General features: G+C 64.2%; 49 protein-coding genes and 1 tRNA gene (1 of these 50 cut by a window edge). 26 read left to right on the forward strand and 24 right to left on the reverse strand.

Translation table 11 applies throughout. The annotated features are described in order from the left end of the window. Positions 1 to 19: 19 nt before the first annotated feature. Positions 20 to 1,453 (reverse strand): glutamine synthetase family protein, encoded by a 1,434-nt coding sequence (locus tag FJW05_RS19600; protein ID WP_140634970.1) that lies wholly within the window; start codon positions 1,451 to 1,453, stop codon positions 20 to 22. 149 nt (positions 1,454 to 1,602) lie between these two features. Here FJW05_RS19600 and FJW05_RS19605 point away from each other — a divergent pair, with 149 nt between their 5' ends. Beyond that, complete coding sequence (locus FJW05_RS19605) at positions 1,603 to 2,316, forward strand: HAD family hydrolase (protein ID WP_140634972.1); 714 nt, start codon at positions 1,603 to 1,605, stop codon at positions 2,314 to 2,316. A gap of 116 nt (positions 2,317 to 2,432) precedes the next feature. Here the strand turns inward: FJW05_RS19605 and FJW05_RS19610 are convergent, their stop codons facing one another. The 3 genes from FJW05_RS19610 to aceA form a co-directional block, all read right to left on the reverse strand. Beyond that, complete coding sequence (locus FJW05_RS19610; RefSeq protein WP_140543484.1) at positions 2,433 to 2,816, reverse strand: response regulator; 384 nt, start codon at positions 2,814 to 2,816, stop codon at positions 2,433 to 2,435. 291 nt (positions 2,817 to 3,107) lie between these two features. Continuing rightward, a complete protein-coding gene (locus FJW05_RS19615) occupies positions 3,108 to 3,350 on the reverse strand; it encodes a hypothetical protein (RefSeq protein WP_027168360.1) in 243 nt (80 codons plus the stop codon). Positions 3,351 to 3,404: 54 nt separating this feature from the next. Continuing rightward, positions 3,405 to 4,694, reverse strand: coding sequence for an isocitrate lyase (gene aceA, locus FJW05_RS19620; RefSeq protein WP_140543476.1), 1,290 nt, complete (start codon positions 4,692 to 4,694; stop codon positions 3,405 to 3,407). A 251-nt stretch (positions 4,695 to 4,945) separates the two neighbouring features. Between aceA and FJW05_RS19625 the strand changes: the two genes are divergently transcribed. The 6 genes from FJW05_RS19625 (at position 4,946) to FJW05_RS19650 (ending at position 12,051) form a co-directional block, all read left to right on the forward strand. Further along, positions 4,946 to 6,388, forward strand: a complete 1,443-nt coding sequence (locus FJW05_RS19625; protein WP_140634974.1) for an XRE family transcriptional regulator — start codon at positions 4,946 to 4,948, stop codon at positions 6,386 to 6,388. 166 nt (positions 6,389 to 6,554) lie between these two features. Further along, complete coding sequence (locus tag FJW05_RS19630; RefSeq protein WP_140635139.1) at positions 6,555 to 7,505, forward strand: DMT family transporter; 951 nt, start codon at positions 6,555 to 6,557, stop codon at positions 7,503 to 7,505. A gap of 441 nt (positions 7,506 to 7,946) precedes the next feature. Then, the gene (locus tag FJW05_RS19635) at positions 7,947 to 9,044 is read left to right on the forward strand and encodes a polyamine ABC transporter substrate-binding protein (RefSeq protein ID WP_140634976.1); all 1,098 of its coding nucleotides are present in this window, start codon (positions 7,947 to 7,949) and stop codon (positions 9,042 to 9,044) included. Positions 9,045 to 9,124: 80 nt separating this feature from the next. Then, positions 9,125 to 10,264, forward strand: coding sequence for an ABC transporter ATP-binding protein (locus tag FJW05_RS19640; protein ID WP_140634978.1), 1,140 nt, complete (start codon positions 9,125 to 9,127; stop codon positions 10,262 to 10,264). A gap of 9 nt (positions 10,265 to 10,273) precedes the next feature. After that, complete coding sequence (locus FJW05_RS19645) at positions 10,274 to 11,236, forward strand: ABC transporter permease subunit (RefSeq protein ID WP_140634980.1); 963 nt, start codon at positions 10,274 to 10,276, stop codon at positions 11,234 to 11,236. Further along, positions 11,233 to 12,051 (forward strand): ABC transporter permease subunit, encoded by an 819-nt coding sequence (locus tag FJW05_RS19650; RefSeq protein WP_140634982.1) that lies wholly within the window; start codon positions 11,233 to 11,235, stop codon positions 12,049 to 12,051. Before FJW05_RS19645 ends, FJW05_RS19650 begins: the two co-directional genes overlap by 4 nt. A gap of 38 nt (positions 12,052 to 12,089) precedes the next feature. Here the strand turns inward: FJW05_RS19650 and FJW05_RS19655 are convergent, their stop codons facing one another. After that, entirely contained in the window at positions 12,090 to 13,970 is a 1,881-nt protein-coding gene (locus tag FJW05_RS19655; RefSeq protein WP_140634984.1) for an AsmA family protein, read from the reverse strand. 264 nt (positions 13,971 to 14,234) lie between these two features. Here FJW05_RS19655 and FJW05_RS19660 point away from each other — a divergent pair, with 264 nt between their 5' ends. Continuing rightward, positions 14,235 to 16,193: an acetoacetate--CoA ligase gene (locus FJW05_RS19660; protein WP_140634986.1), complete on the forward strand. Its 1,959-nt coding sequence runs from the start codon at positions 14,235 to 14,237 to the stop codon at positions 16,191 to 16,193. A gap of 249 nt (positions 16,194 to 16,442) precedes the next feature. Here the strand turns inward: FJW05_RS19660 and FJW05_RS19665 are convergent, their stop codons facing one another. Further along, a complete protein-coding gene (locus FJW05_RS19665; RefSeq protein WP_140634988.1) occupies positions 16,443 to 20,471 on the reverse strand; it encodes a PAS domain S-box protein in 4,029 nt (1,342 codons plus the stop codon). A 263-nt stretch (positions 20,472 to 20,734) separates the two neighbouring features. Here FJW05_RS19665 and FJW05_RS19670 point away from each other — a divergent pair, with 263 nt between their 5' ends. The 3 genes from FJW05_RS19670 (at position 20,735) to FJW05_RS19680 (ending at position 22,086) form a co-directional block, all read left to right on the forward strand. Then, the gene (locus tag FJW05_RS19670) at positions 20,735 to 21,199 is read left to right on the forward strand and encodes a phasin (protein ID WP_140634990.1); all 465 of its coding nucleotides are present in this window, start codon (positions 20,735 to 20,737) and stop codon (positions 21,197 to 21,199) included. Between the two features lie 341 nt (positions 21,200 to 21,540). Further along, positions 21,541 to 21,617, forward strand: a tRNA-His gene (locus tag FJW05_RS19675). Between the two features lie 217 nt (positions 21,618 to 21,834). Then, a complete protein-coding gene (locus FJW05_RS19680; protein ID WP_140543456.1) occupies positions 21,835 to 22,086 on the forward strand; it encodes a DUF768 domain-containing protein in 252 nt (83 codons plus the stop codon). Positions 22,087 to 22,120: 34 nt separating this feature from the next. Here the strand turns inward: FJW05_RS19680 and FJW05_RS19685 are convergent, their stop codons facing one another. After that, on the reverse strand, positions 22,121 to 23,239 hold the full coding sequence (locus FJW05_RS19685; protein WP_140634992.1) for a P1 family peptidase: 1,119 nt from the start codon (positions 23,237 to 23,239) through the stop codon (positions 22,121 to 22,123). A gap of 7 nt (positions 23,240 to 23,246) precedes the next feature. Continuing rightward, positions 23,247 to 24,812 (reverse strand): exodeoxyribonuclease VII large subunit, encoded by a 1,566-nt coding sequence (gene xseA, locus FJW05_RS19690; RefSeq protein ID WP_140634994.1) that lies wholly within the window; start codon positions 24,810 to 24,812, stop codon positions 23,247 to 23,249. Positions 24,813 to 24,930: 118 nt separating this feature from the next. Between xseA and FJW05_RS19695 the strand changes: the two genes are divergently transcribed. After that, the gene (locus FJW05_RS19695) at positions 24,931 to 27,141 is read left to right on the forward strand and encodes an EAL domain-containing protein (RefSeq protein WP_140634996.1); all 2,211 of its coding nucleotides are present in this window, start codon (positions 24,931 to 24,933) and stop codon (positions 27,139 to 27,141) included. 2 nt (positions 27,142 to 27,143) lie between these two features. Here FJW05_RS19695 and FJW05_RS19700 read toward each other — a convergent pair whose 3' ends face one another. Next, positions 27,144 to 28,100 carry a LysR substrate-binding domain-containing protein gene (locus tag FJW05_RS19700; RefSeq protein ID WP_140543448.1) on the reverse strand — a complete coding sequence of 319 codons (957 nt, stop codon included), beginning with the start codon at positions 28,098 to 28,100 and terminating at the stop codon, positions 27,144 to 27,146. Between the two features lie 236 nt (positions 28,101 to 28,336). Between FJW05_RS19700 and FJW05_RS19705 the strand changes: the two genes are divergently transcribed. After that, a complete protein-coding gene (locus FJW05_RS19705) occupies positions 28,337 to 28,627 on the forward strand; it encodes a DUF1127 domain-containing protein (RefSeq protein ID WP_140543446.1) in 291 nt (96 codons plus the stop codon). Between the two features lie 182 nt (positions 28,628 to 28,809). Here FJW05_RS19705 and FJW05_RS19710 read toward each other — a convergent pair whose 3' ends face one another. From FJW05_RS19710 to FJW05_RS19735, 6 genes are all read right to left on the reverse strand, one after another. Continuing rightward, on the reverse strand, positions 28,810 to 29,034 hold the full coding sequence (locus FJW05_RS19710) for a type II toxin-antitoxin system HicB family antitoxin (protein WP_095819825.1): 225 nt from the start codon (positions 29,032 to 29,034) through the stop codon (positions 28,810 to 28,812). After that, positions 29,018 to 29,269 (reverse strand): type II toxin-antitoxin system HicA family toxin, encoded by a 252-nt coding sequence (locus FJW05_RS19715; protein ID WP_140634998.1) that lies wholly within the window; start codon positions 29,267 to 29,269, stop codon positions 29,018 to 29,020. Before FJW05_RS19715 ends, FJW05_RS19710 begins: the two co-directional genes overlap by 17 nt. 26 nt (positions 29,270 to 29,295) lie before the next feature. Next, the gene (locus FJW05_RS19720) at positions 29,296 to 30,309 is read right to left on the reverse strand and encodes a DUF937 domain-containing protein (protein WP_140635000.1); all 1,014 of its coding nucleotides are present in this window, start codon (positions 30,307 to 30,309) and stop codon (positions 29,296 to 29,298) included. Positions 30,310 to 30,411: 102 nt separating this feature from the next. Next, positions 30,412 to 31,785: a glutamate--cysteine ligase gene (locus FJW05_RS19725; protein ID WP_140635002.1), complete on the reverse strand. Its 1,374-nt coding sequence runs from the start codon at positions 31,783 to 31,785 to the stop codon at positions 30,412 to 30,414. Positions 31,786 to 32,025: 240 nt separating this feature from the next. Continuing rightward, entirely contained in the window at positions 32,026 to 32,760 is a 735-nt protein-coding gene (locus FJW05_RS19730; protein WP_140635004.1) for a 16S rRNA (uracil(1498)-N(3))-methyltransferase, read from the reverse strand. Between the two features lie 132 nt (positions 32,761 to 32,892). After that, a complete protein-coding gene (locus FJW05_RS19735; RefSeq protein ID WP_140635006.1) occupies positions 32,893 to 33,540 on the reverse strand; it encodes a hypothetical protein in 648 nt (215 codons plus the stop codon). 85 nt (positions 33,541 to 33,625) lie between these two features. Here FJW05_RS19735 and FJW05_RS19740 point away from each other — a divergent pair, with 85 nt between their 5' ends. Next, positions 33,626 to 34,324, forward strand: coding sequence for a type 1 glutamine amidotransferase (locus FJW05_RS19740; protein WP_140635008.1), 699 nt, complete (start codon positions 33,626 to 33,628; stop codon positions 34,322 to 34,324). A gap of 256 nt (positions 34,325 to 34,580) precedes the next feature. Here FJW05_RS19740 and FJW05_RS27480 read toward each other — a convergent pair whose 3' ends face one another. Then, positions 34,581 to 35,234 (reverse strand): hypothetical protein, encoded by a 654-nt coding sequence (locus FJW05_RS27480; protein WP_181165009.1) that lies wholly within the window; start codon positions 35,232 to 35,234, stop codon positions 34,581 to 34,583. Here FJW05_RS27480 and FJW05_RS19750 point away from each other — a divergent pair. Both FJW05_RS19750 and FJW05_RS19755 read left to right on the forward strand, forming a co-directional pair. After that, complete coding sequence (locus FJW05_RS19750) at positions 35,218 to 36,393, forward strand: isoprenylcysteine carboxylmethyltransferase family protein (RefSeq protein ID WP_140635010.1); 1,176 nt, start codon at positions 35,218 to 35,220, stop codon at positions 36,391 to 36,393. The genes FJW05_RS27480 and FJW05_RS19750 overlap by 17 nt on opposite strands. 281 nt (positions 36,394 to 36,674) lie before the next feature. Further along, positions 36,675 to 36,815, forward strand: a complete 141-nt coding sequence (locus tag FJW05_RS19755) for a hypothetical protein (RefSeq protein WP_095769965.1) — start codon at positions 36,675 to 36,677, stop codon at positions 36,813 to 36,815. Between the two features lie 146 nt (positions 36,816 to 36,961). Here the strand turns inward: FJW05_RS19755 and FJW05_RS19760 are convergent, their stop codons facing one another. The 4 genes from FJW05_RS19760 to FJW05_RS19775 form a co-directional block, all read right to left on the reverse strand. Then, positions 36,962 to 38,041, reverse strand: a complete 1,080-nt coding sequence (locus FJW05_RS19760; protein WP_140635012.1) for a helix-turn-helix transcriptional regulator — start codon at positions 38,039 to 38,041, stop codon at positions 36,962 to 36,964. 195 nt (positions 38,042 to 38,236) lie between these two features. Next, positions 38,237 to 39,004 (reverse strand): metallophosphoesterase, encoded by a 768-nt coding sequence (locus tag FJW05_RS19765; protein WP_140635014.1) that lies wholly within the window; start codon positions 39,002 to 39,004, stop codon positions 38,237 to 38,239. 60 nt (positions 39,005 to 39,064) lie between these two features. Then, entirely contained in the window at positions 39,065 to 40,201 is a 1,137-nt protein-coding gene (locus tag FJW05_RS19770) for an alpha-hydroxy acid oxidase (RefSeq protein WP_140635016.1), read from the reverse strand. Positions 40,202 to 40,213: 12 nt separating this feature from the next. Next, positions 40,214 to 41,017, reverse strand: coding sequence for an FCD domain-containing protein (locus tag FJW05_RS19775; RefSeq protein WP_140635018.1), 804 nt, complete (start codon positions 41,015 to 41,017; stop codon positions 40,214 to 40,216). A gap of 209 nt (positions 41,018 to 41,226) precedes the next feature. On the opposite strand from FJW05_RS19775, the gene FJW05_RS19780 reads away from it, so the two are divergent. From FJW05_RS19780 to glcF, 4 genes are all read left to right on the forward strand, one after another. Beyond that, complete coding sequence (locus FJW05_RS19780) at positions 41,227 to 42,549, forward strand: DUF3422 family protein (RefSeq protein ID WP_140635020.1); 1,323 nt, start codon at positions 41,227 to 41,229, stop codon at positions 42,547 to 42,549. A 161-nt stretch (positions 42,550 to 42,710) separates the two neighbouring features. Next, positions 42,711 to 44,207 (forward strand): FAD-linked oxidase C-terminal domain-containing protein, encoded by a 1,497-nt coding sequence (locus tag FJW05_RS19785; protein WP_140635022.1) that lies wholly within the window; start codon positions 42,711 to 42,713, stop codon positions 44,205 to 44,207. 270 nt (positions 44,208 to 44,477) lie between these two features. Further along, a complete protein-coding gene (locus FJW05_RS19795; protein WP_140635024.1) occupies positions 44,478 to 45,695 on the forward strand; it encodes an FAD-binding protein in 1,218 nt (405 codons plus the stop codon). 64 nt (positions 45,696 to 45,759) lie between these two features. Then, positions 45,760 to 47,085, forward strand: coding sequence for a glycolate oxidase subunit GlcF (glcF, locus tag FJW05_RS19800; protein WP_140635026.1), 1,326 nt, complete (start codon positions 45,760 to 45,762; stop codon positions 47,083 to 47,085). Between the two features lie 151 nt (positions 47,086 to 47,236). On the opposite strand, the gene FJW05_RS19805 is transcribed toward glcF, so the two are convergent. Both FJW05_RS19805 and FJW05_RS19810 read right to left on the reverse strand, forming a co-directional pair. Then, on the reverse strand, positions 47,237 to 48,157 hold the full coding sequence (locus FJW05_RS19805) for a bifunctional 5,10-methylenetetrahydrofolate dehydrogenase/5,10-methenyltetrahydrofolate cyclohydrolase (protein ID WP_140635028.1): 921 nt from the start codon (positions 48,155 to 48,157) through the stop codon (positions 47,237 to 47,239). Positions 48,158 to 48,516: 359 nt separating this feature from the next. After that, positions 48,517 to 49,257: a L,D-transpeptidase gene (locus FJW05_RS19810; RefSeq protein ID WP_140635030.1), complete on the reverse strand. Its 741-nt coding sequence runs from the start codon at positions 49,255 to 49,257 to the stop codon at positions 48,517 to 48,519. A gap of 211 nt (positions 49,258 to 49,468) precedes the next feature. On the opposite strand from FJW05_RS19810, the gene FJW05_RS19815 reads away from it, so the two are divergent. Then, positions 49,469 to 50,107 (forward strand): DNA-3-methyladenine glycosylase I, encoded by a 639-nt coding sequence (locus tag FJW05_RS19815; RefSeq protein WP_140635032.1) that lies wholly within the window; start codon positions 49,469 to 49,471, stop codon positions 50,105 to 50,107. A gap of 202 nt (positions 50,108 to 50,309) precedes the next feature. Here FJW05_RS19815 and FJW05_RS19820 read toward each other — a convergent pair whose 3' ends face one another. Beyond that, positions 50,310 to 50,693, reverse strand: coding sequence for a hypothetical protein (locus FJW05_RS19820; RefSeq protein WP_140635034.1), 384 nt, complete (start codon positions 50,691 to 50,693; stop codon positions 50,310 to 50,312). A 28-nt stretch (positions 50,694 to 50,721) separates the two neighbouring features. Beyond that, complete coding sequence (locus tag FJW05_RS19825; RefSeq protein ID WP_140635036.1) at positions 50,722 to 50,958, reverse strand: hypothetical protein; 237 nt, start codon at positions 50,956 to 50,958, stop codon at positions 50,722 to 50,724. A gap of 324 nt (positions 50,959 to 51,282) precedes the next feature. On the opposite strand from FJW05_RS19825, the gene hisS reads away from it, so the two are divergent. From hisS to FJW05_RS19850, 5 genes are all read left to right on the forward strand, one after another. Next, entirely contained in the window at positions 51,283 to 52,812 is a 1,530-nt protein-coding gene (hisS, locus tag FJW05_RS19830; RefSeq protein WP_140635141.1) for a histidine--tRNA ligase, read from the forward strand. Positions 52,813 to 52,983: 171 nt separating this feature from the next. Next, a complete protein-coding gene (locus FJW05_RS19835; RefSeq protein WP_140635038.1) occupies positions 52,984 to 54,102 on the forward strand; it encodes an ATP phosphoribosyltransferase regulatory subunit in 1,119 nt (372 codons plus the stop codon). Then, the gene (hisG, locus tag FJW05_RS19840; RefSeq protein WP_140635040.1) at positions 54,099 to 54,797 is read left to right on the forward strand and encodes an ATP phosphoribosyltransferase; all 699 of its coding nucleotides are present in this window, start codon (positions 54,099 to 54,101) and stop codon (positions 54,795 to 54,797) included. Before FJW05_RS19835 ends, hisG begins: the two co-directional genes overlap by 4 nt. 205 nt (positions 54,798 to 55,002) lie before the next feature. After that, positions 55,003 to 56,763 carry an AMP-binding protein gene (locus FJW05_RS19845; protein ID WP_140635042.1) on the forward strand — a complete coding sequence of 587 codons (1,761 nt, stop codon included), beginning with the start codon at positions 55,003 to 55,005 and terminating at the stop codon, positions 56,761 to 56,763. Positions 56,764 to 56,773: 10 nt separating this feature from the next. After that, positions 56,774 to 57,091, forward strand: partial view of a poly-gamma-glutamate hydrolase family protein gene (locus FJW05_RS19850; RefSeq protein WP_140635044.1) — the 5' portion only. Its footprint extends 306 nt past the window's final position; 318 of the gene's 624 nt are visible here — the first part of the coding sequence; the start codon lies at positions 56,774 to 56,776; its stop codon lies off the right edge, out of view.

Consider the following 57,091-nt stretch of genomic DNA (forward strand, 5'->3'; position numbering starts at 1 on the left):
CCCCTACTCCCCTACTCCCCTAAACGTTCAGCAACAAATACTCCCGCTCCCACGGGCTGATCACTTCCATGAAGGTTTCGAACTCGGCCCGCTTGATCGCTGCGTAAGTGGCGGCGAAGGATGTGCCGAGGATAATGCCGAGCTCCTTGTCGGCCTCGAACAAATCGACCGCTTCCAGCAAGCTGCGCGGCAGGTCGATCTCGTCGGCATTGGCCGTGGTCAGAACCGGCGGTTCAGCTTTGATCTTTCTGGTCATGCCGATCAGCCCGCAGGCAAGCGACGCGGCAAGCGCCAGATAAGGGTTGGCGTCGGAAGACGGGATCCGGTTTTCGACGCGCCGCGCTGCTGGATCGGAGCGCGGCACGCGGAAGGCGGTGGTCCGGTTGTCGTAGCCCCATTTGTTGTTGACCGGAGCCGAGGCCTGCTGCGTCAGCCGGCGGTAGGAATTGACGTAGGGCGCGAACATCACCAGCGCGTTCGGCACGTGCTTCTGCATGCCGCCGATGAAATGGAAGAAGGCGTCCGTCTCGGAGCCGTCCTCGGCCGAGAAGATGTTCTTGCCGGTCTTCTTGTCGATGACCGACTGGTGGATATGCATGGCCGAGCCCGGCTGGCCCTGGATCGGCTTGGCCATGAAGGTGGCGTAGATCTCATGCTTCAGCGCCGCCTCGCGAATGGTGCGCTTGAACATGAAGACCTGGTCGGCAAGCTCGATCGGGTTGCCGTGTCGCAGATTGATCTCGAGCTGGCCGGCGCCTTCCTCATGGATCAGCGTGTCGATCTCCAGGCCCTGCCGTTCCGAGAAATGGTAGATGTCGTCGATCAGTTCGTCGAACTCGTTGACGCCGGCGATCGAATAGCCGGCGCCGCCGCCGATCGGCCGGCCCGAGCGCCCGACCGGCGGCGTCAGCGGATAGTCCGGGTCGGGGTTCTTGCGCACCAGATAGAATTCGATCTCGGGCGCCACCACCGGCTTCAGGCCGCGCTCGTCATAGGCGGCAAGCACGCGCTTCAGCACGTTGCGCGGCGTGAACTCGACCGAGCGGCCGTCCTGGTGGACGAGGTCGCAAATCACTGCTGCCGTCGGATCTTCTTCCCAGGGCACCGCCGTCAGCGTTGAAAGATCGGGCAAAAGCTTCAGGTCGCCATCGTCCTCGGGATAATGGAAGCCGTTGCCGTCCTCGGGATAGCCGCCCGAGATCGTCGTCATAAACACGGCCGAAGGCAGCGCCAACGAGGTGTTGGAGGTGAATTTCTTCGACGGCATCATCTTGCCGCGGGCGACGCCAGCCTGGTCGGGCGTGATGCACTCGATGTCCTCGATGCCGCGCCATTCGAGCCAGGCGCTGGCTTCCTTCCAGTTCTTCACGCCGCGTTCGTTTTTCAGGAATGCAGGCGTGCGGGCGCGTCCCCCCCGGCTTGACGGACGGACTTCCTTTTTTTCAGGCGGCATCATTCACCAGATTGTGTTGCGGATTTCGAACTATAGCCGGGCGCAACGGGGAAAGGGAAGGGGAGGCGCCGGGCGCACGTCCGTCTTCAGGCTGGCGGCAGGCCATAACAACGGCTAAACCGGCCGTTCATGAAGAACGGTGCCCGCATATGCCCGCCTCTCATCTTACCACGATAGGTTTCGATGCCGACGACACGCTGTGGCAGAACGAGCAGCTCTTCCGCATGACCGAACAGCGCTTCATCGCCATGCTTGCCGAGCACGGCGACGCAAGCCGGATTTCCGCGAACCTGCTTGAAGCCGCAAAGCGCAATCTCGGCGTCTATGGCTTCGGCATAAAGAGCTTCATGCTGTCGATGATCGAGACGGCGATCGAGGTTACCGAAAGCCGCGTTCCCGCCTCGACGATCGCGGAAATCCTGGCTGCCGGCCGCGACATGCTCAGCCACCCGATCGAGCCACTGCCGCACGCGCGTGAGACGATCGAGAAGCTGGCAGGCAGTTATCGCCTGGTGCTGATCACCAAGGGTGACCTCATGGATCAGGAGCGCAAGCTGGCGCAATCGGGACTGGGCGAGCTTTTCGACGCCGTCGAGATCGTCAGCGACAAGAGCGCCGCCACCTATGCCCGCATCTTCAGCCGCCATGGCGACGGACCGCAACGGAGCATGATGGTAGGCAACTCGTTGAAGTCGGACGTCATCCCGGCCATCGACGCCGGCGGCTGGGGCATCTATGTCCCGCACGATTTGACCTGGGCGGCCGAGCATGCCGAAGCGCCGGTCGCGGCGCCGCGTTTCCGGCAGATCGCCGACCTGAGCGAACTGCCGGCAATGATCGAAAGCATCGCCACGGCGGGCTGACGAAGCGTTGGGATGCACCAGGGCAGTTCAGCGCCGGCAGAAACCGCTGGCCCGCTCCAACGCGTTGTTTCACGCAATCGCGGGCGGAAAGCCGCTGCGCACTTTTCTTGGAATGCTCAGCCGCGCCCGACCAGGCGATCGACCACCGGTTGCAGTCGCTCGGGCGTGATCGGCTTGGCAACCACCGCGTCGACCACGCTTGACAGGCCGAGGCTTTCCGGTGTGCCGTTCTTGGTTGAAAGCAGGATCACCGCGGGCAGCGGCTTGCCGGAGGCGCGCCGCAGCGCGTCGATGGCCGATATCAGCCGATCGCAATCCATGTTGTCCGGTCCGCCGTCCAAAATGACGGCGCCGGGCAGTTGGCCGGTCAGTGTCTTCTCGGCGATCTCGGGCGGCTCCGAGATCGGCTTCAGTCCCGATTTCTCGACGATTTTCGACACCACAACCCGGTTGATTGACGATTTTCCGACGACGAGCACCTTTGAAAAGTCAGCCGTGATCGCGCCGGTCCGGTCTGCCGGTTTCGAATGTTTTTTGGGGTGGTCGGCTGGGTCGGCGGGACACATCGGCGGGAAGGCACTCTGGTTCAATGCAGGGTTGAAACCTGAGGCACAATTGAGTGAGATCACGGCCGCTGTCAAGCTGAAACGATCGACGTCGAAAATATAGCAAGAAATTCTGGAATTCAGCGCAAGTCGTACCTCTCGGCGACGAATGCAAATCAAAAAAATGCGATAGTCTTCCGAGCGTATAGCGCGCGGGAGACTATCGCCGAGACTGTTGACGTTACGTCAAGTGTGACTCTGCTGGGTAACGATCACCGGGATCAAAAGGTCTCCCCAGTTGCCGTCGCCGCCATGGTGTCTGGCCGAACGCACCAGCTCCACCGAGACGCCGGCCTCGACTGCCTTCATGACCGATTGGTTGAGCCTGTGCAGATCGTTGGCGAGCATGCGGATCGTTGCCTGCTGGTCGACGCTCATCGCGCTCGATTGCTCTTCTGCCCTCTCCTTGACGCGGCTTATCGATGCCATTGGTCTTCTCCTCGGTGTAGATGCCCTGCGGGCGTTGCCTCTGGTTGTTGTCCGTTACTCGGCCGCCGGCCTGAATTGGGCGTGCTCGGTCGATTCATGCATGGCGGTGGTCGAAGACTGGCCGCCGGTGATCGCCATCGACACGGCGTCGAAATAGCCGGTGCCGACCTCTCGCTGGTGCTTGGTCGCGGTATAGCCGCGGGCCTCGGCCGCGAACTCGGCCTCCTGCAGTTCCGAATAGGCGGCCATCTGACGGTCCTTGTAGCCGCGCGCCAGCTCGAACATGCCGAAGTTCAACTGGTGGAAGCCGGCGAGCGTGATGAACTGGAACTTGTAGCCCATCGCGCCGAGCTCCTTCTGGAACTTCGCGATCGTCGCGTCGTCGAGGTTCTTCTTCCAGTTGAAGGACGGCGAACAATTGTAGGCGAGCAGCTTGCCCGGATGGTGCCTGCGCACGCCCTCGGCGAATTTCCTGGCCTGCGCCAGATCCGGCTTCGAGGTCTCGCACCAGATCAGGTCGGCGTGCGGCGCATAGGCCACGGCGCGCGCGATGCAAGGCTCGATGCCGTTCCTGACATTGTAGAAGCCCTCGACCGTGCGGCCGGCGTCGTAGTCGACGAAAGGTCTGTCGCGCTCGTCGATATCGGAGGTCAAAAGCTTCGCCGCCTCTGCGTCGGTGCGCGCCACGACCAGCGTCGGCGTGCCCATCACGTCGGCTGCAAGGCGCGCCGCGTTGAGGTTGCGGATATGCGCCGCGGTCGGGATCAGAACCTTGCCGCCGAGATGGCCGCACTTCTTTTCCGACGCCAGCTGGTCCTCATAGTGGACGCCCGCGGCGCCGGCCTCGATGAAGGCCTTCATGATCTCGAAGGCGTTGAGCGGGCCGCCGAAGCCGGCTTCCGCGTCGGCCACGATCGGCGCGAACCAGGTCTCGACCGACAGCCCGTTGCTTTCGGATGTCTCGATCTGGTCGGCGCGCTGCAAGGTGCGATTGATGCGCTTGACCAGTTCCGGCGCCGCATTGGCCGGGTAAAGCGACTGGTCCGGATACATCGCCGAGGCGGTGTTGGCATCGGCCGCCACCTGCCAGCCCGAGAGATAGATCGCCTTCAGCCCGGCACGAACCTGCTGCATGGCCTGGTTGCCCGACATCGCGCCCAGCGCATTGACGAAATCCTCCTCGTGGATGAGCTTCCACAACCGGTTCGCACCCATCTCGGCCAGCGTCTGGCGAATCTGCACGGAGCCGCGCAACCGCTTCACATCCTCCGGCGAGTAGGGCCGCTCGATGCCGTCGAAACGGCCTTCCGGCGCGGAGGGGACGAGGTTGTAAAAATCGGTCATTGGTCACTCCGGATCATTTGGGAACTGCGTCAGCGCTGCATCGCAAAGGCATATTCTGCGACGTCTTGCGTATGACATCGTTTACATTGCAGCGCGAAAGGCACCTAGAAAAACCGCAAGATATCTCAGAAAATAAAGGAAAAGCTGTGTTGCCATTGACAAGTCAGCTCTGTAAATTTGTCACGATTGTAAAAGCGGCGAACGAGCGCCGGGCTTGATAGTCATGTAAATTCTTGTCAAGGATGGCAGAAATGGCCGACCAGAAGATCTTCGCCGGGCCGCGGCTGCGCCGGCTGCGCAACGCCAGGAGCCTGACCCAGACGGCGATGGCCGAGGGGCTGGGCATCTCGCCATCCTACCTCAACCTGATCGAGCGCAACCAGCGACCGCTGACGGTGCAGCTCATTCTGAAGCTGGCCTCCGTCTACAAGGTCGATCCGCATGAATTGCAGGGCGAGACAAAAGGCTCGATCGCGGCCTTGCGGGAGGCCTTCAGCGATCCGCTTCTTGCCGGCGAGCTGCCCGGCGATCAGGAACTGATCGACCTCGCCGAGACGGCACCGAATGCTTCGGCGGCGATGGTGAAACTCTTTCGCGCCTATCGCGAGCAGGCCGAGCGCCTGTCCGACCTCAACCAGCTTCTGGCGAAGGAGGGCAGGGCAACCGCGCTGTCCGGCGCCCGCCTGCCTGCCGACGAAGTCCACGAAGTGTTCGAGCGCCGGCCGAACCACTTCGCTTCGCTGGAGGAGGAGGCGGAGGCTTTCACATCGGTCCTCGACCCTGGTGACGATCTGTTCGGCGCGCTCAAAGCCTGGCTGAGGCGCGAGCACGGCATCGTCGTCAAGGTGCTGCCGGTCGCCACCATGCCCAACTGGCGCCGCCGCTACGATCGCCATTCGCAGCGTCTCTTCCTGTCCGAGCGGCTGTCGCCTTTCGACCAATTGCGCGAAGTCGCGATGGAGGCGAGCCTCATACGCATGTCGGTAGCCGTCGCGGCTGAGATCCAGGCGCTGAAGCTCGGTACCGACGAGGCTCGCCGGCTCGCTCGCTTCGAGCTCGGCCGCTATGCTGCGCATGCGCTGATGATGCCCTATCAGGCTTTCCATGCCGCCGCCGTTCGCGGTCGTTACGACATCGACGTCCTGCGTTCTCGCTTCGGCGTCTCTTTCGAGCACGCGGCCAATCGACTGACGATGCTGCAGCGGCCGGGCGCAGCGGGCGTGCCGTTCTTCATGCTGGAAGTCGACAACGCCGGCAACCGCTTCCGCAAGGCCGGCAGCCAGGGCTATCCGCAGAGCCGCTTCGGCGGCGGCTGCCCCAAGCTTCCCGTCCATGCGGCGTTCTCGCAGCCCGGCCAGATCCTCGTCGATGCGGTCGAGATGCCGGACGGCGCCGAATTCCTCTGCATTGCCCGCACGCTGGAAGGTCCGCAGGGCGCGTTCTCCGAACGGCCGCGCCGCACCGCGCTCCTGCTAGGCTGCGATATCGGCTTTCGCGACGATATCGTCTATGGCGCGGCGCTGCCGGCCGCAGCCGCAGGCAAGCCCGGTCAAGGCTTCGCCACGCCGGTAGGCCCCGCCTGCAGGCTTTGCGAGCGCGTCGGCTGCCTGGCGCGCGCCGAGCCGCCGGTGACGCGCCCGCTCGGCCTCGACGAGATGGTGACGGGCCTCAGCGCCTTCGATTTTCAAGGATGACATCGGCGGATGTGTCCCAAGTCTCGCCGGGTGCTGGATCACGCCGGGCCGGCGTCTTTGCGCTACGCGATTGAGGCATAATTCTTTCTGGGGCACAGTTCTGTCGTCTAAGACACAAGTCTTGTTGTCCTTGCTGCATCGAACGCAACCGCCGACAGTCATGTCCATGACCGATACCGCCTCGCCCCGCGCCGCCTTGCCTGCCGTGTCGCCTCGCGAGGAGCGGATCGGCATGCTCCTGGTCTTCCTTTCGGCGCTTATGTGGAGCTTCGGTGGCGCCATCGCCCGTTTCATCCATGTCGGCGACAGCTGGATCGTGGTGTTTTGGCGTTCGTTGTGGGCCGTGGCCTTTCTGCTCGCCTTCATGCTGTGGCGCGACGGCTGGCGCGGCACCCTGAAGCTCTTTCGGCACATGGGACTGCCCGGCCTTGGCGTCGCCTTCTGCTTCGCCACCGCCTCGACCAGCTTCGTGGTGGCGCTTGCCTACACCACGGTCGCCAACATCCTCCTGATGCAGGCCGGCGTGCCGCTGCTTGCGGCGCTCCTTGCCTGGCTGCTGTTTCGCGAACGGGTCGCCCCGGCCACCTGGATCGCGATCGCCGCCGTCATCGCCGGCGTCGCCATCATGGTTTCCGAATCCCTGGGCGGCGCCGTCTCGCCGATCGGCGACGGCCTGGCGCTGCTGATCGCGGTGATGTTTTCGCTCGCGACCGTGATCACCCGGCGCTTTGCTCATGTGCGCATGGTGCCGGCCACCTGTCTCGGCGCGCTGCTCGCCGGTGCGTTCGCCGCTTCCCAGGCCTCGGCATTCGCGGTATCGGGGCGCGACATGGGCTTCCTCTTCGCCTTCGGCGTCATCAACCTCGGCGTCGGCCTCGCCTTTTTCGCCATGGGCGCGCGGCTGGTGCCGGCGGCGATCGCGGCGCTGCTCGGCACCTTCGAGCCGATCCTTGGGCCGATCTGGGTCTGGCTTGTCCATTCCGAAGTGCCGTCGGTGCGCACCATCATCGGCGGCGCGGTCGTCGTCACGGCACTGCTCGTCCATATCGGTCTGGAGTTTAAGCGACAGGCGCGGCCTGCACGTCCCGGCGTAACCGGCCTGCCGTCGCCAAATTGACGTTAATGCATGTCGCCCAAGAGTGCGCAGCGGTTTTGGGAGAACGACATGCATCAAAACAAAGACTTAAAGCGCTTCGCCTGAATCCCTTTCAGCGTGACGCGCTTTAGGCAGCCTCCCCCATTGACAACCCAGTTGCCGGGCGGGCAGGCTGCGATCACGGCAACAACAATACAGGCGTATCTTGCCAAGTGACTCCGCCGGCCTGCTCGGGACCGGACTGCATCGTCATAGCTCTGCTTACGCCACGGTGAATGCCGTTGACGCCGCCCGGGTGCCTCACCGGGGAGGTTGGAATGCCTCGAACCTCGATGCCTTGATCGACCCTGGCGTGGGCAGTTCACGCTTGTCGCTCTCTGGAAAGCTCAATAGTCTGAAACGAACGCCGCGCCGCCATATCGCGACGAGCCGGCGAGGGAACACTCACCAAAGGAGAACACCATGATCCGCAAAGCGCTTTGGCTTTCGGCGACGTCGGCATTTCTGACGCTTTTCACAACAAGCGGCCATGCCGAAGACCGCGTCGTCAACGTCTACAATTGGTCGGACTATATCGACAGCTCGATCATCGACGACTTCACCAAGAAGACCGGCATCAAGGTCGTCTACGACACCTTCGATTCCAACGAGATACTGGAGACGAAACTGCTTGCCGGCGGCAGCGGTTATGACGTCGTCGTGCCGAGCGCCAATTTCCTGGCGCGCCAGATCCAGGCGGGCGTGTTCCAGAAGCTCGACAAGTCGAAGCTGCCCAACATCTCCAACATGTGGGACGTCATCTCCGAGCGCACCGCCAAATACGATCCGGGCAACGAATATTCGGTCAACTATATGTGGGGCACGGTCGGCCTCGGCTATAATGTCAAGAAGGTTGAGGCCGCGCTCGGCACCGACAAGATCGACAGCTGGGACGTGTTCTTCAATCCGGACAAGCTGGCCAAGCTGAAGGATTGCGGCGTCTACGTGCTGGACTCTCCCGCCGACATCATTCCGGCGGCGCTGAAATATCTCGGACTCGACCCCAACAGCACCTCGCCCGATGACATTTCAAAGGCCGAGGAAGCGTTGCTGAAGGTCCGGCCCTATATCCGCAAGTTCCATTCGTCCGAATACATCAACGCTTTGGCCAACGGCGACATCTGCCTGGCGATCGGCTGGTCGGGCGACGTCTTCCAGGCGCGCAACCGCGCCGAGGAAGCCAAGCAGGGCGTCGAGATCGGCTATTCGGTGCCTAAGGAAGGCGCCCAGATGTGGTTCGACCAGATGGCGATCCCCGCGGACGCGCCGCATGTCGCCGAAGCGCTCGAGTTCATCAACTACATGATGACGCCCGAAGTCATCGCCAAATCGTCGAACTACGTGCTCTACGCCAACGGCAACAAGGCTTCGCAGCAATTCATCGACAAGGCGATCCTGGAAGATCCTTCGGTCTATCCGGACGAAGAGACGACGAAGAAGCTGTACACGGTTGCGCCATACGATCCCAAGACACAGCGCGTCATCACGCGCACCTGGACCAAGATCGTCACCGGCCAATAAGCATTGAGACGCGACCCCGGCAGCCAACTGCCGGGGTCGCTTTCTTTTGGGGAATTTTAAAAAGTAACGGAGTGGGGACCATGAAATCGCTTGGCAGCATCCGCAGGGATTTCTCGCCTTGGAATGATCCGAACGCCAAGCCGTATATCCAGTTCGACAAGGTGACCAAGAAGTTCGGCGACTTCACCGCCGTCAACAACCTGTCGCTGACCATCTTCGAGCGCGAATTCTTCGCCCTGCTCGGCGCTTCGGGCTGCGGCAAGTCGACCCTGCTCAGGATGCTCGCCGGCTTCGAGGAGCCGTCGGCGGGCCGCATCCTCCTCGACGGACAGGATTTGCGCGGCATCCCGCCCTACAAGCGGCCGGTCAACATGATGTTCCAGTCCTACGCGCTGTTCCCGCATATGACGGTGGAAAAAAACATCGCCTTCGGCCTCAAGCAGGAAGGCATGCCTGGACCCGACGTCGAAAAGCGCGTGGCCGAGATGCTGAAGCTCGTCAAGCTCGAGCAGTTCGCCAAGCGCAAGCCGCACCAGCTCTCGGGCGGCCAGCGCCAGCGCGTGGCGCTTGCCCGCTCGGTCGCCAAGCGCCCGAAGGTTCTGCTCCTCGACGAGCCGCTCGGCGCTTTGGACAAGAAGCTGCGCGAGGAAACGCAGTTCGAGCTGATGGACCTGCAGCAGGAGCTCGGCCTCACCTTCGTCGTCGTCACCCACGACCAGGAGGAGGCCATGACCATGGCCGACCGCATCGCCATCATGGACAAGGGCGAGGTGATGCAGGTCGCGACACCTGCCGAGATCTACGAGGCGCCGGCCTCGCGCTTCGTTGCGCATTTCGTGGGCAATGTGAACATGTTCGAAGGCAAGGTTGCCGAACATATGACAAGCACCACGCGCATCACCGGCGCGACAGGAGCGCAGATCGTCGTCGACAATGGCAGCAACGCCGCTGCCGGCTCCGACATCATCTTCGCGATCCGGCCGGAGAAGATCAAGGTCTCCTCGAAAAAGCCGGCCGATGCCGTCAACGCGCTCGAAGGCGAGGTCTACGACGTCGCCTATCTCGGCGACATGACCGTCTATCATATCAAGCTTGACGACGGCCAGATCGTGCGGGCAAGCGCGTTGAACGCTTCGCGCATCACCGAGGATCCGCTCACCTGGAACGATCGCGCCTGGGTCTCCTTCCGGCCCGATGCCGGCGTCGTGTTGACCAGGTAGGAGGCTGAGATGACGGATATCGCAGCGACCGCCGCCCCATCGACCGAAACCGCAACACTGCCGGCGAGGCTGGCAACAGGCTTCGTCAACCGCCTCGTCATCATCGTCCCTTATCTTTGGCTGCTGTTCTTCTTCCTTGTTCCCTTCATCATCGTGTTCAAGATCTCGCTGTCGCAAACGGCGATCTCGATGCCCCCCTATACGCCGGTGCTCGGCTTCAAGGACGGCGTTTCGGGATTTTTCGCCGGCGTCCGCGACCTCAACTTCGATAACTATACCTGGCTCACCCAGGACGCGCTCTATTTCAACGCCTATGTGACGAGCCTGGTCATCGCGGGAATCTCGACGATACTCACCCTGATCGTCGGCTATCCGATCGCCTATGGCATGGCGCGGGCGCCGGCCACGATCCGCCCGACCTTGCTGATGCTGGTGATCCTGCCCTTCTGGACCTCGTTCCTGATCCGCGTCTATGCCTGGATCGGCATCCTGAAACCCGAGGGCCTGCTCAATCAGGTTCTGCTCGCCACCGGCCTGATCAGCCAGCCGCTGGTGATCCTCAACACCTATACCGCTATCTTCATCGGCATCGTCTATTCCTACCTGCCCTTCATGGTGCTGCCGCTCTATTCCTCGCTGGAGAAGATGGACTATTCGCTGATCGAGGCCGCGCAGGACCTCGGCTGTCCGCCGACCGGCGCCTTCTGGAAGATCACCTTCCCGCTGTCGCTGCCAGGCGTCGTCGCCGGCTGCCTGCTGGTGTTCATCCCGGCCGTCGGCGAGTTCGTCATCCCCGACCTTCTCGGCGGCTCGCAGACGCTGATGATCGGCAAGACGCTCTGGAACGAGTTCTTCTCAAACCGCGACTGGCCGGTCTCATCGGCGGTGGCCGTCATCCTGCTCCTAGTGCTGACCATTCCGATCATGTTCTTCCAGCAGGCTCAGGCCAAGGCACAGGAGCAGGGCAGATGAACTCGACCTGGAGCCGCTTCAACATCACCTCGATCGTGCTGGGCTTTGCCTTTCTCTATTTGCCGATCGTGCTTCTGATCGTCTTCTCCTTCAACGAATCCAAGCTCGTCACCGTCTGGGGCGGCTTTTCGACCAAATGGTACGTGTCGCTGTTCCACAATCAGGGCCTGATGGATGCCACCTGGGTGACGGCGCGCGTCGGCGTCATCTCCGCAACCGTCGCGACCGTGCTCGGCACGCTCGCCGCCATCACGCTGACGCGCTACACGCGCTTCAAGGGACGTGTGCTCTTCTCGGGCATGGTCTTCGCGCCGCTGGTCATGCCGGAAGTCATAACGGGCCTCTCGCTGCTCTTGCTCTTCGTCGCCGTCGGGCTCGACCGCGGTTTCGTCACGGTGACGCTCGCCCACATCACCTTCACCATGTGCTTCGTCGCCGTCGTCGTGCAGTCGCGGCTGGTCACGTTCGACCGTTCGCTGGAGGAGGCGGCGATGGATCTCGGCGCGCCGCCGGTGAAGACCTTCTTCCAGATCACCTTGCCGGTCATCCTGCCGGCGATCATCTCCGGCTGGATGCTGGCGTTCACGCTCTCGCTGGACGATCTGGTCATCGCGAGCTTCACCTCGGGTCCCGGCGCCACCACGCTGCCGATGAAGATCTACAGCCAGGTGCGCCTCGGCGTGACGCCCGAGATCAACGCCGCCTGCACCATCCTGATCGCGGTGGTGGCGGTCGGCGTCATCATCGCCTCGATCGCCAACAAGCGGCGCGAGATCCAGCGCCAGCTCGACGAGCGGGCCGCGCAGCGCGGTTGAGCGTGACCAGAAGCGGGGACGCTTTGCGTCCCTCGCATTTACTGGCCTGAAACGCCGGGAGCGATCGGCGATATGAACGGCGCGCTCCAGTTGCCGCCGACGAAAAACAGCGGCTGGCTCGGCGGCGCGGAAGCCGGGCTGGCCGCCTGACTGTTGGCCTGCTGCGGCTGCTGCGCCGGCTGTCCGTTGGGCACCACTCCGCCCGAGAGCGCCAGCCCGCGTCCGACATAGGAGGCGATGCCGGACAGCCAGATCTTGTATTTCTGCGAATTGATCTCGGCCTTGTCCAGGCGCGCCACGCCCTTCGAAATGCTTGCCTTGATCTCGGCGCCGTCGATCGGCAGCGATCCATTGGCGACGTCGTCGAGCGCGAAGAAGCCGCCCTGCTGGTTGCGCTTGAGGAAGGCCGGCAGGTCGAGCCCGTTGATAGTGCCCGGACCCAACGTCGCCGAGAACGATCCGTCGGCATTCTCGAAGATGGAATTCCAGGCCTTGCCCGGTCCCTTGAGGATGACCGATACGGTCCCGGTGCTGGCCGGCACCAGCCGCGTCATTCCCGCCGCCGTGGCAAAGGCGCCCGTATCTACGTCCGATGCCAGGAGCCGCATCTCGACCTGCGTGCCTTCCGGCTTGCGGTCGAAGCGCAGGCTGCTCTGGATGTTGCCGTTGAAGGCCGAAGCGTCGGATATGTCGAAGACGGCAAGACCGTTCTTGACCTGCGCGGTTGCCGCGACGTCGGAGAGCTGGACCGGCCCCGCCATGGCATGCGCCGCCGACAGCCTGAGGTCGAGATTGATGCGGTCGGCGAAACTGGTGTCGACATCGCCGGGGCCGGCCTCGCCGGTCGGCGCGACAGGCGTGAAAGCCGACAGGAAAGATCTGAGATCCAGCGTGTCGAAGGCGAGCGTGCCGGCAATCACCGGGTTCCCCTCGGCGAAGGAGAAATCCAGCGCGCCCATGCCCGGGTTGTTGTTGAGCGTGACCGTGGTGTTCTCGAATTTCGCGCGCCCTGCCGAGGCGTTCACCTTGCTGGCGATCGAGACCGCGCCGATCGCAGCACCCGGCGCGATCCCTGCCTGCGACCACTCCAGCACGCGCCGCAGCGACGGGGCGGCAAACTTCGCCTGGCCGTCCAGATAGGCATTGTCCGACATCGAGGCCGTGCCGTCGAAGGAGAATGTCGCGGGAGCCGCCTTGAAGGAAAAGGTGACGGGTGCCGCCCCTCCGCCAAACAGCACCAGCGGTTTCGCCGAGGAGAAATCGAGCTGCATGCTTTCGCCGCGCCAGATTCCGCTCGCGGTCAGCGACGCCTCGCTGTTCATCGCTTCCCAGTTCACCTGACCGCTCAGGCTGCTCAGGATTTCGATGTCCTTGCCGTCAACCGAAGTCACCACGCGACCATCGCGGAATTCGACGGTGCCGAACGGATCGGACGGCAATTTGCCGAGATCCGGCTTCTGCGGGTTGGCGGTGACCACGCCGCGCGCGGTGTCGATCGAGCGCGTGATGCGCCCGCCGGTCGGAAGCGGCGGCAGATAGAAGCCGCTGGCGGTGCGCTGCACCCTGATAGTCGGGCGCACCAGCCTGGCGGTCGAGAAGGCGACGTTGCCCTGCAAGGCCGCCATGGCGGAGAGATCGACTTCCACGCGATCGGCCTCGACCACCGGCGGCGCTTCGGTCTCGGTCCATTGCGACAGCGTCACGTCGCTGAGGATGGCCCGGAATTTCGGCCACACCTCGATGCGCGGCGACCCGTCGATCGTGACCCTGAAGCCGCTCCAGGCGCTCAATTCCCAGGCGATGCGGTCGCGCACAATGCGCGTCGAGGCAATGAGCGGCAGCGCCGCGACCGCAAGCGCGATGACGAGCACGGCAACGCCGATCGCCCACACCCCGCGCCGGATCAGAGATGATGGCATTTCGCCCCGTATGCTTTCGTTGCCGACAAAATCGCCCGACGGGTGTAACCGAGCGCCGACGCTTTTCAAGTCTTTATGGCCTTGCGATGGCATTTGCACAGCGGCCGCCATGGGTCGCCCGAACAAAATCTTGCTCTGCTGCGCCGCAATATGCATAAGCGGTCTGCACGATCCCGATCCGCAATCGCACGCCGTTTCTGGGACGATGGCATATGCGACGTTGGGCTTAACTGGCTCGAACGCGACGCTTTGGGAGGAGCGATCATGGCCGCCGACACACCTTTGTGGACCCCGACGCAGGAGCGGATCGACGCAGCGCCGATGACCGCGTTCATGAAGGCCGCGGAGACAAAGGCTGCGCGTTCTTTCTCCGGCTATGCCGAACTGCATCGCTGGTCGATCGACAACCGCGAAGCCTTCTGGGATCTGGTCTGGGATTTCTGCGCGCTTGTCGGCGACAAGGGCGAGCGGCGCCTCGTCGACGGCGAGCGGATGCCCGGCGCCAGCTTCTTCCCGGATGCCAGGCTGAATTTCGCCGAGAACCTTTTGCAGAAGACCGGCGGCGGCCCGGCCATCGTCTTTCGCGGCGAGGATAAGGTCGAGCGGCGGCTCTCCTGGAACGAGCTCCACGCGCTGACCTCGCGCCTGCAGCAGCTCTTCCTGTCGCTCGGCGTCAAGGCCGGCGACCGCATCGCCGCCATGATGCCGAATATGCCCGAAACCATCGCCGCGATGCTGGCGGCAAGCTCGATCGGCGCGGTCTGGTCGTCATGCTCTCCCGATTTCGGCGAGCAGGGCGTGCTCGACCGCTTCGGCCAGATCGAGCCGGTCGTCTTCATCGCGCCGGACGGCTATTGGTACAACGGCAAGGCGATCGAGGTGGCCGACAAGATCCGCGCTGTCGCGGACAAGCTGGCAAGCCTGGGCAAGGTGCTGATCGTCAACTATCTCGGCACCTCGAGCGACGTTGCCGCCACCATCGGCAATGCAGCCGCGCTCGAAGACGCGCTCTCGCCCTTTGCCGCAAAGCCCGTGAGCTTCGAGCGGCTGCCCTTCGCGCATCCGCTCTACATCCTTTTTTCCTCGGGCACGACCGGCATTCCGAAATGCATCGTGCATTCGGCCGGCGGCACGCTGATCCAGCACGTCAAGGAGCACCGGCTGCATGCCGGCCTGCTCGACGGCGATCGCCTGTTCTATTTCACCACCTGCGGCTGGATGATGTGGAACTGGCTGGTCTCGGGCCTCGCCTCCGGCGCGACGCTGCTGCTTTATGACGGCTCGCCTTTCTACCCCGACGGCAACGCGCTGTTCGATTTCGCCGATGCCGAGAAGATGACCTATTTCGGCACCTCGGCCAAATTCATCGATTCGGTTCGCAAGGCCGGCCTGAAGCCGATCGCGAGCCACGATCTGTCGAGCGTGCGCACCATCTCCTCCACCGGCTCGCCGCTGTCGCCGGAGGATTTCCGCTTCGTCTATGACGGCATCAAGAAGGACGTGCATCTGGCCTCGATCTCGGGCGGCACCGACATCGTCTCCTGCTTCGTGCTCGGCGTGCCGACCGAGCCGGTCTGGACCGGCGAGATCCAGGGCCCCGGCCTAGGCCTGGCGGTCGACGTCTGGGACGACGACGGCAAGCCTGTCCGGCAGGAGAAGGGCGAGCTTGTCTGCACCAAGGCCTTCCCGTCGATGCCGATCGGCTTCTGGAACGACCCCGAAGGCATGAAATATCACGCCGCCTATTTCGAGCGCTTCGATAATGTCTGGTGCCATGGCGACTTCGCCGAATGGACGGAACATGGCGGCATGATCATCCACGGCCGCTCCGATGCCACGCTCAATCCGGGCGGCGTGAGGATCGGCACGGCCGAGATCTACAACCAGGTCGAGCAGATGCCGGAAATCCTCGAGGCGCTCTGCATTGGCCAGGATTTCGACAATGATGTCCGTGTCGTGCTGTTCGTGCGGCTCGCCCCCGGCGTGACCCTGGACGAGGATCTGGAAAAGCGCATTCGCGCCAGGATCCGCGCCGGCGCCAGCCCGCGCCACGTGCCGGCCAGGATCGTCGCCGTCGCCGACATCCCGCGCACCAAGTCCGGCAAGATCACCGAGCTCGCCGTGCGCGACGTGGTCCACGGCCGCGCCGTGAAGAACAAGGAAGCGCTCGCCAATCCCGAGGCGCTGGAGCTGTTCCGCGACCTGCCGCAGCTAGCAAGCTGACCGATGTGGTTAACGAAATCTGTCCGGCGAATTTACCTAGATTTCACGGGTGGTACACATTCGTAAATTTTTTCGCGGCCCGGTAAGGACTTGTTAAGAGACGACGCTGATAGTCGCGTGTAACTTGAGGGAGAAATCCCGTTCCTCGTCCCCTGAGGTTCAGCTCAAGCCCCCGTTGTGACAGCATCCCATTTCTCAAGGCGTCCTCTTGGACGCCTTTTTCTTTGGCCGCCGCCGTCGCGTGCAATGTTATTCGGCGAGCACGCGCGTCGAGGGGAAGCCGACTTCGACCAGCGTTCCTTCTCCTGGCGTCGAGGTGATGGCGAAACGGGCGCGGTTGGCCTCAACCATAGCCTTGGTGAGGGGCAGGCCGAGGCCGGTGCCGTCGCCGCGTCCGCGTTTCAACGCATTAATCTGCTTGAACGGCTTCAGCGCCTGCTCGATCTCCGCCTGGGTCATGCCGATGCCGGTGTCGCGCACGCGCATGACGACATCGCCCGAGGCCTCGTAGGCGGTCGAGACGATCACCTGGCCGCCGGCCTGGGTGTAGCGAATGGCGTTGGACAGGATGTTGAGGGCGATCTGGCGCACGCTTCTCAGATCCGCCACCACTTCCGGCAGCCGCGAGGCAAAGCTGGATCGGATGATGACCCGTTCGCGATTGGCCTGCGGCTGCATCATCGCCACCGTCTCGGCCAGCGTGTCGTTGAGCGACACCGCCTCGTAATCCATCTCCTGCTGGCCTGCCTCGATCTTGGAGATGTCGAGCAGGTCGTTGACGAGATCGAGCACATGGTTGCCCGAGCGGTTGATGTCGCGCAGGTAGTCGCGATAGCGGTCGTTGGTGATCGGACCGAATTTCTCGTCTACCATCAGCTCGGAAAAGCCGATGATGGCATTGAGCGGGGTGCGGATCTCGTGGCTGATGCGGGCCAGGAAATCGGTCTTCTGCGAGGAGGCGCGCTCGGCAACCGCGCGTGCCTGCGTCAGGTCTTCCTCGGCCCGCTTCCATTGCGTGATGTCGCGCACGACGGCGCAGAAGCCGCTGTCGTTGGGCAGCCTGCCGATGGTCATGAACAGCGGGATGAAACGCCCCTGCGCCTCGCGGCCGATGACCTCGCGCCCGTCATTGAGCACGCTCGCGACACCCGGCTCCGAAAGGCCGGCCAGATAGTCGCGCGCCGCGCGCTGGCTTTCTATGGCAAACAGCGAGGCAAAGGGCTTGCCCGCGACCTCGTCGCTGTCGAAACCGAACAGCGCTTCGGCCGGCCGGCTGATCGAGCGGATGTTGCCGTCACGGCCGATCAGCACGACGCCGTCGGTAGCGGTATCGATGATGGTGCGCATCTCCGCAATGCGCGATTTCAGTTCCGGCACGTCCGGCTGCAGTGCCGGCTCGTCATTCGCGGCGGTGAAATGCGCCGCATCGTCCTCGCCGGAGCGCCGCACCACCAGCATCAGCGCCTTGCCGCCGCGCCACGGCACCGAGCGCAGCAGCGCGTCGATCGGGAATTCCAGGCCCTGGCGGGCCCTGAGCTTCAGCGAGTGGTCGCTTTCGTCCGTAGCGGCGTCCTCGGCGTAAGGGTCGGCGAAGAGCGCGCCCAAGCCGCCTGCATCCGCGAGGTCGTCCAGCGCATCATAGCCGGTGAGTTCGAGGAAGGCGTCATTGGCATAATGCAGCATGTCGCCCGAATGGATGAGCAGCGGCACAGGCAGCCTGGCCAGGATGGACGTGTCGGGGGCCTTGGCTTCCTCTCCGGTCGAAAACGCGGACGGCACAAAACCGGAAAGTTTAAGCGGCGGCACGTCGAGGCGTCGCCGCGCCGCGGCCGTCGCGTCCGGTTCTTCCGGCTGTTCTTCCGCGGCCTTGGCGGCATCTGCATCCGAGCCTGCCCAATCCTCATTGTCCTGCGCATCGCGGAAGTCGTCGGCGGTCATGCTGTCGTGGGCCGTGGCATCGGAGGCGGGTTGCCCGGCCGCGACAGGCTGCGCCGCAGGCTCTTCGACGGGCCGCTGCGGCTTCGCGGCAGCAGGTTCGGCGTCCTCCCGGGCGCCCTCTGCTTGCTCGTTCTGGGAAACCGGCGCGATGCCGGCATCCTCCGTGGGTTTCTTGCCATCGGCAAAGTTGAGCAGCGAGCCGGAACCGGCCGAGGTCTCGGCCTGGCCGGCGTCGTCTATCTCGGCGGCGCCATCGATGCCGTCGAGCCGCGCCAGGTCTTCCTGGTCTTCCGCCTCGGTCTCCGCTTCCGCGGCCTTCGCGTCGTCGGCTTCCGAGGGCGTGGACAAGCTCGCGTCCTGGGCGGAACCGTCGTGCTCCGCCGCGTCGGGTGGAAGCGGCTGGTTTGCGTCGGCCCTTGTTTCGCTGGCCGCTTCCTTCGCCGTTGCCGCGTCCTCGCTGGCAACAGCGGCATCGGGCTGCTTGTCGGCTTCGGGGGCGCGTTCCTCGGCAGGGGCGGAACTGTCTTTGCGCAGCCGCTCGCCGATCTCGCGGAAGGCGCTGCGCTCGAGGATCGACAGCCCCTTTTGATTTGCCGGCGTGTCGCTTCCCGGTTGCTTGTCGTTGGCCGGCTGGCGATGCTCGGCCAGCCTTATCACCTTGTCGGCAAAGCGCCGCTCCGGCTTCGGCACTATGGTCAGCGCCGGCACTTCGCCCCGGAAGGGGTCTTCAGGCTTTGGCTTTTCCGGCGGCGTATGCTCTGCCGGCTGCTCGCCCGACGCGTCGGCTCCGGCGGAGGTGGCCTCAGCGGGGGCGGCGTTCGGCACCAGAGCCATGCCAAGCGCTTCGGGATCGACCACAGCGTCGCCGCTGCGCGCGACGCCAAAGCCGCGAAAACCCTCGAAGGCGCGGCTGCGGCCATAGACGGGCAGCGCCGCCAGATCGACGGGGATCTTCAGACCCGTTCCGGCCACCGGCCACAGCACCGAGCGGCCGGACCAGGTATCGCGCCGGTCGAGCAGGCCAGCGATCTCGCCCGAGGCGTCGAGACCGAAAGTGGCGGCGACATCCTTGAAGCGGCGGCCGATCACATCGGCGGCAGGCTGGCCGACGATGTCGGCGAATTCGGGCGACAGCGCGCTGAACCGACCTTCGGCGTCGGTGCGCCAGACGAAGCGCAGCGGTGGCGCCGAGCGGTCGATGTCGCGGGGCGAGGTCGACTGGACCGATTTGGCGGTTTCGTCTCCGGCTGCTTCGGCGCCATGCTGTCCTTGGCCTTCGGCTGCGACGGCACCTTCCGGCTCGCCCTTCGTCGGCGCTGTCGGTTGAGCATGCCCGGCGCCATCGTCGCCGGCATTGAAGTACCAATGGTCGTGCTGGCCGGCGCCGGCGGTGTCGGCCTGATGGTCAGTCCGGGTAGGCCGCTGGCCGGCCAAGGTCCGGCTCTCCGCGTCGGGCCGTGCGTCGCCGTCGGGAGCCTCTGGCGCCGGCTCGTCCTCTTTGCCAGCCGCCACGGTAGGCACTGGGTTGTCCTGGACAGGCTGAGACTCGGGCTCGATTGCAGCACTTTCACCTTGGGGCGGGGCGCTAACCGCCTCTGGCGCGGCAGTTCCCTGATCGCCGGTCCGATCGCCTTGGTCGGCGGCCGGCCGATCGTCCTGGCCGCTATCGGAGTCGTCGAGCTGCGCCTCGTCGATCACCACCAGCAGATGGCGCGTATCGGTGAGCCGCGCAAAACCGGCCGGGTAGGCGGTGTCGGTGCCCGGCACGAGGCGTTTGACGATGCGGTCGCCGCTGCTTGCCACATCCGCAACCAGGGCAGCCAACGTCCGCGGCTCGATGCCCAGCGCCGCAAAGCCGTCCGAGGCTGCCTCGACCTCGCCTTGCGCGTCGACAAAGGCAATGAAATGCCCGGCCTCGGTAAAGCCGCCGATGGCGCGGCTGGCGATCTCGCCGGCGCTGCGCGAAGTGGTCTGCGCCGCCGGCACCGCCAGCATGATTGCCGCCTCGCCGTCCGGCATCGTCACTGCGCTGGCCAGAAAGCCGACGGCGCGGCTTTCCATGCCGGTGGCCAGCCTCACCGTGACGGCGCGGTCGCTGCCGATGTCGGGAAAACCGCTGGTCGCCATGATCTGCCGGCGGGCGATCAGCGGCAGCCGCGCCGAGGCGCCGATGATGGCCTCGATATCCGGATAGCCGAAGGCCGACGCCCCCGGACCGTTCGCCCAGATCACCTGTTCGAGGTCGACCGACAAAATGGCCAAAGCATCGCCCGCGGCAAAGCGCTGGCGCACCGCGTCGAGCACGGCAACGTCGAGGAAGGAGTAGTTTTCAGGCGGCATGCGCTGGCCAACCCTCCGGAGCGGGCATTTTTCAGTTAACGCTTTGTTAATAAAAGCCCGCGGCCCGGAGGTCCACAAGCCTAAGCTTGCATCCGTCGAAATCTCTGGGCTCTTGGTTAACGGCTCTCGTGGCTGACGCTGGGGAAAGATTTTATGGTGCGGTGCAGCAAAGATATTGCAACGCACAAAAAGATCCTTTATATTGCCATCATACATGAACGAGACGGCTTTCTGTCAAAGCCGCTGCCCCGAAAGGTTGGAAAATGTCCAAGACCACTGCCAAGCCCTCCGAGACCATCGAAAACGTCGAATTCCCGAGCTTTGATGCTTCCAAGGCCACCGACCAGATCCGCGCTTTCGCCGAGAAGGGCGTCGAGCAGTCGAAGGAAGCCTATGCCAAGCTGAAGACCGGCGCCGAGGAGACCCAGAAGGTTCTGGAGTCGACCTACGAGACCGCCAAGACCGTTTCCAGCGACGTTTCGCTGAAGGCCATCGCCGCGCTGCGCGCCAACGCCGAGGCAAGCTTCTCGCACCTCGAAGCCCTGGTCGGCGCCAAGACCCTTTCGGAAGTCGTCGAGCTGCAGACCTCCTTCCTGCGCAAGCGCGTCGAAATGGCCGTCGAGCAGGCCAAGGAGTTCCAGACCGTTGCCACCAAGGCGGTCGAGGACGTCTCCAAGCCGGTCAAGAGCGCCTTCGAGAAGGCGATGAAGGACGTCAAGGCCGCCTGATTTCAGCGCACAACCCTGCGATGCATCAAAACGTCGCATTTCGTCAGACAAATAGTCGTGCGATAGGTTAGCAACCAGATACCCGGAAATGGAACCTCCTCCCTCCGTTTCCGGGGTGACCAGCCAGCACCTCCTCCCGCTGGCTCGTAACAGGAAAAGGCCGGCACCTCCTCCCGCCGGCCTTTTCTTTTGCCTTGACGACAGGCGGATGAGGAAACCAATCGTTTACCTTATCAAAGCCCTTGAATTAGAATCCGATAGCCCGTATTTGACGCATCGCCGAACGACAGAGCGGATCACGGAGAATGAAGCTTTCACCTCGATCCAGCTCAGGCAGGCAGGCCGTTGTAGCTCAGCTGGTTAGAGCGCCGGATTGTGGATCCGGAGGTCGCTGGTTCGATCCCAGCCAACGGTACCATCACTCTCGATGATCTGAACGTGCACCTTGAACCCTTCCATTCCTTCGGCTCCGCGGACCATGGGCAAGATCTCTTGTCCCATGGGCGGGATGTCTTATCCCACGGACAAGGTGTCTTGCCGGTCGAGGCCGACTCGGGTCGAATGGGGCATGCATCCTTGCAGGGGTGCGGACGTTCATGGCTACCAACCGGCTTTGCCGCTAGGGAAAAAGCAGTATGAGTGAACATGCGATCGAGTTCTTGCGCGGATGGATTGGCGAGAAAGTCCAATGCCAGGATTTGCCGATCAAGATCGACAAGCAAGCCGAGACCCTCGCCAGGGAGTGCTGCGCCAAGGCTGCCGAGGCAGGCATTCTGCTCGAGGACATCCAGGAAGAGGTCGGCGACATCCAGGAACTGATCGCCTCGCGCCTCGAGGAGGCCGCCGAAGAGGGCACCAGCGAAGTCAAGCCGGACAAACCGGAATAAACACCCGCCTGCCACAGGCCGGCGGCGCCGTTTCTCAGCCGAACTTTTCCTTCAGCCATTCCTTCGGCAGCGCCGGCACGAAATTGCCGTCGCGCCCCGTCATATCCGCATTGGCGACCAATGCGTTGAGGATCGCTTCCTCCACGCCTTGCACGACCGCGTCGAAGAACGGGTCGATGTCGACGTCCGGGATGAATTCCGCGCGGGCGATGCGGCCTGAAGGCGCCAGCGCGGCCTCGGCATTGGCGGTAGAGAAGGCGAGAAAAATGTCGCCAGAACTGTGATAGCCATAGCCGCCGGTCATGGCGATGCCGAGCGGCACGCGCCGGGCGAGCCGCTTCATCTGATGCGGCAGGAACGGCGCATCGGTGGCGACGACGGCGATGATCGAGCCCTTTTCGGCGCGGGGCGTGCCCTCGCGGATGGCCGGCTGGGCCAATTCTGGGCCGACACGCCGGCCGCGAATGGTGAAATTGTGCCTCTTGCCGAAATTCGCCTGCACGAACACGCCGAGAATGTAGCGCCTGTCCTGCCATGCGACGACGCGCGAGGCGGTGCCGGACCCGGCCTTGAAGCCGAAGGTGATCATGCCGGTGCCGCCGCCGACGCTGCCTTCCTCGATGGCCCCATTGCTGGCGCTGTCGAGTGCCGCGGCCACATGGTCGACGCTCACATGATGGCCGTTGATATCGTTGAGGAAGCCGTCATAGGTCTCGGCCGCCACCGGCAGGCCCCAGCCGCTGTCGAGCGCGGCCGGCAACACCTTGTGCATCCAGCGCAAGGTGGCATCGCGGGTCACGCCGCAGGAATGCGTGTTGGTGATGGTGACCGGGAAATTGAAGGCGCCGGTTTCCTCGATGATATGTGTTCCGGTCAGCTCGCCATTACCGTTCTGGCTGAACACGCCGGCGAACACCGGCGTCGCGAGTTCCTGAGCCGGCCTGGGCAGGATCGCGGTCACGCCGGTGCGCACAGGACCGTTGCCGACCTGCAGCGGGCCGTCGCCTGAAATGAGCGTCGTGTAACCCACCGACACGCCCGGCACGTCGGTGATGGCGTTGAAGCCGCCCGGCGTGCCGTCGAGCGCGATACCGAAGGAGCGCAGGCGCGGCTTGCCCGATGGGGTGCGAAGATGCGGGTCGTGGTCGCTCATGGAAACCTCAGAACAACGAACCTTGACTGCCCGGCTCCTTGGCCTTGGCGGGCGACTTCGCGGCCAGCTTCGGTCGCGCGCCGCCGGAGGTTGCGATGGCATCGGCATTGCCGTCGGCGAATTCCAGCTGCAGCGCCGCGCCCGGCGCCAGCTCCGCGACCCGCTTGATGACGGCGCCTTCGGCGTCCTTGACCAGCGCGAAGCCACGCGCCAGCACGGCTTTGTGCGACAATGTCGAAAGCAGCCGGTCCGCCTGGGTAAGAGCCGCGCGCAGCCGGTCGAGGCGCCGCGCCGTGGCCTGATCCTGCCTGCGCGACAGCGCGGCCAGCGTGTCGGCCTGTTGCTTCTGGCGCCGTACGATCGGCGCCGGCGACAGCCTTGCCGCCGTGCGTTTGAAGCGCGCGCGCCTTTCGCGCACGATGGCGAAGAACGCGGCTCGCGCCCGGGCAATATCGCGACCAGTCAGCGTGCGCGCTTCATTGAGGCGCCGCGACAGAGTTGCCGGCGTCAGCCTTTGCCGCTCCAGCGTCGCCCGCTTGCGCTCGATATTCACCGTCAGCCCGCGGCCGAGGCGGCTGGTCGCATCGTCGAAACGGCGGCGCGGCAGCGCCAGCAACTGGTCGGGCGAGGGGAGCGCGCGCGCCGCCGCGCGCACTGCCTGGCGCTTGCGCTCCAGATGCCGCGAGGCGCAGGCGTTGAGGCGCGCGCCAAGGCTGGCCAGGGTAACCTCCAGGTCCGCCCTGACCGGCACGGCGATCTCGGCCGCGCCCGTCGGTGTCGGCGCGCGCATGTCGGCAACAAAATCGATCAGAGTCGTATCGGTCTCGTGCCCGACGGCCGAGATCACCGGGATGACGGACGCCGCAACGGCACGCGCCAGCCCTTCGTCGTTGAAGCCCCAGAGGTCCTCGAGGCTGCCGCCGCCGCGTGCCACGATCAGAACGTCGGGCCGGCGGATGGCGTCGGCTGCGGTCAACGCGTTGAAGCCGTTGACGGCCGCGGTCACTTCCCGGGCCGTCGTCTCGCCCTGGACCCTCACCGGCCAGACCAGCACATGGAGCGGAAACCGGTCCTTGATGCGGTGGATGATGTCGCGGATCACCGAGCCGGTCGGCGAGGTGACGACGCCGATGACTTTGGGCATGAAAGGCAGCCGCCGCTTGCGGCCGGCATCGAACAGGCCTTCGGCCTGCAGCCGGCGCTTGCGCTCTTCGAGCAGCGCCATCAGCGCGCCGGCGCCCGCCGGCTCCAGATTGTCGATGACGATCTGATAGTTGGATTTGCCGGGGTAGGTGGTCAGCTTGCCACTGGCGATCACCTCCATGCCTTCCTCGGGGCGGAACTTCAGCCGCGCCATGGTAGTTTTCCAGACCACCGCATCAATCCGCGCGCGGTCGTCCTTCAACGCGAAGTACGCGTGGCCGGACGAATGCGGGCCGCGATAGCCGGAAATCTCGCCACGCACCCGCACATTGCCGAAGGCGTCCTCGACAGTGCGCTTCAGCGCGCCGGAAATCTCGCTCACCGTATATTCGGTGGCGTTGCTGCGTGATTCGGTTGCTGTTTCACTCATTGCGCGATTGGGGAACGCTTATCGGCCCGCGTCAAGCGCGGAGAAACCGCGCTAATATTATAACGCGATGTTAAGCCCGATTTGCTTTGACAGGCCCGAAGAGCCGGCCGGGGACCTGATGAGCGAACGCCAAAACAGCAGCCCGTTGACCCGTCAGGTCACGCTGACCGTGCTGACGCTCGCCACTTTCGCTTTAGCCATCGTCGTGGGCTTCGGCTTCTACGCGGCCAGCCAGGCCGATGATGCCTCGCTCGTACGACAAAAGATGTTCATCGCCGATGGTTTGAAGGACCAGATTGCGTCTGTTCAGCGGGAACAGGAAAGCGTTTCGGTCTGGGATGACGCGATCATCAATGTGAGGGCAGGCAACCAGACCTGGATCGAAGAGAATCTCAGTGTCTGGATGTTCACCTACTACGGTCACAACCGGGTCTATATTCTCGACGCCGCCAATCATGCGATCCACGCCATGCGCGAGGGCAAGGTGGTCGACGCTTCCGCCTATGGCGAGGACCAGCCCACGCTTCTTCCGATCATCGAAAAACTCCGTCGCATGCTGGCTGGGCCGCCGCAGGCCGATGCATACGGTCAGCCTGCGAAGATGGTGGCCGAGGATCTGGTGTCGCTCGACGGCAAGCCGGCGATCCTGAGTGTGATGCCGCTGGTGCCGAGCTCGGATAGGATCACTCAGGCGCGCGGCACCGAGTGCCTGCATGTATCGGTCGAATTCATCAATGACGCGGTGATCGGCAAGATCGCCGGAAAGTACCTGCTTGATGGCGCGCGGCTGGTGCCTTTGTCACAGCCGGCTGGCCCAGCCGCCGTGCCGCTGGTCGATTCGCGCGGCGTCATCCTCGGCTATATCGGCTGGGACCAGCTACGGCCCGGCCTTGCCTTAGTGCGCGAGATCGCTCCTGCCTTGGCGATCGCCCTGCTGTTGGCGGGCGGCGCGCTGGTATTCCTGTTGCGAAGGTTGCGTCGCGCCTCGGCCGCGCTGCAGACCAGCCAGGACCAGGCGCAGTATCTCGCCTTCCACGACACGCTCACCGGCCTCCCCAACCGGGCGCTGTTCGAGGACCGCCTGCGGCGCACGCTGCTGTTCGCCAGCAGGGACAAGACGCGCATCGCGCTGCTTTACCTCGACCTCGACCGCTTCAAGCATATCAACGACACGCTCGGCCATCCGGCCGGTGACGAGCTCGTGCGCCAGACCGCGGCGCGGCTCAAGCATACGATCCGCGAAGTCGATACCGTCGCGCGGCTCGGCGGTGACGAATTCGCCGTCATCCTGCTTGACGTTCCCGACGTCGGAAGTGCCGAGGACATCGCCGAAAGGCTGCTCTTGAAGCTGCGTGAGCCGTTCCGGCTGATCGACGACCAGGTCTTCGTCAGCGCGAGCGTCGGCATCGCGCTGTCGTCTGGATCGGATATCGACGCGGACGATCTGTTGCGCAAGGCCGACATCGCGCTTTACGAGGCCAAGAAGAACGGTCGTGGCCGATACGAGCTGTTTGCCGGCGACATGGATGATCTCTTGTTGCGCAAGCGCAAGGTCGAGTCCGAACTCCGCAAGGCGCTGGAAGGCGAAGGTGGCATCAAGCTCGCCTATCAGCCGGTTTTCGCGGCCGACGGCCGCGGGATACTGGGGGCTGAAGCGCTGATCCGCTGGAGCCATGAAGTGCACGGCGCTTTGCCGGCGGCGCAATTCATCGCCATCGCCGAAGAGCGCGGCCTCATCGGCGATTTGGGCAAATGGGCGCTGGGCGAAGCCTGCCGCTTTGCCGCCGGGACCGAATTGCCCTGGATCGCGGTCAACATCTCGCCGATGCAGCTGCGTGACATCGGCTTTGCCGGACAGGTCGCCGATATCCTGAGCAAAACCGGGCTCGATCCCTGTCGCCTGCAGCTTGAGACCGCCGAAAGCGTGCTGCTCGAGCACAATGATACGATCGGCACGGTGATTGCCGCGCTGCGCCAATCCGGCATCTGCATCGTGCTCGACGATTTCGGCACCGGCTATTCCTCGCTGAGCTATCTGCGCCGCCAGGCGATCGACAAGTTGAAGATCGACCGCTCTTTCGTGCATCTGCTCGACGAGGACGAAAGCGCGCGCGCCATCGTCAAGACGCTGATCGAGCTGGCGCAGGCGCTTAAGGTCGAGGTGACCGCGGAAGGCGTCGAAACCGATGCACAAAAGGCCTTGCTGGTCGGCATGGGCTGCCGCCAGTTGCAGGGCTATCTGCTGTCGCCGCCGCTGGAGCCCGGCCAATTGCTTGCGCTGCCGGGTGTTTCACTTGCCAACCGGGAACGTTCCGCCGCTCGCGCCTGATTCTACCAGCCAGGCATGATCTGGTTCGCCTTGACCCGCTTCATCTTGGCGAAGGCGAGGGCGGCGAAGTCGAAGCTTCCCGCCTCCTCGCTGAGCGGCACGGAAATGTTGTCGAGGCTTTCGGCGATGTGGCGGGCCAAAGCGTCGACGATCTCCGGCTGCGAGGTCTGGCCGCGCATGATGCCGATGCGGCAGTCCGGCAACTGGCCGAAGCCATCGGCCTCGCCGAGCACGCGCATGCCTGGCCGCAGCGCGCATTCCGGCAGCACCGAGACCGCCAGGCCGGAAAGCACGGCGGCGGTGATTACGGTGGCCGAGAAGCTTGAGAACAGCACGCGGTACTCGCGGTTCTGCCGGTCGAGCACGTCGACCGCCGCGCGCCGCCAGATGCAGTTCGGCCGGCCGAACGCCATCGGCAGGGTTTCCTGCTCATGTGTGGCATGGTTGGCGGACGTCACCCACAGAAGCGGCTCGCGCCGTACCACTTCCGACTGGCCGCGCGTGTCGTTATGCGTCACCAGCGCCAGGTCGAGATTGCCGCGCTTGATGTGCTCGACCAGCCCCGGCGTCGGCTCGCATACGACGGTCAGCTCGACGCGCGGATTGGAGCGCGAGAAACGCGCCATGATCTCGGGCAGGAAGCGATCGGCATAATCGTCCGGCGTGCCGATACGGATCGTGCCCTCGAGCCGCTGGTCGTCGAAGGCGGCCAAAGTCTCGCGGTTGAGATGGATCAGCCGCCGCGCGTAGGAAAGCAGCCTCTCGCCCTCCTCGGTCAGCTTGTTGGTGCGTCCGTCCTTTTCGAACAGCGGCTTGCCGATCCGCTCCTCCAGCCGCCGCATCTGCATCGACACTGCCGACTGTGTCCGGTGCACCTCCTCGGCCGCGCGGGTGAAGCTGCCAGTGTCGGCGATCGAGATGAAGGTTTGCAACTGATCGAGGTCGAGCGGCGCTTTCATCGGTCAAACCCATCATTGATGTTGATGCTACAGATTAAAAACATTCGTTGGATTAATCAATCTCGCGATGGCAAATTGGCATCGTTCACATGAAAGCAGTGCAAGTCGCCCAGAAGTGGCTCCCGGTTCTGGGACGACGATATGCATCACGTCAATGAATGGAAACTGGAGCGGCGCTTCTCCCAAGGCGCCGCTTGCCTGGTTTCGTCCGCTCGACTCCTGAAGGAGAGACTGACATGACCACGATTGAACTCGCTTCCGAGACCCCGCGCATCACCACGCGTCCGGCCGTTGCGACGCGCGTGCTCAATGCTCTCGCCAACGCCTATGTCGCCTGGAAAAACCGCCGCGCCTTCTATCGCCTGGGCGAGATGTCGGACGCCGAGCTTGCCGATATCGGCCTGACCCGCGCCGACCTCCATGTCGCCGTCGCCGTGCCCTTCGGCCGCGATCCGACGGTGAAGCTGCGCGCCATCGCCAGCGAGCGCGCCGACACGATCGAGGATCTCGCTCGTCAGGTGGCCTGAACGGCCGCATTGCCTGGTTTTCCGGTCGCGTTGAACCTTTTCACGGCCAAGCGCGACCAAGTTTCATGCAGGCTCCCACACTCCCTGCCGGTTCCCCGCCGGCCAGCCTGCACATTGCCCGGTTCTCCTCCAGGACCGGGCATTTTTTTACCGCGCCTCTCTCTGGAAGGCGTCTCAGGGGATCAGGCGAACGCCAATTTTCTCGACGGTCTTGGCACTGACCGGCCAAGTTCATGCGCAGCTTCTATCCAAGCCGCGATGGCATCTTGAACATTCGCGATGGCCTCTTCGGGAGTTTCGCCATCGCTCATGCAACCGGGAAGATCCGGGACATAAGCGGAGAACCCGCCACCGTCCTCAATCGAGAGTGGTGCGATGACGACAGGATATTCAAGCTTGTCCGTCATGCTTTTTTGCCTCGTCGATAAACGACACGAGTTTTCGAATATATACGGGCTTGATCGGGCGTTTGAAAGGCACCGTCAAAATGTCAGCCATTGCCGTGTGGTAGATCTTGTAATGCGAACCGCCCGATCTCGGCGGCACGCATTGAATGCCGGCCTCGTCGCAAACTGCCTTGACATCTCGTATCGACCAGTCGCCGCGAGGATTGCGGCGCATTTGTTCGAGTCTCTTGCTCACGAAAGTCGTTCCGGGGCGTTCGATGCTCACCGCCGGTCCATGTCGCGCTTGAACTGATCGAAGATCGTCCCGACGCTCTTCTCATATTCGTCGCGCTGCTGGGCACCGGTCTCGAACATCTTGCCGAAGATATCGTCGAACGGGTTTCGCGGCCGGCCGCTCGGATTGTTTTGCGGCTGTTGCGGCGCGCTTGGCTGCGGTTGGCGCTGCTGCGGCTGCGGCGCCGGTTGTTCCCCAGGCACGCCGAAGCCGCCGCCGCCCTGGCGCAGCATCTCCTCGAAGATCTTGCCCAGCGGGTTGTCGCCATAGGGACTTTGCGTCTGCTGTGGTTGAGTCTGCTGCGGCTGCCGCGTCGTGCCGCCGCCGAACATATCCTGCAGCACCTTGCCGAGCGGGTTTTCGCCGTACGGATTGGGCGCCTGCTGCGGCTGGTTTTGCGGCTGTTGCGCGCCGCCGCCGAACATGTCCTGCAGCATTTTGCCGAGCGGGTTCTCGCCATAGGGCGCCGGCTGCGGCGCTGGCGCGAGGCCGCCTTGGCGCATCATCTGCTCGATGATCTCGCCGAGCGGATTGCCGCTGCCGCCGAAGCCGGCGGCCTGCATCTGCCCCCCACTCAATTGATTGTTGGTCTGCTTGAACAGCCCGCCCATCATCATCGAGGCCATGGCCGGCAGCATCTGTTGCAGCACCTGCTGGCTCAATCCCGTCGCCTGCGCGGCTTGGGCTGCCACGGCGCGCGACAAATCCTTCGAGCCGAACAGATGGCCGAGTATGCCATTGCCCTCATCGATGCCTTGCGGCGAAAAGGCCCTCGTGGCGTCCTCGAAATACTTGGCGTGCTGGCCGCTCGCCATCGCCGTCATGAACGCGCCCATCCCGTAGGGATCGGCGGTGTTGCGCTGCAGCCCTTGCGAGAATGCCGGCAGCAGCGCCTGCACCGCGGCCTGCGTCTGCTGCATCGAAAGCCCATATTGCTGTGCCAGCGCCTGCATGCCGGCGCCGTTCTGGGCCTGGGCGAAAATGTCGAACAGGGAAGGCATTTGGGTTCTCCTCCGAGAATATCCTCATCGGAGAGCCTAGTTCGTTTCCATCACCGATTGAAGCGGCTTTTGGCGCCCAACCGCTCGGCGCATGCCGGACGGTTAATACGCATATTCCATGAACACCGGCTCGATCGAGCCGCCCCAGCGCGTGTGGTAGGCCGACAGCATCTCCTCGGCGCTGGTGGTGCCGCGCGCGACCACTTCGTCGAGCGTGTTGAGGAACGACGTCTCGTCATAGCCGTCGCGGTTCTTCTTGCCGCGATTCTTCAGGCCCGTGCGCGAGATGGCAAGCACGTCGCGGGCGACATCGCGCAAGGTGGCGTTGCGGAACGGCGCCGCGATGCCCAACTCCGGCACCGCGTTGCGCATCGCCAGCGCTTCCTCGCAGGTCCAGCTCGCGGTCAGCGTCTCGGCGGCGTCAAGCGCCTGCTCGTCGTAGAGCAGCCCGACCCAGAAGGCGGGCAGGGCGCAGATGCGCCGCCACGGCCCGCCGTCGGCGCCGCGCATTTCGAGGAAACGCTTCAGGCGCACGTCGGGGAACAGGGTCGAGAGATGATTTGCCCAGTCGCCCATGGTCGGCAGGCCGTCAGGGAGTTCATTGCGGGCGGCGCCCGCCATGAACTGTCGGAACGTATAGCGCGTCATGTCGTGATAGTGGCCGTCGCGGATGACGAAATACATCGGCACGTCGAGCGCCCATTCGACATAGTCGGCGAAGCCGAAATCCGGCGAGAAGCAGAATTCGAGCATGCCGGAGCGCTGGTTGTCGGTGTCGCGCCAGATATCGCCGCGCCAGCTCTGCAGCCCGTTCGGCCGGCTCTCGGTGAAGGGCGAGTTGGCAAACAGCGCTGTCGACAGCGGCTGCAGCTTCAGCGACACCTGCATCTTGCGACGCATGTCGGCTTCGCTCTCGAAGTCGAGATTAACCTGGATCGTGCAGGTGCGGTACATCATGTCGAGGCCCTTGGTGCCGACCTTCGGCATGTAGCGTGTCATGATCTCGTAGCGCGACTTCGGCATTTTCGGCGTGTCGGCCAGCGACCATTTCGGGCTGCCGCCGAGGCCGAGGAAGCGGATGCCGAGCGGCTCGGCGATCTCGCGCACCTGCGCCAGATGCGCATTGCCCTCGCGGCAGGTCTGGTGGATCGATTCCAGCGGCGCGCCGGAAAGCTCGAACTGGCCGCCGGGCTCCAGCGAGATCGCGCCCTGGCCGGTCGGCTCGACTAGGCCGATGATCCGGCCCGCATCCATGATCGGATCCCAGCCGAGTTTTTCCCGCATTCCCTCGAGGATGGCGCGGATGCCGCGCTCGCCGCCATAGGGCACCGGCGCGTTGCCGTCGACATAGAAGGGGAATTTCTCATGCTCGGTGCCGATGCGCCATTTGTCGCGCGGCTTGTTGCCGTCGGCCAGATAGCCGACAAGTTCGTCGACGCCTTCGATGAGCTGGGTGTCGGTTGTGTCGCGCGCCATTAGAAAGCCCTCCGCAGCCATCAGCTGGCCGCCGGGCGCTAGATGGACGAAATGTCAGTAGCCGATCAAGCGAAAAATCCTGAGCCACGGCTCAACTGGATTTGATCTGCATGGCTCGCCTTTCCTTTCCCCTCGGGGACATTCCGAACCCCCTCGCGCAAAACGCGCAAAACTGTTCGCGATGTCCTCGCACACCTGTTCGCGATATCCCTGTTCCAAACAAAGGGAGAAGGCAAGGTCCTACCAATCGCCGATCGTCGCCTGGATCACCGCCAATGCCGCCACCGCCGCGGTGTCGGCGCGCAGGATGCGCGGCCCGAGCGGGATGGCGGTGACGAATGACAAGGCCCTCAGCATCTTGCGCTCGTCCTCGGAAAATCCGCCTTCCGGACCGACCAGAAGCGCAAGTTTCTTCTCGTTTGCCGCTTGCAAGGCCGGCAGCGGATTGTTGGTCGAGGCATCCTCGTCGCAAAAGATCAGCCGTCGCTCCCGATCCCAACTGGCGAGCAGCCGTTCCAGCTTCTCCGCCTCGCGCACCTCAGGCACCGCCAGGATGCCGCATTGCTCGGCCGCCTCGACGACATTGGCGCGCAGCCGTTCGATGCCGGGCTTCGTCACCTGCGTGTGCTGGGTGATGACAGGCTGCAGTATGCCTGCTCCCATCTCGACCGCTTTCTGCACAAGGTAATCGAGCCGGCCCTGCTTCAGCGGCGCGAAGCAATAGACGAGATCGGGCAGCGGCGGCTGCGGCCGCTGCAGGTCCAGCACCTTCAGCCGGACCGCCTTCTTGGACTTCGCAGCGACCGACGCCGACCATTCGCCGTCGCGGCCGTTGAAAAGCAGCACCTCGGCGCCTTCGCCGAGCCGCAGCACATGGGCGAGATAATGGCTCTGCTGCTGTCCGGCGTCGAATTCGAGGCCGGGTCCGAGATCGTCAGGCACGAACAGCCGCTGCATTTTGTAGTTGGCGCGCATGGCCCAAGCAGGTTCCGCAAAAGTGTCTCGCGGTTTTGCGATCAGAACCTGCGAAAAACAAGGGAATCTAAGCAGATATTCGTGGGACATTCCACGATATCTGCTTAGGAACGAGCGAGGCCGGCTGCGGCGTCAAGCAGCGGCGGTCGGATGCCAGACCGGCCCGAAGCCTTGCCGCAATACCGCAATGGTGGTCGCAGGCGTCAGCAGGCGCAGCGACCCGCCGGTGAGGCGATCGAAGGCGATAGGACTCGAATAGCCCGCGAACGACCATCTGCGTGCCTTGCCGCCGCGCAGCGCATAGGCAGCGTCGCCCTGCGCTACCACCGTTCCATCCGGCAAGCCTCCGAGCTCCGGCGCGGTCACGGAAGGCGGCCGTCCGCCGGAAGCCAGCCGCTCCTTGTGCAGCCGTTTGTCGACCATCGGCGCGCGCGGTGCGTCGATCCCGAACGCCTTGCCGAAACGGCTGACGAAGTCGGTCGCCCGTTCACGCCGGCAGAAGAAGCAGGGCCGGTGGCCGGCGGCCAGCGCCGTCACCTCGTCGAGGAAGAACAGCTCCGTCCAACCTGCCTTTCCGCCAGGCCGGTTGCGACCCATCGGCTCGCGCCGCACATTGCCGAATTCGCAGGCACAGATGATCCAGGCCGGCAAGGCCCAGCGCTTCCTCAGCAGCGTCTTCGTCTCGGGGTCATGGATGATGCCGCGATTGCCGGTGAACAGGCCGCGTTCCGGCACGGCATGGATGGCGCCGAAGGGATCGACCCGGTTCTGCAGTGGCATAGCTTTCTCTCCGGCACGCATCTTGGCTGAAACACGGGCCGCATGATATCGCTCGCCCCGTCATTTTCATGTCAGCAGGTTTTCGATGCGGGTTTTGGTCGTCCAGAATTTCGACAATGAGGGCCTTGGCCAGATCGGCGCTGCCCTTGTGGAAGCCGGCGCCGATATCGACCTGCGCAAGCCCTATCGCGGCGATACTCTGCCCGGCGACAGCACCGAGCACGATGCCATCGTGGTGCTTGGCGGCGCCCAGAACGCGCTCGATGACGAGATCTGCCCCTACTTCCCCGCATTGCTCGACCTGACCCGCGATTTCGCCGACAAGGACCGTTCGGTTCTCGGCATCTGTCTAGGCAGTCAGCTTCTGGCGCGGGCTTTCGGCGGCACCAACCAGATCGGCGGCGCCACCGAGTTCGGCTGGCATAAGGTGTCGCTGACGCCGGCCGCCAAATCGGATCCGGTCCTGGCGGCGATGCCCGAGAAATTCCCGATCTTCGAATGGCATGACGACACGTTCGGCCTGCCGGAAAACGCCGTGCGGCTCGCCTGCAGCGCGGTCGCCGAAAACCAGGCCTTCCGCCTCGGCCGCGCCGTCTATGGCTTCCAGTTCCACTTCGAGGCGGATACGCCGATGGTGCGCGACTGGAGCACCTCTTTCGCATCGCTGATCGGGGAACGCTATCCCGATTGGGCCGGCAAGCTTGATGACGAGATGGCCCGCAACGGGCCCGATGCCGACGCCGCGGGGCTCGCCATTGCCCGCGCCTGGGTGGCGACGATCTAAACGATCGAAATTGGCTGGAGTCATGCCAAAGCCGCAAATGACGTAACGCCGCACAATGGATCACGGGCCCTGTCGTAACAGGGGTGCCCTCCAGACTTGGCCGGTGTGAAAAAGTCCGGCGTAGTCGTCATATGACGACTGCGGAGTCTGTGATCCTGCCTTTCATTGGTTACCGGGTTCAAATCGAGCACACGGAAGGCGTGCGCGAAGGCGCATGGAGGTATCCGGCTTGCGTGACAGGGCCGGAGTCTTTTGATCACCGTGGGCGGACCCTTGGGTAATTGCCTGGTGTCGCTCTTGAGGCAGGGGTTTTCATGCGGATTGTGGGGTTTGTCGTCGGATACGCGGTCGTTGCCGGTGGTGCTTGCGCGGCGGCCGCGCACGTCGCGAGCGATCTGCGGCAGTTGGTGAATTCGCCGGCGGGAGCGCCTGTGATCCATCTGGCCTCGTTCTGCGCGTCCCCCGGTCGCTGCGAATCCGGCGGCGGCAATGGCGCTGAGCATCGTCCCGCGAGGAAGAGCAGCGGCGGATCGAGCAGCAGCGGCACTTCCGGCGGGACGAGCAGCGGCACTTCCAGCGGGACGAGCGGCGGCACCTCCGGCGGGACGAGCGGCGTCACCTCCGGCGGGACGAGCGGCAGCACGTCCAGCGGGACAAGCGGCGTCACTTCCGGCGGGACGAGCGGGGGCACCTCCGGCGGGACGAGCGGGGGCACCTCCGGTGGGACGAGCGGGGGCACCTCCGGCGGAACGAGCGGCGGCACCTCGGGCGGCACCAGCGGCACCAGTGGCTGAGCCTTGCTGCACGATGCGAAAACGTTGCGATTGAGCGCCCTGGATGCGCCTCCGCGATCGGCAACCGGGGCGTGGAGCGGCATCGCCGGTCTTGCGGCCATGATCGCGACGGTCATCGCACTGCGTTCGTGGCAGCAGCCGGACTACATCAGGACGCTCGCCGTTCTTGCCGTCGTCGCGCTCGCCATGGTGGTGGTCGACCTGCAGGTCTATCGGGTCCAGCACAACGCCTCGTCGGGCCTTTCCGCCGCGCCGCAGCGACCGTCCGATATAAGGCGAATCCTCTACAAGCTGGCCGGGCTGTGGCTCACCGTCGGCGTTGTCGCCGCGATCTACTGGCTGCTGCCGGTCTATTCCGATAGCTTTTACGATCCTTTCAAACAGGCGACGCTCTACGGCCTGCCTGCGCTGGTGCTGCTTTCACCCGTCTACATCGCCTTTGTCGACCGCCTGCAGCGCCAGCCTGAGGACGCTTATGCCCAGCTGGGTCGCCTTGTCGCGGGCAACCGGCCAAGGGACTGGTCGATGCTAGCTGCGCACGGTCGAGGCTGGATCATCAAGGGCTTCTTCCTGCCGCTGATGTTCATCTACACCAACAATGACCTCGCCGCGCTCTGGGCACGCTCACCACTGGTGTCGATCGACAATTTCGAGCACTTCTTCTCCTTCGGCATCGACTTTCTTTATCTTGTCGACGTTCTCTTCGCGACCGTCGCCTACACGCTTACCCTGCGCCTGACCGACAGCCATCTTCGCTCGGCCGAGCCAACCGTCAGCGGATGGGTGGTCTGCCTGTTCTGCTATCCGCCGTTCTGGAGCTCGGTCGGGGTCAAATATCTCGCCTTTGATCAGGACGACGCCTATTGGGGCCATTTCCTCGGATATTACCCGCTGATCTACGGCCTCTGGGGCAGCATCATCCTAGCGCTGGTCCTGGTCTATACCTGGGCGACCGTCTCCTTCGGTCTGCGGTTCTCCAACCTTACCAATCGCGGCATCATCACCAACGGACCGTACCGCTGGGTCAAGCATCCCGCCTATCTCTGTAAGAACATCAGCTGGTGGATGATCTCGATGCCGTTCCTCAGCACCCAGGGCTGGACCGTAGCCGTGCAGTCGTGCCTGCTGCTTGCCGGCGTAAACGCCCTCTACTGGCTGCGCGCCGTCACGGAAGGGCGGCATCTAGCGGCCGACCCAGCTTATCGAGAATACCAGGATTTCATCACCCGCCGCGGTCTGTGCGCAAGGATTCGGCGAGGCTTGCCCCTGGGTTGAAAGGGTCGCCTGACCCGAAGCGTGGCATAATTGGCACGCGGCACCGGTTCCGCCTGGGGAAAACCTGCTTCGTGCTTGGCTTGTGCTCGCCTGCCATCTTAGAAGGCGCCCGCCCTGTATCGTCCGTGCAACCGCGATGAACCTTCTGTGTGATCCAAGCGACACACCGGCGATACAGAATCTGCCTAGAAGCGCGAAATCGTCGAAACATTGAGACGCATTTTATCGTTTCAACGCATTGGTAACCGCCTCGTGCACAGATGCAGAAAGCTCAACCAGAGATGACGTCCGTGAAAGCAGCGCTTTTGTCCTTTGTCATGCTGTCTGCCATCGTGCTCTGCGGCCTCGGCATTTATGCCGCCGATGCAGCGACAAACCACCGGGCCGTCGACGGCTACGGCGTCACCGCCTCGCTCAACTAGACCTGACCTCTCGGTTGAGGGGTGGATCTCCGCGTCGGGATCTGGCTTTGAGCAATTCCAGGAAAGTGTGAAACGGTTCCGTCATGAATTGCGTCAAGACAAAGCGCGGTTCTGCGTTCGTGAAACGATGAACCGGTGCAGGCCGCTCACTGGACCAGCGGCCGCATCGTTTTCAGCATGGCGACGAGTTGGCTCTGCCGATGAGTGCCGGTTTTCTGGAAGACACGCTCGAGATAGGTGCGGGCCGATTTGACGGTGACGCCGTTGCGGCTTGCCGATTGCGCCAGCGTGAGGCCGGCGGCGAGATCGATGGCGAGCCGCGCCTCCGCCGGGGTCAGATCGAACAAGGCGTTGAGCAGGCTCGCCGACGGCACGAGCGCGCTTGGCTTGACCGGTGTCGCGACCACGAGGATGTCGGCATTGCCGAAGATGTCGTGCGCGGCGCGCCGCAGCGGCAAAAGATGTACGACGAACGGCGCCTGGCCACTGATCCCCGGCACGGGGATGGATCCGATCGCACTGCCGCGCCGGCTCATGTCGGCCACGGCCTCCTGAAACAGCCGATTGGCATCGCGGTCGGCGATCGCCAGTCCGCCATAGGCCACCGGCAGGAACGCCGCGTCCAGCCGATCGAGATGCAGGTTCGTTGCCATCACCCGTCCATTTGACGAAAGCACGGCGGCCGGCAAGCCAAGCAGATTGAGCGCTGAAGCGGTCGCTTCGGCGCGCTCGACTCTCAACCGCCCGGCGACCAGGCTGGCTCGGGCAAGATGCGGTCGCAGCCCGTCGAGCCTGTCGACCTCGCCATGCTTATAGCCGCCGTCCTTGGTCCATTTCTGGAACACGAATGTCGCGAGCTCGCCGGTCGGCATGGGGATAGCCGCGCACAGATGAGCGCCGATGCCGAATTGCCTCAGCATGATGCGGGCCGGATCGCGCTCGATCTCCTCGGCGCTCATGAAGTCGTCGACGCGCACGAAGCTTGCCGGCTGCAAGCTGCACATCTTCTGGACGCTGTCGCAGAACTTCCAGAAATCGCCCTTGACGAACTCGTCGAACAGCGGCCGCAGATTGTCGAGCGTCGTTCCGCGCGGCGGGCTGTCGTCGCTGAAGAAGAAGACCTGCGCGCTGGCCGAATTCGACTGCTCGCTCGCCTGCTGGAGCACCTGGTTCCACCGCTCCGGAACGAAGGCAGCCTCGTAGATGAGTTCAATCAGGTCGATCATGACTGCCGTGCAAAATCAATGCGAGCGTGACGGCTCAGGAAACGCGGAAAGAGCGGCTCAGTATCCGCCGCTGGTGTCTTGATCTCAAGCCGGCGCGTCCAATCTGTACGGGCGAGACCGATCTCGGCAATATGAAATTCATTGCCCGTATGGGCCAGTGGCGGCTTTCATTTGCCTGGCAATCCGTCGCAGCGCCTACAACGCTTTCCCCTGCATGGCGAGGATGCGTTTGTCGCCGCCATTGACGGCCAGCGCGCTTAGCGTTCCGGATTTCCAGGCGAGCGTGTCGACATTGACGCGGTTGGCCTTCACCTCGGCTTCCGGGACGGGCGTGTGCCCGTGCACGATCACCTTGGAAAAAAGCCCTGGATGATCATGGAAGGCGTCACGGATCCAGATCAGGTCCTGCCGGTTCTGACGGTCGAGCGGCACACCCGGTCTTATCCCGGCATGGCAGAAGAAGAAGTCGCCGAAGGTCGCCGAAAACGTCAGCGATTGCAGGAAATCGACATGGCTGCGCGGCACCGCTTTCACCAGGGCCATATGTCCCCGGGCGATCGCTTGCGCCCTGCCGTACCAGTGGCCGTCGCGAAGAAGGTCGACGCCATAGGACTGCGCCGTCTGCACGCCGCCGTAATTCATGAACAGGCCGTCCGGCTCTGCCTCGGCCAGGAATTCGAGCATGCCGATGTCGTGGTTGCCGGCGAGCATGATGTTGCGCGGATCGCGCTTGCGCGTCTCGATCAGAAAATCGATGACGCTTCTGGAATCCGGTCCGCGGTCGACATAGTCGCCGAGATGGATGATGCGCCAGTCCGACCCGGGCGCATATTCCAGTTCGCTCTCGATGCGGCGATGCATGGCGGCGAGCAGGTCGTGGCGTCCGTGCACGTCGCCGATCGCATAGAGACGCATGCCGTCGGGACCGCGCGCGTCGAGATAATGGATACCGGTCTCAGTCAAGGCGTACGTCTTTCCCGTGTGGTTCACCACGGGAAACTAGGGCGGATCGGTGAATAAGGCTTAGCGCCGCAACTGCTCCTTGCCCATGTCGGTTACCAAACGCTTACCGCACAGCGCCAGCGTGATGTCCATCTCCTTGCGGATGATTTCGAGCGCCTTGGTGACGCCGTCCTTGCCCATCGCACCGAGGCCGTAGAGGAAGGGTCGGCCGATATAGGTGCCCTTGGCGCCGAGGCAGAGGGCCTTGAGCACGTCCTGGCCGGAGCGGATGCCGCCATCCATATGGACTTCGATCCTGTCGCCGACCGCATCGGCGATTTCTTCCAGCACCGAGATCGAGGACGGTGCGCCGTCGAGCTGCCGCCCGCCGTGATTGGAGACCACGATCGCATCGGCGCCGGTCTCAGCCGCCATCAGCGCGTCCTCCTTGTCGAGGATGCCTTTCAGGATGAGCTTGCCGCCCCAACGCTCCTTGATCCAGGCGACATCCTTCCACGACAGGTGCGGATCGAACTGCTCGTTCGTCCAGGACGACAGCGAAGAGACGTCGCCGACACCCTTGGCGTGGCCGACGATGTTGCGGAAGGTGCGGCGCTTGGTGCCGGCGATTCCCAGGCACCAGCGCGGCTTGAGGGCCAGGTCGATGATGTTGGCGAGCGTCATCTTGGGTGGCGCCGAGAGACCGTTGCGCACATCCTTGTGGCGCTGACCCAGAACCTGCAGGTCGAGCGTCAGCACCAGCGCCGAGCATTTCGCCGCTTTGGCCCTGTCGATCAGATTGAGCACGAAGTCCTTGTCGCGCAGCACATAGAGCTGGAACCAGAACGGCTTTTTGGTCACCGAGGCGACATCTTCGATCGAGCAGATGCTCATGGTGGACAGCGTGAACGGCACGCCGAACGCTTCCGCCGCCTCCGCCGCCAGCATCTCGCCGTCGGCATGCTGCATGCCGGTCAGCCCGGTCGGCGCGAGCGCCACCGGCATCGCCACCTTTTCGCCGACCATGGTCGATTCCAGCGAGCGGTTGCTCATGTCGACCAGCACGCGCTGGCGGAACTTTATCTTGCCGAAATCCTCTTCGTTGGCCCGGTAGGTGCTCTCCGTCCAGGCGCCGGAATCGGCATAGTCGAAGAACATCTTCGGCACCTTGCGGCGTGCCAGGTCCTTGAGGTCGGCGATGGTGAGGATTTCGCTCATGGTTGTCCCCGCTTAGGAGCGTTTTCGTGTGGGTTCGATATCGCCGGCGTCCGAGCGCTGTCTGAGGCGCAGCCTGGACACGCGCTGCCAGTCGCCGCTGCGCTCGGCTTCAGCCATCGAGCGCTCGACATAGGTGATGTGGTCCATCGCCGCCTTGCGCGCCGCGATTGGGTCTGCTGCCTTGATCGCGGCGTGGATCGCCCTGTGCTGCTCGAGCAGCGCCTCGCGCGCGCCGGGCACGCCGAACACCAGAAGCCTGTTCTGGAACACGCCTTCCGACAGCAGCCGGTAGCAGGAACGCAGCGTGTGCAAAAGAATGATGTTGTGCGCGCATTCGCAGACGGCGTGATGGAACTCGACGTCGATTTCCGCCTCGTCGTCGAAATCGCCGGTCCGGTGCGCTTCGTCCATGCGCGCCATGATGCGGTCGAGCAGGGCGAGGTCCTCCGGCGTGGCGCGCCGCGCCGCGTATTCGGCCGCGACAGCCTCGATCTCGCGCCGGTATTCCAGATAATCGGTCACCGCCTTGCGGTGCGTGGAGATGAGATCGGTCACCGGCTTGGTGAAAAGCTGGCCGATGACGTCGGCGACATGCGTGCCGCCGCCAGCCTTGGTCGTCAGCAGCCCGCGGCCTTCCAGCGCCTTCAGCGCGTCGCGCAGGATCGGCCGCGACACGTCGAACTGGCGCGCCAGCTCGCGCTCGCCGGGCAACCGGTCGCCGGTGCGCAGCACGCCTTCGATGATCAGGCTCTCGATCTGCTGCACCACCTCGTCGGCGGTGCGCGAATGCTCGATCCTGGAGAAGATGTCGCTCAATGGAGGGGTGCCTGGGAAGTGGGACGGATGTGGCGCAGATTAAAGCCTCTGTCGCCAACTGGTCAAATTATTTATCCAATTCGCCCAGCCCGTCGCATTGCCGGCCGCGTGCCAACCGGCCCGGATGCAGATATTTGCTGTTTACGCGTCCCGCCGATTGCCGCAAGACGGCAGGGTTCGCACGAAGGTCGAAACCAGGGGGACCAACCGTGTCCGACGAGATGTCCAGTCTCGAATTCCAGCCGCGCGCCCAAGGCAGCGTGATGGGCTTTCCGGCGCATGAGGGACGGCCCGGCGCGCTGGGCGAGGTCCATGCCCGCCCGCATCCGCTGATCGAGAAACCGCGCGTGCTCGTCCAGCTTTCCTTCATGACCGAGGGCGGCACTGCGGTCGATCATGCCGTGCTGTCGGAACTGTCGCGGCGGCTGGGCATCGCCGCACCCGAGCGCAATGCCCGCCACCATGCAATGAAATGGGGCAAGGGCACGCTGCGCTGGGAGCGCCATACGGAGTTCTCGACCTATCTCTGGGAAGGGCCGCTGGCCGAGAACGGCCGGGGGCAGGAGGATTCGCCCTTCGGCAATGGCTTCTCGCCACCCGGCACCGTAATCTCCGGCATCCGCCTGGAAATCCGCAAATGGACGCAGGCGAGCGAAAGGCTGATCGCCGGCTTCGACCCGACCAGCCTGTGCTATTCGCTGGTCGAGCGGGGCGCTGCCGCCATCATCACCGATTTCCGCCAGGACGGCGACGGCCTGACCCGCATGCTGGTGCTCGATCGCGGCCTGACGCCGGCCAGCACCGGCGCCCTGTCGCAGCGGCTGATCGACATCGAGACCTATCGGACGTTGGCCATGCTTGGCCTGCCGATGGCATTGACGCTGTCCGGTCGCGCCCGTCGCATCGAGGACCGTCTGGCGCAGACCACGCTGGAAATGAAGGCGGTCGAGACCCGCGACAGCCAGACCTTGCTCGCCGACCTCACCGAGCTCGCCGCCGAGCTCGAGGCCGATGCCGCGTCCAGCCTCTATCGCTTCGGCGCCAGCCGCGCCTATGACGGCATCGTCACCGCGAGGCTGGAAGCGCTGGATGAGGAGCCGGTGCAGGGCTATGACACCTGGGCGGGCTTCCTCTTGCGGCGCATGGCGCCGGCCATGCGTACCTGCCGCTCGGTCGAGGAGCGCCAGGCCAACCTGTCGCGAAAACTCACCCGCGCCACGACGCTGCTGCGCACCTGGGTCGATGTCGATGTGGAGAAGCAGAACCGCGACCTGCTGGCCTCGATGAACAACCGCGCCCGGCTGCAACTGCGCCTGCAGCAGACCGTCGAAGGCCTGTCGGTCGCCGCCGTGTCCTATTATGTCGTCGGTCTCATCGGCTATCTCGCCAAGGGCGCCTCGGTCTTCGGTCATGCTTTCGCGCCCGAAGTGGTCACCGCGGCCTCCGTGCCGGTCGCCATCCTGCTCGTCTGGTGGGGCGTGCGCCGGGTGCGGAAGATGCATTCCGAGCCGGCAAAGCATCCGGGCGAGTAGCGGACAACCATCTTCATGCGCGGGTCTGTCCGCAGCGGCAGATTGCCGCTGCGGAAGCTTGGCGTTACGCTTGCCGCCGCGTGTGACCAAAGCAGCATTTGCAACAAAACCGTCGGGCTGGTAAAAGATTTTGACCAGTCAAAAGCGGATGAGGCTGCCCGATGTCCGGCCTAGCCATGCCCAAGCCAGATGCCGAAACGATGCGCCGGCGCGCCGAGATCGTCGCCGACATGCGCATCATCGTGCCGGGCGAGGGCGTCGTCGACGCGGCCAATGAAATGCGCGCCTTCGAGAGCGACGGCCTGACCGCCTACCGGCAGCTGCCGCTGGTCGTGGTGCTGCCGCAAACGGTCGCCCAGGTCTCGCGCGTGCTGAAATACTGCAACGAACGCAACATCCGCGTCGTGCCGCGCGGCTCCGGCACCTCGCTGTCGGGCGGCGCGCTGCCGCTCGAGGATGCGGTGCTGCTGGTGATGAGCCGCTTCAACCGCATTCTTCAAATCGACTATCCCAATCGCGTCGTCGTCGCCCAACCGGGCGTCACCAATCTCGGCATCACCACCGCCGTCGAGCAGGAGGGCTTCTATTACGCCCCCGATCCATCCTCCCAGATCGCTTGCTCGATCGGCGGCAATGTCGCCGAGAATTCCGGCGGCGTGCACTGCCTGAAATACGGGCTCACCGCCAACAATGTGCTGGGCATCGAGATGGTGCTGATGAACGGCGAGGTGGTGCGGCTCGGCGGCAGCCATCTCGACCAGGAAGGCTACGACCTGCTCGGCGTGATGACCGGCTCGGAAGGGTTGCTCGGCGTCGTCACCGAGGTCACCGTGCGCATATTGAAGAAGCCGGAGACGGCGCGCGCTCTCTTGATCGGCTTTCCGACCAGCGAACAGGGCGGCCAATGCGTCGCCGACATCATCGGAGCCGGCATCATCCCCGGCGGCATGGAGATGATGGATCGCCCGGCGATCCACGCGGCCGAGGATTTCGTCCATGCCGGCTATCCGCTCGACGTCGAGGCGCTGTTGATCGTCGAGCTCGACGGTCCAAGCGTCGAGGTCGACCATCTGATCGGCCTCGTCGAGGCGATCGCCTACAGGAACGGCTCGACTACCTGCCGCATCTCGCAATCCGAGCAGGAGCGGCTGAGCTTCTGGGCCGGCCGCAAGGCGGCCTTCCCGGCGGTCGGCCGCATCTCGCCCGACTACTACTGCATGGACGGCACCATCCCGCGCAAGGAACTGCCGAGGGTGCTTGCCGGCATGCGCGACCTTTCCGAGAAATATGGATTGGGCGTCGCCAATGTCTTCCACGCCGGCGACGGCAACCTGCACCCGTTGATCCTCTACGACGCCAATGTGCCGGGCGAGCTGGACAAGGCCGAGAGCTTCGGCGCCGACATTTTGCGCCTTTGCGTCCAGGTCGGCGGCGTCTTGACCGGCGAGCATGGCGTCGGCGTCGAGAAGCGCGACCTGATGCCGGAAATGTTCAACCAGATCGACCTCGACCAGCAGATGCGGGTTAAATGCGCCTTCGACCCCAACCACCTGCTCAACCCCGGCAAGGTGTTCCCGCAGCTGCGCCGGTGCGCGGAGCTGGGGAGGATGCATGTGCATCGCGGGCAGGTGGCGTTTCCGGATATTCCGAGGTTTTGATGGGGGCTAAGTTCGCATGACGGCGTTCCTTCGCCCCCCTCTCTGTCCTGCCGGACATCTCCCCCTCAAGGGGGGAGATCAGCTGTCATCGCGGCCTTCGCCAGCCTTCGACGTCGCAAGTGAGGCGCGGCCGCAGAAGCTGCCAATCTCCCCCCTAGAGGGGGAGATGTCCGGCAGGACAGAGGGGGGCGCGAAGGAACTCGGCTTGTCTCGGGCTGCGCCCAAGCCACCTCTCCCCCGCTTTGCGGGGGCGAGGAAAGGCGCCCGCTCATGACCACCTTCACCCCATCTTCTTCCGCCGAAACCCTCTCCACCGTCCAGTGGGCAGCCGCCGAGGAAACGCCGCTCGAAATCCTCGGCCATGGCTCGAAGCGCGGCATCGGCCGCCCATTGCAGACCGAACACACACTCGACTTGTCGCGCCTCACCGGGGTCACTCTCTACGAACCGGCCGAACTGGTGCTGTCGGCCCGCGCCGGCACATCGCTCGCCGAGATCGAAAAGCTGCTTGCCGAAAACGGCCAGCAATTCGCGTTTGAGCCGATGGACTATGGCCCGTTGCTCGGCGGGGAGTCGGGCCAAGGGGGCAAGAACGGCACGATCGGCGGGGTGCTGGCTTCGAACCTGTCCGGCCCACGCCGCCTCAAGGCAGGTGCATCGCGCGACCACATCCTTGGCGTCGCCGCCGTTTCCGGGCGCGGCGAAGCCTTCAAGTCCGGCGGGCGCGTGGTCAAGAACGTCACCGGCTACGACCTCTCCAAGCTGATGGCCAACAGCTGGGGCACTCTGGCCGTGCTCACCGACGTCACCTTCAAGGTCCTGCCTGCCGCGGAGACGGAAGTGACCTTGGCCATACGCGGCCTGCTCGATGACGCGGCCGTCGCCGCCATGGCGCTGGCGCTGGGCTCCAGCGCCGAAGTTTCGAGCGCGGCGCATCTGCCGGAGCGGATCGCCGCGAAGGTTGCCGGCGGCAAGCATGGCGGCGATGCCGCCACGCTGTTACGGGTCGAGGGATTTGGCCCGTCGGTCGTCTATCGCATCGAGGCGCTGAAGCAGCTGCTCGGCAAGGCCGGTCCGCTCGAAGAGATCGCCGGCGAGGCCTCGAAGGCGATCTGGCGCGACATTCGCGATTGCCGGCCCTTCGCCGATGGCGGCGCGCGGCCGGTTTGGCGCGTCTCGATGGCGCCGTCTCAGGCGCATCACATGGTGATGGCGCTGCGCATGCAGGCGGCGGTCGATGCCTTCTATGACTGGCAGGGCGGCCTGGTGTGGCTGTCGATGCGCGAGGAAGACCCGGAAGCCGATCTATTGCGCGGACTGATCCGCAAATATGGCGGCGGCCATGCGACGCTGGTGCGCGCATCCGCACCGCATCGCGCGGCGCTGCCGGTGTTCGAGCCGCAGCCGCCGCATCTGGCCGCGCTTTCGGCGCGGCTCAAGGCCGAGTTCGACCCGAAGCAGATTCTCAACCCCGGCCGCATGGCCTAAAGCAATTCCAGGAAAAGTGTGAAACGGTTTTCCGTCCGGAATTGCGTCTAACAGAGACGGCGATATGCAGACCAATTTCTCCGCCGCGCAGCTTGCCGACCCGCATGTCGCGGAATCGGAAAAGATCCTGCGCAAATGCGTGCATTGCGGTTTCTGCACCGCCACCTGTCCGACCTACGTGACGCTGGGCAACGAGCTCGATTCGCCGCGCGGCCGCATCTATCTCATCAAGGACATGCTGGAGAACGGCCGGCCGGCCGACAAGGAGATCGTCACCCATATCGACCGCTGCCTGTCCTGCCTTGCCTGCATGACGACCTGCCCCTCGGGCGTGAACTACATGCATCTAGTCGATCATGCCCGCGCCCATATCCAGCAGACCTACAAGCGTCCGCTGCTTGACCGGATGACGCGCGCCATGCTGGCCTTCGTGCTGCCTTACCCGAACCGCTTCCGCGCCGCGCTGAAGCTCGCCGGGCTTGGCCGGCCGTTCCTCGGCCTGTTCGAGAAATTGCCGGCGCTGAGACCGGTGGCGGCCATGCTGAAGCTCGCGCCCGCGTCGATCCCCCCGGCATCGCCGCTGGCTTCGCCCGGCACGCATGCCGGGAAAGGCGAGAGGCGTGGCCGCGTCGCCATCCTCACCGGCTGCGCGCAGTCAGTGCTCGATCCGGCGATCAACGAGACGACCATCTCGCTTCTGACGAAATTGGGCGTCGAGGTCGTGGTGCCGGAAGGCGAGGGCTGCTGCGGGGCGCTCGTCCATCATATGGGCCGCGAGGGTCAGGCCCTTGCCTCGGCCAGGCAGAATGTCGACGCCTGGACGCGCGCCATCGAGCAGGGCGGGCTCGATGCCATCATCATCACCGCCTCGGGCTGCGGCACCACGATCAAAGACTATGGTTTCATGCTGCGCCTCGATCCCGCCTATGCCGAAAAGGCGGCGCGCGTCTCGGCTCTGGCCAAGGACGTCACGGAATACCTCGCCGCTCTCGATTTGCCCGAGCCGGTGCGCAAGCCAGGCACGGTCGTCGCCTATCATTCCGCCTGTTCCATGCAACATGGACAGAAGATCACGCGCCAGCCGAAGGAGCTTCTGGCCAAGGCCGGCTTCGTTGTCCGCGAGCCGCACGAGGGGCATCTGTGCTGCGGCTCGGCCGGCACGTACAATATCCTGCAGCCCGAGATTTCGGCTAAATTGCGCGACCGCAAGGTCAAAAACATCGAAGCGACCGGCGCTTCAGTCGTCGCCACCGGCAACATCGGCTGCATCACGCAGATCGCATCCGCCGCGAAGTTGCCGGTGGTGCATACGATCAAGTTGCTCGACTGGGCCTATGGCGGCCCGAAGCCCGAGGGTGTTTCTGAGCGAGTGCTTGCGGCCGCAGAGTGATCCTCGTCGCCGGCGCCCCCTCATCCGGCCGCTTCGCGGCCACCTTCTCCCCGGCGGGGAGAAGAAGTTGGAGCCGCCGCCGACAGTCTCCTCTCCCCTTGGGGAGAGGTCGGCCGAGCGAAGCGGAGGCCGAGTGAGGGGGCGTGTCGGCCTACTCCGCCGCGAGCTGGTCCGGCACGCCGTAGGTCGCGCGGTAGAGCGCGCGCTGGCGGTTCAGCGCCACCATGGTGTTGCGCAACAGGATCGCGACCGTGAGCGGGCCGACGCCGCCCGGCACCGGCGTGATCCAGGACGCCACGTCCTTGACGCTGTCGGTGTCGACGTCGCCGACGATGCGGGTTTCGCCGTCAGGCCCGACCTCGGAATTGATGCCGATGTCGATGACGGCGGCTCCCGGCTTCACCATGTCGGCTTTGATCAGCCGCGGCTTGCCGACCGCGACGAACAGCGCATCGGCGCGCCGCGCATGCGCCGCCAGCGATCGCGTCATGTGATGGCACACCGTCACCGTCGCGCCCTCGCTCATCAACAGGAAGGCGATCGGCTTGCCGACGATCTCCGAATGGCCGACGACGACCACTTCCAGCCCCTTGAGCTCGAGGCCGGTCTCCTTCAGCAGTTCGACCGAGGCCGCCGCCGTGCAGGGGGCCAGGTCGAGCTGGTTGTAGACGATGTTGCCGATCGAGGCCGGGTGCATGCCCTCGACGTCCTTCAGCGGATGCACCGCCGCCTGCAGCGTCTTGATCGGGATATGCGCAGGCACCGGCCGCTGGATGATGATGCCGGTGACGCGCGGATCAGCGTTGAGGCCGTGGATCGCCGCTTCCAGCTCGCCTGCGGTGATGTCGGCGGCAAAGCGCCGCTCCTCGAAGGAGATGCCGGCAAGGGCGGCCTTGGCGCGCTGGTTGCGCACATAGACGTCGACCGCTGCGGTATCGCCCACGGTGATCGAGACAAGCTTCGGCGGAAAACCTTCGGCCGTGGCGATCGCTGCGTCCTCGCGCACTGAAGCGATGATGCGCTGGGCGACCGGGCCGCCTTTCAGGTAGCGGCTGTCGTCGGTCCGGGTCATGGCTGGCACCTCTGCCTTCTGGAGCAATTCAAGGAAAGGCGCACTACCGCCCGAAATTGCGTGACTATCAGGATTTGTGCACTGCAATAGCAGAGGAGCGCCGGGAAATCAGCCCCGGAAACGAAATGCCCTGCTTTCGGGGCGACTTGCCGCCTCATGCATCAAAAGAAAGGCTCAAAAACGAAAAGGCAGCGCGGTTTCCCTGCGCTGCCTTTTCGCGACTGGCCGTATCCCCACACAGCCCGTCCCCCGTAAACCTTTCACCGGTTAAAGCACATCCCGCGGGATAGCACTATGACTTGGCTGCAACAGCATCAGACAAAAAGTGCTGCGCCGTCTAACCGGCTGATTCGCTGTGACTATATCACCTCGACCGTGGTTCCGACATTCACGCGCTCGTAGAGGTCGACGACATCCTCGTTGCGCATGCGGATGCAGCCGGAAGATACCGCGCCGCCGATCGTCCAGGGCTGGTTGGTGCCGTGGATGCGGTATTCGGTGGTGCCGAGATAGAGCGCGCGCGCGCCGAGCGGGTTCTCGATGCCGCCGGCGAGATAGGTCGGCAGGTAACGGCCCTTGGCCGCCTCGCGCTTGATCATCTCCGCCGGCGGGCGCCATTCCGGCCAGACCTTCTTGTCGGTGATCTTGTGGGTGCCCGACCATTCGAAGCCGGGCTTGCCGGTGCCGACGCCGTAGCGCCGCGCCTTGCCGTTCTTCTCGACCAGGAAAAGGAAGTTCTGGTGCGTGTCGATGACGATGGTGCCCGGCTTCGCCGGCCCGTCATAGGCGACTTCCTGCGGCAGGTAGACCGGATTGATCTGCGGCCGCATCACCATGCGCTTGGCCGGCTGCTGCACGGCCGCCGTGCGCTGCTGGTCGGGCTGCGCCTGGAAGATGCGTCGCAGCGGCGGCTGCGCTGCCTGCCGCGCCGGGCGCACGATTCCCGGTGCCTGGCCGAGCTGCAGCACCCAGGGCGCCGAAAGGTCGGGGCTCACCATCACCGGCGGCCGGTCGGCATAACGGTCATTGGCAAGGGAGGTCGTGGCGCCGGCGGCAAGAATGGCCACCGCGCCGAGCAGGGAACGAAACGCTGCCTTCATGGGAACGCACCTTGATCGAACATCCGGGGCGGCGAGCGCGCCCTCGGTTTCGCGATCCTTGGCGTGGAGCGGCAAGCAAAACGTGAATCGGAATGCGTAAAATGCCGCTTTGTCAGTAAACCTTTTGGTGTGGTTACCGGCCGGTTCAGGAATCTGGTAAAGCCACGGTAAAAGCAGCGCTGAAGCGCATTAACAAATGGATCTGCTGACGATGGCGACTGGAAATGCCGGCATTCTCGATGGCCCCGACGGCAGGGCGCGCTGCTTCTGGCACGGCAATTTGCCGGACTATCTCCACTACCACGATCACGAATGGGGCAGGCCGGTAACGGACGATCGCCGGCTGTTCGAGAAGATCTGCCTCGAAGGCTTCCAATCGGGCTTGTCGTGGCTGACCATCCTGCGCAAGCGTGAGAATTTCCGCGAGGCCTTCGCCGGTTTCGACTTCGACAAGGTGGCGACGTTCACAGACGCTGATGTCGAGCGCCTGCTCGGCAATGCCGGCATCATCCGCCACCGCGGCAAGATCGTTTCGACCATCAACAACGCCAAACGCGCCCGCGAGATGGTCAACGAGTTCGGCTCGCTTGCCGCCTGGTTCTGGAAGTTCGAGCCGGGTCCGGGCGAGCGGCCCGAAATCGTCGACCTGGCGCATCTGCGCGCCAATCCGACGACGGCGGTGTCGGTCAGGATATCCAAGGAATTGAAGAAGCGCGGCTGGAGCTTTGTCGGCCCGACCACGGTCTATGCCTTCATGCAGGCGATGGGCCTGGTCAACGATCATCTCGAAGGCTGCTACTGCCGGGCAGAGGTGGAGAAAGAGCGCAAGACGCTCAAGCGGCCGAAGTAGGGGCGCCTTCTTCCTTCTCCCCTTGTGGGAGAAGGTGGCCGCGAAGCGGCCGGATGAGGGGTGTTCCAGGGAAAGCCAGCATCTCACATCGCCGGAGGAGACGGCAAGTTTGCCAGCGTCTCACTTCGCTGGAGCACCCCTCATCCGTCTCGGCGCTACGCGCCGATCCACCTTCTCCCCCAGGGGGGAGAAGGAGAAGAGGCTACTTCTCGAACCTGCCCTTATGGCCGCTGCCGTTGATGTCCCAGACCAGGCTGGAGCCGGACACCGTCAGCACCAGTCCGCTGAAGCCGCTGTCGTCGGGCGTATGATGCGTGGAGGCGGAGCTGTGGCCTGCCGGGATGACCTCGACAGTCGAGCCCTTCCTCACCCAGCAGCCCTTGCCGTACTGGTCGTTCGCGCCATAGGCGAGTGCGAATTCGAAGCTTCCGTCGTTCTTCAGCAGCAGTTCTGAACCGACCTCCATGACGCCGTTCAGGTAATAATGGCCGGCAAGACGGGCATCGCCCGGCTGGCGGGCGTTGGCCGCGACGGGCATGCAAAGGACAAGCGCGCCGGCAAGCGCGCACGCAAATCGCAAGTACATGATGATCCCCCGATCGTTGAGTGAAAAGTCAGACGCTGCCGGCGCCGGCCAGGAACAGCCCGGCAATGATTGCCGCCACCGCTGCGAAGGCCGGGTAGATCACCAGCAGAACGGTCACCAGCGCGTCGCCTAGCGTAGGCTTATGTGTCTGCGTCGGAATTTCGAATGGCCCGGCCGGCTGCTGGGCCGGCCTGAGCATAAAGCCGCCGGCAGGCCGCAGCCTGGCCGATGTGCCGCTCTCGATAATCTCGTTAGCCGTCGTCATGCCCCCGAACCCCTTGTTTCGACGCGCTTTATGGTTGCGGATTGTGTCGGCAGCATGCCGCGCCGATGGCAGAATTGTTTCATTTTGGCGCGGTTTTATTTCAGTTTTTCTTTCTCCCCTTGTGGGAGAAGGTGGCCGCGAAGCGGCCGGATGATAGGTGTTCCAGGGAAAGCCAGCGCCTCACTCCGCTGGAACACCCCATCCGTCTCGGCGCTGCGCGCCGATCCACCTTCTCCCGCAAGGGGAAGGAGAGGCGCTAACCCTTGCCGCTCCAAGCGGCATCGTTTAGGAAACGCGCGCCCATTGACCAGAAAGACCGATCCCATGGCCGACAAATCGGAAAAGACGAAAGCGCGGCTGCCGCGCGGGTTTGCCGACCGCAGCGCCGAGGATATTCGCGCCGTCGAAAAGATGATGGCGACCATCCGCTCGGTCTATGAGCTCTATGGTTTCGAGCCGGCCGACCAGCCGATGATCGAATATACCGATGCTTTGGGAAAATTCCTGCCCGATCAGGACCGGCCGAACGAAGGCGTGTTCTCCTTCCAGGATGATGACGACCAGTGGCTGTCGCTGCGCTACGACCTGACCGCGCCGACGGCCCGCTTCGTCGCCGAAAATTTTGACAAGCTGCCAAAACCCTATCGCAGCTACCGCTCCGGCTGGGTGTTCCGCAACGAGAAGCCCGGCCCCGGCCGCTTCCGCCAGTTCATGCAGTTCGACGCCGACACGATCGGCACGCCGGGCGTCGCAGCCGACGCCGAGATGGCGATGATGATGGCCGACGTCATGGAAGCGCTCGGGATTCCTCGCGGGCAGTATGTTGTTCGCGTCAATAATCGCAAAGTGCTGGACGGCGTGCTCGAGGCTATTGACCTTGGTGGCGACCAGAATGCTGGCCGCCGGCTGACGGTGCTGCGGGCCATCGACAAGCTGGACAAGCTTGGGCCGGAAGGCGTGAGGCTCCTGCTTGGCCCGGGACGATGGGACGGCGGTAAGGAAGGTGAAGGGGATTTCACAAAGGGCGCTGGCCTTGACGAGATTCAGGCCGAATTCGTTGTCGCCGTCATTCTTCACAATCAATATCTTGAGGCAGGGCAGAAGAATGATGTGGCGTCATGGAACGCCGCACTTGAGGCCAACGCCACCGCTAACGCTGGGTTTGCTGAACTTAAGGAGATTGAGGCTCTGATCCGGGCTGCCGGCTACAGCGCTGAGCGCATACGCATCGATCCCTCCGTCGTGCGCGGGCTCGAATACTACACCGGCCCCGTCTTCGAGGCCGAGCTTCTGGCTGAGATCCCCAATGACGAAGGCCAGATCGTGCGCTTCGGCTCGGTCGGCGGCGGCGGCCGCTATGACGGGCTGGTTTCGCGCTTCCGCGGCGAGCCGGTGCCGGCGACCGGTTTCTCCATCGGCGTCTCCCGGCTGATGACGGCGCTCAAGAACCTCGGCAAGCTCGACGCCTCCGATGTCATCGCGCCGGTCGTGGTGCTGGTTATGGACAAGGACACCGAAAGCCTCGGCCGCTACCAGAAGATGGTCGCCGACCTGCGCGCCGCCGGCATCCGCTCCGAAATGTATCTCGGCGGCGCCGGCATGAAGGCGCAGCTCAAATATGCCGACCGCCGCGGCAGCCCAGTCGCCATCATCCAGGGCGGCGACGAGCGCGCCAAAGGCGAGGTGCAGATCAAGGACCTGATCGAAGGCGCGCGCCTGTCGGCCGAGATCGCCGACAATGCCGAATGGCGGGCGGCAAGGCCGGCGCAGGTGACAGTGGCGGAGGGCGAGCTGGTTGCCGAGGTGAAGAAGATTCTCGCGGCGCAGGCCGAGGAGCGGGCACGTGGAAGGTAGAGCGCCGACTTCCCCTTCTCCCCTTGTGGGAGAAGGTGGATCGGCGCGAAGCGCCGAGACGGATGAGGGGTGTTCCAGGGAACGCCGACGTCTCATTCCGCTGGAGCACCCCTCATCCGTCGCCTTCGGCGACACCTTCTCCCACAAGGGGAGAAGGGAAGGGCGTGCCGCATGACCTCCCGTCCCGCCATCGCCGCCGACATCGTCGAACTTTTCGCCACCCGCGACACCCATGCCGTGGAAGTCGCCGTGCTGCAGCCGGCCGACCCGTTCCTCGATATGGCGGGCGAAGACCTGCGCCGCCGCATCTTCCTGACTGAAAGCGAGACCGGCAAGACGCTGTGCCTGCGGCCCGAATTCACCATTCCGGTCTGCCTCGACCACATCGCCAGCCAGGCCGGCACGCCGCGCCGCTATTCCTATCTGGGCGAGGTGTTCCGCCAGCGCCGCGACGGCGGCAACGAGTTCTTCCAGGCCGGCATCGAGGATCTCGGCGACCGAAATACGGCCGCCGCCGATGCTCGTTCGCTGGCCGACGCGCATGCGCTGCTGTCGCTGGTGCTGCCCGGCCGGAAGCTCGCCATCACGCTTGGCGACCAGACCCTGTTCGAGGCTGTGCTGGCGGCGCTCGGCCTGCCGCGCGGCTGGCGCATGCGGCTCGCGCGCGCCTTTGGCTCGGCGCCGATGCTGGAGGCAGCCCTTGCCGATCTCGCCAACCCGCCGCGCAACAGCCAGCTCTCCGGTCCGGTCGCCCTGCTGGCGCTCGACGGCGATGCGGAAGGCCTTGCCGCGCATATTGCCGACGGCATGGAGGAAGCCGGGCTTTCGGCATCGTCCGGCCGCGCCCCGGCCGACATTGCGCGCCGACTGATCGAGAAGGCGCAGCTGCGCAGCGTGCGGCTGTCCGACGAGGCGTTTTCGGCGTTGAAGGGTTTTCTCGAGATCGACGTCGCGCTCAGCGACGCGACCGCGGCGCTGGAAAAATTCGCCGCCGATGCCGGCCTGTCGCTGGGACCGGCGCTGGAGAATTTCGCCGCCCGCGCCAAGGCGATCGAGGCCCATGGGTTGTCGGCGGCGCAAATCCGCTATGACGCCGCTTTCGGCCGTCCGCTCGACTACTACACCGGCCTGGTCTTCGAGATCGCGGCGGCGGATGGCGATCGCCCGCTGGTCGGCGGCGGTCGCTACGACCGGCTGCTGACGCTGCTGGGTGCAAAAAAGCCGATTCCCGGCGTCGGCTTCTCGGTTTGGCTCGATCGCATCGAAGCCTTGCGGGAGAACGCCAGATGATCACGTTGGCGATCCCGTCGAAAGGCCGTCTCAAGGAGCAGTCGCTCGAAGTGCTGACCAAGGCCGGCCTGACCGTCATCTTGCCTGAGGACGACCGTAAATACCGCGCCCGCATCGACGGCCTCGACAATGTCGAGGTGGCCTTCCTGTCCGCGTCCGAGATCGCCGGCGAGATCGGCCAGGGCGCGGTCGATCTCGGCATCACCGGCGAGGACCTTTTGCGCGAGAACCTCGCCGACTGGGAAGCGTGCGCGGAGATCGTCGCCCGCCTCGGCTTTGGCCATGCCGATGTCGTGGTTGCGGTGCCGGACATCTGGCTGGACGTCGACAGCATGGCCGATCTCGATGACGTCGCCGCCGATTTCCGCCAGCGCCATGGCCGGCGCTTGCGCATCGCCACCAAATACTGGCGGCTGACGCAGCAATTCTTTTCGCTCAAACACGGCATCCAGGTTTACCGCATCGTCGAAAGCCTCGGCGCCACCGAAGGCGCCCCGGCCGCGGGGCTAGCGGATGTCATCGTCGACATCACCACCACCGGCTCGACGCTGCGCGCCAACCACCTCAAGGTGCTGGGCGACGGCACGATCCTGAAGTCGCAGGCGTGTCTGGTCGCTTCGAAGAAGCAGCGCGATGCGGTCGACAAAGCGATCTTGCGCGACATCGCCACGAAGATGTCAGCAATAGCGGGATAGCGTCGGCGCTGCCCCTCATCCGGCCGCTTCGCGGCCACCTTCTCCCCGGCGGGGAGAAGAGATTGGCGCCGACGCCGACAATCTCCTCTCCCCGCCGGGGAGAGGTCAGCCGAGCGAAGCGGAGGCTGGGCGAGGGGCAGTACATTCGGCGGGTTTCCTCTGCCCCGACAGGCTGATAGGCTGGCCAATCCGGGAGGAGACGGCGATGGCGATCAAACTCGACGAGCTCATGAACGCCACCAATCTGCGCAAGACGCGCAACAGCTTCGTTGCTCCGGTTGGCGGCAAGGCGCATGTGTCGGGCGACCGGTCGGTGCCGCTGCTCGACAAGACCATTCCGGAATTGTTTTCCGATACGGTGAGCAGATACGCCACGCTAGACGCCGCCGTCTTCGTCGGCCAGGACAAGCGTTTCACCTGGAGCGAGCTGTCGGACGCGGTCGACGCTTTGGCCGCAGGTTTCCTGGCGCTCGGCCTCGAAAAAGGCGACCGCGTCGGCATCTGGTCGCCGAACCGCTGGGAATGGCTGGTGACGCAGTTTGCCACCGCGCGCATCGGCCTGATCCTGGTTAACATCAACCCGGCCTACCGGCTGACTGAGCTCGAATATGCATTGAACAAAGTCAGCTGCAAGGCATTGGTCACCGCCGCGCAGTTCAAGACCTCCGACGATCTCGGCATGATCGAGACATTGGCGCCGGAGATCGCCAAGGCCGAGCCCGGCAAGCTCAAGGCCAAGAAACTGCCGGCGCTGGAAATAGTCATCCGGATGGGCGATGACAACTCGCCCGGCATGTTCAATTTCGGCGACGTGCTCGCGATGGCCGGTCGCGACGAGCATGACAGCCTCGACCGCATCTCCGAAGGGCTGAAGCCCGGCGAGGCCATCAACATCCAGTTCACCTCAGGCACGACCGGCGCGCCGAAAGGCGCGACGCTGACGCATTCCAACATCGTCAACAACGGCAATTTCGTCACCTCGGCAATAAAACTCACCACCGAAGACCGGCTCTGTATTCCGGTGCCGCTCTATCACTGCTTCGGCATGTCGATGGGCACGATGGGCTGCGTGTCGAAAGGCGCGACCATGGTCTTCCCGGGCGAAGGTTTTGACGCCGGCGCGACGCTGAAGGCGGTGGCGCAGGAGCGCTGCACCGGTCTCTATGGCGTGCCGACCATGTTCGTCGCCATGCTCGACCATGCGGATTTTTCGGGCTTCGATCTCTCTAGCCTGCGCACCGGCATCATGGCCGGCTCGCCATGCCCAATCGAGGTGATGAAGAAGGTGGTGTCGCTGATGCATATGAGCCAGGTGACCATCGCCTATGGCATGACGGAGACCAGTCCCGTCTCCTTCCAGAGCAGCGTCGACGATCCGCTGGAAAAGCGCGTCTCAACCGTCGGCCGCATCCACCCGCATGTCGAGGTCAAGGCGATCGGCGCCGACGGCGGCACCGTCGCGGTCGGCGAGCCGGGCGAGCTCTGCACGCGCGGCTATTCGGTGATGAAGGGCTATTGGGACGACGCCGAAAAGACCCGCGAGGCGATCGACGTCGACGGCTGGATGCACACCGGCGACCTCGCCACGATCGACGCCGAGGGCTACTGCAACATCGTCGGCCGGGTGAAGGACATGGTCATCCGCGGCGGCGAGAACGTCTATCCGCGCGAGGTCGAGGAATTCCTCTATCGCCATCCCAAGATCAAGGAAGTGCAGGTCTTCGGTATCCCGGATGACAAATACGGCGAGGAGCTCTGTGCCTGGATCGTGCTGAAGCCCGATCAGATCGCCACCGCCGAGGAGATCAAGGCCTTCTGCGCCGGCCAGATCGCGCATTACAAGGTGCCGCGCTACATTCGCTTCCGCACGGAGCTGCCGATGACGGTGACCGGCAAGCCGCAGAAGTTCCTGATGCGCGAGGCGATGGTGGAGGAACTCGGGCTGGTGGCGCAGAAGACGGCGTGAAACGGCATTTATGGACAACGAGTTTCCAAACTTCGCGGCGCTGAGAGCCGCCAAAATCGAAAACGTGGATTATCGCATCGTCGTCCGGCGCGGCGCGCGTACCGGAAGTGCCATCGTCATGGCCCCGCATGGCGGCAAGATCGAGCCTCGCACCTCCCTGATCGCTGAGACGATAGCAGGGGCCGATCTCGATATGTATTGCTTTGAAGGGCTCATGCTGGAAAGCAACCGGGAGCTGCACGTAACGTCCAGGAACTTTGATGAGGAGTCCGCGCTCGAACTGTTGCGGACGAAGTCTACGGTCGTCGCTATCCACGGCCGTCAGGAT

The sequence above is a fragment of the Mesorhizobium sp. B2-9-1 genome (genome assembly GCF_006439455.1).
Taxonomy (GTDB): Bacteria; Pseudomonadota; Alphaproteobacteria; order Rhizobiales; family Rhizobiaceae; genus Mesorhizobium.

Excerpts from the sequence above, each read along its gene's own strand:
- FJW05_RS19835 (WP_140635038.1), top strand. The coding sequence starts at position 52,984 with ATGACCTCCCGTCCCGCCATCGCCGCCGACATCGTCGAACTTTTCGCC.
- FJW05_RS19635 (WP_140634976.1), top strand. The coding sequence starts at position 7,947 with ATGATCCGCAAAGCGCTTTGGCTTTCGGCGACGTCGGCATTTCTGACG.
- FJW05_RS19700 (WP_140543448.1), bottom strand. The coding sequence starts at position 28,100 with ATGAAAGCGCCGCTCGACCTCGATCAGTTGCAAACCTTCATCTCGATC.
- FJW05_RS19600 (WP_140634970.1), bottom strand. The coding sequence starts at position 1,453 with ATGCCGCCTGAAAAAAAGGAAGTCCGTCCGTCAAGCCGGGGGGGACGC.
- FJW05_RS19650 (WP_140634982.1), top strand. The coding sequence starts at position 11,233 with ATGAACTCGACCTGGAGCCGCTTCAACATCACCTCGATCGTGCTGGGC.
- FJW05_RS19670 (WP_140634990.1), top strand. The coding sequence starts at position 20,735 with ATGTCCAAGACCACTGCCAAGCCCTCCGAGACCATCGAAAACGTCGAA.
- aceA (WP_140543476.1), bottom strand. The coding sequence starts at position 4,694 with ATGACCGATTTTTACAACCTCGTCCCCTCCGCGCCGGAAGGCCGTTTC.
- FJW05_RS19750 (WP_140635010.1), top strand. The coding sequence starts at position 35,218 with ATGATCGCGACGGTCATCGCACTGCGTTCGTGGCAGCAGCCGGACTAC.
- hisS (WP_140635141.1), top strand. The coding sequence starts at position 51,283 with ATGGCCGACAAATCGGAAAAGACGAAAGCGCGGCTGCCGCGCGGGTTT.
- FJW05_RS19710 (WP_095819825.1), bottom strand. The coding sequence starts at position 29,034 with ATGACGGACAAGCTTGAATATCCTGTCGTCATCGCACCACTCTCGATT.
- FJW05_RS19820 (WP_140635034.1), bottom strand. The coding sequence starts at position 50,693 with ATGTACTTGCGATTTGCGTGCGCGCTTGCCGGCGCGCTTGTCCTTTGC.
- FJW05_RS19810 (WP_140635030.1), bottom strand. The coding sequence starts at position 49,257 with ATGAAGGCAGCGTTTCGTTCCCTGCTCGGCGCGGTGGCCATTCTTGCC.
- FJW05_RS19805 (WP_140635028.1), bottom strand. The coding sequence starts at position 48,157 with ATGACCCGGACCGACGACAGCCGCTACCTGAAAGGCGGCCCGGTCGCC.
- FJW05_RS19615 (WP_027168360.1), bottom strand. The coding sequence starts at position 3,350 with ATGGCATCGATAAGCCGCGTCAAGGAGAGGGCAGAAGAGCAATCGAGC.
- FJW05_RS19625 (WP_140634974.1), top strand. The coding sequence starts at position 4,946 with ATGGCCGACCAGAAGATCTTCGCCGGGCCGCGGCTGCGCCGGCTGCGC.
- FJW05_RS19740 (WP_140635008.1), top strand. The coding sequence starts at position 33,626 with ATGCGGGTTTTGGTCGTCCAGAATTTCGACAATGAGGGCCTTGGCCAG.
- FJW05_RS19730 (WP_140635004.1), bottom strand. The coding sequence starts at position 32,760 with ATGCGCGCCAACTACAAAATGCAGCGGCTGTTCGTGCCTGACGATCTC.
- FJW05_RS19785 (WP_140635022.1), top strand. The coding sequence starts at position 42,711 with ATGTCCGGCCTAGCCATGCCCAAGCCAGATGCCGAAACGATGCGCCGG.
- FJW05_RS19720 (WP_140635000.1), bottom strand. The coding sequence starts at position 30,309 with ATGCCTTCCCTGTTCGACATTTTCGCCCAGGCCCAGAACGGCGCCGGC.
- FJW05_RS19845 (WP_140635042.1), top strand. The coding sequence starts at position 55,003 with ATGGCGATCAAACTCGACGAGCTCATGAACGCCACCAATCTGCGCAAG.
- FJW05_RS19665 (WP_140634988.1), bottom strand. The coding sequence starts at position 20,471 with ATGCCGCCTGAAAACTACTCCTTCCTCGACGTTGCCGTGCTCGACGCG.
- FJW05_RS19825 (WP_140635036.1), bottom strand. The coding sequence starts at position 50,958 with ATGACGACGGCTAACGAGATTATCGAGAGCGGCACATCGGCCAGGCTG.
- FJW05_RS19605 (WP_140634972.1), top strand. The coding sequence starts at position 1,603 with ATGCCCGCCTCTCATCTTACCACGATAGGTTTCGATGCCGACGACACG.
- glcF (WP_140635026.1), top strand. The coding sequence starts at position 45,760 with ATGCAGACCAATTTCTCCGCCGCGCAGCTTGCCGACCCGCATGTCGCG.
- FJW05_RS19630 (WP_140635139.1), top strand. The coding sequence starts at position 6,555 with ATGACCGATACCGCCTCGCCCCGCGCCGCCTTGCCTGCCGTGTCGCCT.
- hisG (WP_140635040.1), top strand. The coding sequence starts at position 54,099 with ATGATCACGTTGGCGATCCCGTCGAAAGGCCGTCTCAAGGAGCAGTCG.
- FJW05_RS19640 (WP_140634978.1), top strand. The coding sequence starts at position 9,125 with ATGAAATCGCTTGGCAGCATCCGCAGGGATTTCTCGCCTTGGAATGAT.
- FJW05_RS19770 (WP_140635016.1), bottom strand. The coding sequence starts at position 40,201 with ATGAGCGAAATCCTCACCATCGCCGACCTCAAGGACCTGGCACGCCGC.
- FJW05_RS19735 (WP_140635006.1), bottom strand. The coding sequence starts at position 33,540 with ATGCCACTGCAGAACCGGGTCGATCCCTTCGGCGCCATCCATGCCGTG.
- xseA (WP_140634994.1), bottom strand. The coding sequence starts at position 24,812 with ATGAGTGAAACAGCAACCGAATCACGCAGCAACGCCACCGAATATACG.
- FJW05_RS19655 (WP_140634984.1), bottom strand. The coding sequence starts at position 13,970 with ATGCCATCATCTCTGATCCGGCGCGGGGTGTGGGCGATCGGCGTTGCC.
- FJW05_RS27480 (WP_181165009.1), bottom strand. The coding sequence starts at position 35,234 with ATGACCGTCGCGATCATGGCCGCAAGACCGGCGATGCCGCTCCACGCC.
- FJW05_RS19705 (WP_140543446.1), top strand. The coding sequence starts at position 28,337 with ATGACCACGATTGAACTCGCTTCCGAGACCCCGCGCATCACCACGCGT.
- FJW05_RS19680 (WP_140543456.1), top strand. The coding sequence starts at position 21,835 with ATGAGTGAACATGCGATCGAGTTCTTGCGCGGATGGATTGGCGAGAAA.
- FJW05_RS19815 (WP_140635032.1), top strand. The coding sequence starts at position 49,469 with ATGGCGACTGGAAATGCCGGCATTCTCGATGGCCCCGACGGCAGGGCG.
- FJW05_RS19725 (WP_140635002.1), bottom strand. The coding sequence starts at position 31,785 with ATGGCGCGCGACACAACCGACACCCAGCTCATCGAAGGCGTCGACGAA.
- FJW05_RS19685 (WP_140634992.1), bottom strand. The coding sequence starts at position 23,239 with ATGAGCGACCACGACCCGCATCTTCGCACCCCATCGGGCAAGCCGCGC.
- FJW05_RS19660 (WP_140634986.1), top strand. The coding sequence starts at position 14,235 with ATGGCCGCCGACACACCTTTGTGGACCCCGACGCAGGAGCGGATCGAC.
- FJW05_RS19760 (WP_140635012.1), bottom strand. The coding sequence starts at position 38,041 with ATGATCGACCTGATTGAACTCATCTACGAGGCTGCCTTCGTTCCGGAG.
- FJW05_RS19695 (WP_140634996.1), top strand. The coding sequence starts at position 24,931 with ATGAGCGAACGCCAAAACAGCAGCCCGTTGACCCGTCAGGTCACGCTG.
- FJW05_RS19755 (WP_095769965.1), top strand. The coding sequence starts at position 36,675 with ATGACGTCCGTGAAAGCAGCGCTTTTGTCCTTTGTCATGCTGTCTGCC.
- FJW05_RS19645 (WP_140634980.1), top strand. The coding sequence starts at position 10,274 with ATGACGGATATCGCAGCGACCGCCGCCCCATCGACCGAAACCGCAACA.
- FJW05_RS19795 (WP_140635024.1), top strand. The coding sequence starts at position 44,478 with ATGACCACCTTCACCCCATCTTCTTCCGCCGAAACCCTCTCCACCGTC.